This is a genomic window from Xanthomonas fragariae (assembly GCF_900183975.1).
Classification (GTDB): Bacteria; Pseudomonadota; Gammaproteobacteria; order Xanthomonadales; family Xanthomonadaceae; genus Xanthomonas; species Xanthomonas fragariae.
Genome location: NZ_LT853882.1, coordinates 1,600,507 through 1,657,325 on the forward strand (window position 1 = coordinate 1,600,507; position 56,819 = coordinate 1,657,325).

General features: G+C 62.6%; 52 protein-coding genes, 2 other RNA genes and 6 pseudogenes (2 of these 60 only partly in view). 38 read left to right on the top strand and 22 right to left on the bottom strand.

Going from position 1 to position 56,819, the window contains the following annotated elements; genetic code table 11:
• A protein-coding gene (locus PD885_RS21390) for a hypothetical protein (RefSeq protein ID WP_162138793.1) crosses the window boundary here: on the top strand, window positions 1-216 show its 3' portion. Its footprint begins 132 nt before the window's first position; the window shows 216 of its 348 coding nt (coding positions 133-348); the start codon falls outside the window, past its left edge; it ends in the stop codon at window positions 214-216.
• Between the two features lie 62 nt (window positions 217-278).
• Here the strand turns inward: PD885_RS21390 and PD885_RS07425 are convergent, their stop codons facing one another.
• Window positions 279-1,055, bottom strand: a complete 777-nt coding sequence (locus PD885_RS07425; protein WP_088056751.1) for a queuosine precursor transporter — start codon at window positions 1,053-1,055, stop codon at window positions 279-281.
• A 4-nt stretch (window positions 1,056-1,059) separates the two neighbouring features.
• On the bottom strand, window positions 1,060-1,734 hold the full coding sequence (locus tag PD885_RS07430) for a DUF502 domain-containing protein (RefSeq protein ID WP_002814429.1): 675 nt from the start codon (window positions 1,732-1,734) through the stop codon (window positions 1,060-1,062).
• Window positions 1,735-2,060: 326 nt separating this feature from the next.
• On the opposite strand from PD885_RS07430, the pseudogene PD885_RS07435 reads away from it, so the two are divergent.
• The 9 genes and pseudogenes from PD885_RS07435 to recO all read left to right on the top strand — a co-directional run bounded on the left by PD885_RS07435 (window position 2,061) and on the right by recO (window position 9,779).
• Window positions 2,061-3,428: pseudogene (locus tag PD885_RS07435) on the top strand (IS5 family transposase).
• Complete coding sequence (locus PD885_RS20585) at window positions 3,377-3,718, top strand: hypothetical protein (RefSeq protein WP_145954052.1); 342 nt, start codon at window positions 3,377-3,379, stop codon at window positions 3,716-3,718. The pseudogene PD885_RS07435 and the gene PD885_RS20585 overlap by 52 nt, the downstream one beginning before the upstream one ends.
• A gap of 93 nt (window positions 3,719-3,811) precedes the next feature.
• On the top strand, window positions 3,812-4,072 hold the full coding sequence (locus PD885_RS07440) for a hypothetical protein (RefSeq protein WP_108772838.1): 261 nt from the start codon (window positions 3,812-3,814) through the stop codon (window positions 4,070-4,072).
• A 98-nt stretch (window positions 4,073-4,170) separates the two neighbouring features.
• Window positions 4,171-5,961, top strand: a complete 1,791-nt coding sequence (gene lepA / locus PD885_RS07445) for a translation elongation factor 4 (RefSeq protein ID WP_002810399.1) — start codon at window positions 4,171-4,173, stop codon at window positions 5,959-5,961.
• Window positions 5,962-6,066: 105 nt separating this feature from the next.
• Window positions 6,067-6,867 carry a signal peptidase I gene (gene lepB, locus PD885_RS07450; protein ID WP_002810395.1) on the top strand — a complete coding sequence of 267 codons (801 nt, stop codon included), beginning with the start codon at window positions 6,067-6,069 and terminating at the stop codon, window positions 6,865-6,867.
• Window positions 6,867-7,274, top strand: a complete 408-nt coding sequence (locus tag PD885_RS07455; protein ID WP_087946482.1) for a DUF4845 domain-containing protein — start codon at window positions 6,867-6,869, stop codon at window positions 7,272-7,274. Before lepB ends, PD885_RS07455 begins: the two co-directional genes overlap by 1 nt.
• Window positions 7,264-7,944: a ribonuclease III gene (gene rnc, locus PD885_RS07460; protein ID WP_002810389.1), complete on the top strand. Its 681-nt coding sequence runs from the start codon at window positions 7,264-7,266 to the stop codon at window positions 7,942-7,944. Before PD885_RS07455 ends, rnc begins: the two co-directional genes overlap by 11 nt.
• A complete protein-coding gene (gene era, locus PD885_RS07465; protein WP_002810386.1) occupies window positions 7,941-8,840 on the top strand; it encodes a GTPase Era in 900 nt (299 codons plus the stop codon). The genes rnc and era overlap by 4 nt, the downstream gene beginning before the upstream one ends.
• A gap of 216 nt (window positions 8,841-9,056) precedes the next feature.
• Window positions 9,057-9,779 carry a DNA repair protein RecO gene (recO, locus tag PD885_RS07470; RefSeq protein WP_002810383.1) on the top strand — a complete coding sequence of 241 codons (723 nt, stop codon included), beginning with the start codon at window positions 9,057-9,059 and terminating at the stop codon, window positions 9,777-9,779.
• A gap of 118 nt (window positions 9,780-9,897) precedes the next feature.
• Here recO and PD885_RS07475 read toward each other — a convergent pair whose 3' ends face one another.
• A complete protein-coding gene (locus tag PD885_RS07475) occupies window positions 9,898-10,620 on the bottom strand; it encodes a response regulator (RefSeq protein WP_002810380.1) in 723 nt (240 codons plus the stop codon).
• Between the two features lie 160 nt (window positions 10,621-10,780).
• Here PD885_RS07475 and rlmD point away from each other — a divergent pair, with 160 nt between their 5' ends.
• The 9 genes and pseudogenes from rlmD to PD885_RS20590 all read left to right on the top strand — a co-directional run.
• Complete coding sequence (gene rlmD / locus PD885_RS07480) at window positions 10,781-12,091, top strand: 23S rRNA (uracil(1939)-C(5))-methyltransferase RlmD (protein WP_088056752.1); 1,311 nt, start codon at window positions 10,781-10,783, stop codon at window positions 12,089-12,091.
• 93 nt (window positions 12,092-12,184) lie between these two features.
• Window positions 12,185-12,673: a CYTH domain-containing protein gene (locus tag PD885_RS07485; protein WP_002810374.1), complete on the top strand. Its 489-nt coding sequence runs from the start codon at window positions 12,185-12,187 to the stop codon at window positions 12,671-12,673.
• Window positions 12,674-12,738: 65 nt separating this feature from the next.
• The gene (locus PD885_RS07490; protein ID WP_002810371.1) at window positions 12,739-13,767 is read left to right on the top strand and encodes an NAD(P)/FAD-dependent oxidoreductase; all 1,029 of its coding nucleotides are present in this window, start codon (window positions 12,739-12,741) and stop codon (window positions 13,765-13,767) included.
• A gap of 180 nt (window positions 13,768-13,947) precedes the next feature.
• Complete coding sequence (locus PD885_RS07495) at window positions 13,948-15,525, top strand: cryptochrome/photolyase family protein (protein ID WP_002810368.1); 1,578 nt, start codon at window positions 13,948-13,950, stop codon at window positions 15,523-15,525.
• Window positions 15,526-15,650: 125 nt separating this feature from the next.
• Window positions 15,651-16,655: a beta-N-acetylhexosaminidase gene (gene nagZ, locus PD885_RS07500; RefSeq protein ID WP_002810366.1), complete on the top strand. Its 1,005-nt coding sequence runs from the start codon at window positions 15,651-15,653 to the stop codon at window positions 16,653-16,655.
• Complete coding sequence (locus tag PD885_RS07505; protein ID WP_002810362.1) at window positions 16,655-17,209, top strand: hypoxanthine-guanine phosphoribosyltransferase; 555 nt, start codon at window positions 16,655-16,657, stop codon at window positions 17,207-17,209. The genes nagZ and PD885_RS07505 overlap by 1 nt, the downstream gene beginning before the upstream one ends.
• An 88-nt stretch (window positions 17,210-17,297) precedes the next feature.
• Entirely contained in the window at window positions 17,298-18,050 is a 753-nt protein-coding gene (locus tag PD885_RS07510; protein WP_088057110.1) for an S-methyl-5'-thioinosine phosphorylase, read from the top strand.
• 87 nt (window positions 18,051-18,137) lie between these two features.
• Window positions 18,138-18,347 (top strand): cold-shock protein, encoded by a 210-nt coding sequence (locus PD885_RS07515; RefSeq protein ID WP_002810360.1) that lies wholly within the window; start codon window positions 18,138-18,140, stop codon window positions 18,345-18,347.
• Window positions 18,348-18,484: 137 nt separating this feature from the next.
• A pseudogene (locus PD885_RS20590) lies at window positions 18,485-18,615 on the top strand (FAD-dependent oxidoreductase); the annotation flags it as partial.
• Window positions 18,616-18,712: 97 nt separating this feature from the next.
• On the opposite strand, the gene pdeM reads toward PD885_RS20590, so the two are convergent.
• Genes pdeM through PD885_RS07540 form a run of 5 tightly spaced genes read right to left on the bottom strand, consistent with a single transcriptional unit; the run spans window position 18,713 to window position 24,692 of the window.
• Entirely contained in the window at window positions 18,713-19,357 is a 645-nt protein-coding gene (gene pdeM / locus PD885_RS07520) for a ligase-associated DNA damage response endonuclease PdeM (RefSeq protein ID WP_002810359.1), read from the bottom strand.
• Window positions 19,347-21,839, bottom strand: a complete 2,493-nt coding sequence (locus PD885_RS07525; RefSeq protein ID WP_088056754.1) for a ligase-associated DNA damage response DEXH box helicase — start codon at window positions 21,837-21,839, stop codon at window positions 19,347-19,349. Before PD885_RS07525 ends, pdeM begins: the two co-directional genes overlap by 11 nt.
• Entirely contained in the window at window positions 21,836-23,440 is a 1,605-nt protein-coding gene (locus PD885_RS07530) for an ATP-dependent DNA ligase (RefSeq protein ID WP_002810355.1), read from the bottom strand. Before PD885_RS07530 ends, PD885_RS07525 begins: the two co-directional genes overlap by 4 nt.
• A complete protein-coding gene (locus tag PD885_RS07535) occupies window positions 23,437-23,661 on the bottom strand; it encodes a hypothetical protein (RefSeq protein ID WP_002810353.1) in 225 nt (74 codons plus the stop codon). Before PD885_RS07535 ends, PD885_RS07530 begins: the two co-directional genes overlap by 4 nt.
• Entirely contained in the window at window positions 23,658-24,692 is a 1,035-nt protein-coding gene (locus tag PD885_RS07540) for a ligase-associated DNA damage response exonuclease (RefSeq protein ID WP_088056756.1), read from the bottom strand. The genes PD885_RS07535 and PD885_RS07540 overlap by 4 nt, the downstream gene beginning before the upstream one ends.
• A 290-nt stretch (window positions 24,693-24,982) precedes the next feature.
• On the opposite strand from PD885_RS07540, the gene PD885_RS07545 reads away from it, so the two are divergent.
• Window positions 24,983-25,056, top strand: a non-coding RNA gene (locus PD885_RS07545) — sX9 sRNA.
• A gap of 116 nt (window positions 25,057-25,172) precedes the next feature.
• Here the strand turns inward: PD885_RS07545 and PD885_RS20595 are convergent.
• The 5 genes from PD885_RS20595 to PD885_RS07570 form a co-directional block, all read right to left on the bottom strand.
• A complete protein-coding gene (locus PD885_RS20595; protein WP_002810343.1) occupies window positions 25,173-25,538 on the bottom strand; it encodes a hypothetical protein in 366 nt (121 codons plus the stop codon).
• Entirely contained in the window at window positions 25,535-26,092 is a 558-nt protein-coding gene (locus PD885_RS07555; protein WP_002810341.1) for a bactofilin family protein, read from the bottom strand. The genes PD885_RS20595 and PD885_RS07555 overlap by 4 nt, the downstream gene beginning before the upstream one ends.
• A gap of 273 nt (window positions 26,093-26,365) precedes the next feature.
• Window positions 26,366-26,704 carry an XAC1346 family secretion chaperone gene (locus tag PD885_RS07560; protein ID WP_088056758.1) on the bottom strand — a complete coding sequence of 113 codons (339 nt, stop codon included), beginning with the start codon at window positions 26,702-26,704 and terminating at the stop codon, window positions 26,366-26,368.
• 221 nt (window positions 26,705-26,925) lie between these two features.
• Window positions 26,926-27,267 (bottom strand): hypothetical protein, encoded by a 342-nt coding sequence (locus PD885_RS07565; protein ID WP_002810337.1) that lies wholly within the window; start codon window positions 27,265-27,267, stop codon window positions 26,926-26,928.
• A 122-nt stretch (window positions 27,268-27,389) separates the two neighbouring features.
• Window positions 27,390-28,565 carry a thiolase family protein gene (locus tag PD885_RS07570; protein ID WP_002810335.1) on the bottom strand — a complete coding sequence of 392 codons (1,176 nt, stop codon included), beginning with the start codon at window positions 28,563-28,565 and terminating at the stop codon, window positions 27,390-27,392.
• Window positions 28,566-28,643: 78 nt separating this feature from the next.
• Here PD885_RS07570 and PD885_RS21990 point away from each other — a divergent pair.
• The 3 genes and pseudogenes from PD885_RS21990 to PD885_RS07585 all read left to right on the top strand — a co-directional run.
• A pseudogene (locus tag PD885_RS21990) lies at window positions 28,644-28,939 on the top strand (autotransporter domain-containing protein); the annotation flags it as partial.
• Between the two features lie 83 nt (window positions 28,940-29,022).
• Complete coding sequence (locus tag PD885_RS07580) at window positions 29,023-29,991, top strand: IS5 family transposase (RefSeq protein ID WP_065975349.1); 969 nt, start codon at window positions 29,023-29,025, stop codon at window positions 29,989-29,991.
• 160 nt (window positions 29,992-30,151) lie between these two features.
• Window positions 30,152-30,602, top strand: a pseudogene (locus PD885_RS07585) (autotransporter domain-containing protein); the annotation flags it as partial.
• A gap of 67 nt (window positions 30,603-30,669) precedes the next feature.
• Here the strand turns inward: PD885_RS07585 and PD885_RS07590 are convergent.
• From PD885_RS07590 to PD885_RS07605, 4 genes and pseudogenes are all read right to left on the bottom strand, one after another.
• Complete coding sequence (locus PD885_RS07590; protein WP_088056759.1) at window positions 30,670-31,770, bottom strand: Glu/Leu/Phe/Val dehydrogenase dimerization domain-containing protein; 1,101 nt, start codon at window positions 31,768-31,770, stop codon at window positions 30,670-30,672.
• 159 nt (window positions 31,771-31,929) lie between these two features.
• A pseudogene (locus PD885_RS07595) lies at window positions 31,930-32,691 on the bottom strand (hypothetical protein).
• 124 nt (window positions 32,692-32,815) lie between these two features.
• Window positions 32,816-33,343, bottom strand: a complete 528-nt coding sequence (locus PD885_RS07600) for a M48 family metallopeptidase (RefSeq protein ID WP_040762786.1) — start codon at window positions 33,341-33,343, stop codon at window positions 32,816-32,818.
• Window positions 33,344-33,388: 45 nt separating this feature from the next.
• A non-coding RNA gene (locus PD885_RS07605) (sX9 sRNA) lies at window positions 33,389-33,464 on the bottom strand.
• Window positions 33,465-33,887: 423 nt separating this feature from the next.
• Here PD885_RS07605 and PD885_RS07610 point away from each other — a divergent pair.
• Window positions 33,888-34,061: a DUF1328 domain-containing protein gene (locus PD885_RS07610; protein WP_002810324.1), complete on the top strand. Its 174-nt coding sequence runs from the start codon at window positions 33,888-33,890 to the stop codon at window positions 34,059-34,061.
• A 169-nt stretch (window positions 34,062-34,230) separates the two neighbouring features.
• On the opposite strand, the gene PD885_RS07615 is transcribed toward PD885_RS07610, so the two are convergent.
• Entirely contained in the window at window positions 34,231-34,485 is a 255-nt protein-coding gene (locus PD885_RS07615; protein ID WP_002810322.1) for a DUF2789 domain-containing protein, read from the bottom strand.
• A 172-nt stretch (window positions 34,486-34,657) separates the two neighbouring features.
• On the opposite strand from PD885_RS07615, the pseudogene PD885_RS22680 reads away from it, so the two are divergent.
• Window positions 34,658-34,805, top strand: a pseudogene (locus PD885_RS22680) (transposase); the annotation flags it as partial.
• 210 nt (window positions 34,806-35,015) lie between these two features.
• On the opposite strand, the gene PD885_RS07625 reads toward PD885_RS22680, so the two are convergent.
• Window positions 35,016-36,521, bottom strand: a complete 1,506-nt coding sequence (locus PD885_RS07625) for a helicase HerA-like domain-containing protein (RefSeq protein WP_002810309.1) — start codon at window positions 36,519-36,521, stop codon at window positions 35,016-35,018.
• A gap of 283 nt (window positions 36,522-36,804) precedes the next feature.
• Here PD885_RS07625 and PD885_RS07630 point away from each other — a divergent pair, with 283 nt between their 5' ends.
• From PD885_RS07630 to PD885_RS07655, 5 genes are all read left to right on the top strand, one after another.
• On the top strand, window positions 36,805-38,385 hold the full coding sequence (locus tag PD885_RS07630; protein ID WP_002810307.1) for a transglycosylase SLT domain-containing protein: 1,581 nt from the start codon (window positions 36,805-36,807) through the stop codon (window positions 38,383-38,385).
• A 279-nt stretch (window positions 38,386-38,664) separates the two neighbouring features.
• Window positions 38,665-40,626 carry a type IV pilus assembly protein FimV gene (locus tag PD885_RS07640; RefSeq protein ID WP_002810305.1) on the top strand — a complete coding sequence of 654 codons (1,962 nt, stop codon included), beginning with the start codon at window positions 38,665-38,667 and terminating at the stop codon, window positions 40,624-40,626.
• Window positions 40,623-41,030 carry a VOC family protein gene (locus PD885_RS07645; RefSeq protein WP_040762783.1) on the top strand — a complete coding sequence of 136 codons (408 nt, stop codon included), beginning with the start codon at window positions 40,623-40,625 and terminating at the stop codon, window positions 41,028-41,030. Before PD885_RS07640 ends, PD885_RS07645 begins: the two co-directional genes overlap by 4 nt.
• 156 nt (window positions 41,031-41,186) lie before the next feature.
• The gene (gene truA, locus PD885_RS07650; RefSeq protein ID WP_002810301.1) at window positions 41,187-41,960 is read left to right on the top strand and encodes a tRNA pseudouridine(38-40) synthase TruA; all 774 of its coding nucleotides are present in this window, start codon (window positions 41,187-41,189) and stop codon (window positions 41,958-41,960) included.
• Window positions 41,957-42,625 (top strand): phosphoribosylanthranilate isomerase, encoded by a 669-nt coding sequence (locus PD885_RS07655; RefSeq protein WP_002810299.1) that lies wholly within the window; start codon window positions 41,957-41,959, stop codon window positions 42,623-42,625. The genes truA and PD885_RS07655 overlap by 4 nt, the downstream gene beginning before the upstream one ends.
• 117 nt (window positions 42,626-42,742) lie before the next feature.
• On the opposite strand, the gene PD885_RS07660 is transcribed toward PD885_RS07655, so the two are convergent.
• A protein-coding gene (locus tag PD885_RS07660) for an IS5 family transposase (RefSeq protein WP_088056761.1) occupies window positions 42,743-43,548 on the bottom strand; the annotation gives its coding sequence in 2 pieces (ribosomal slippage) (window positions 42,743-43,218 and window positions 43,218-43,548; 807 coding nt in all).
• A 119-nt stretch (window positions 43,549-43,667) separates the two neighbouring features.
• Between PD885_RS07660 and PD885_RS07665 the strand changes: the two genes are divergently transcribed.
• A complete protein-coding gene (locus tag PD885_RS07665) occupies window positions 43,668-44,651 on the top strand; it encodes an IS5 family transposase (RefSeq protein ID WP_088056763.1) in 984 nt (327 codons plus the stop codon).
• Between the two features lie 307 nt (window positions 44,652-44,958).
• On the opposite strand, the gene PD885_RS07670 is transcribed toward PD885_RS07665, so the two are convergent.
• Complete coding sequence (locus PD885_RS07670; protein WP_145954053.1) at window positions 44,959-46,395, bottom strand: hypothetical protein; 1,437 nt, start codon at window positions 46,393-46,395, stop codon at window positions 44,959-44,961.
• Between the two features lie 883 nt (window positions 46,396-47,278).
• Window positions 47,279-48,193, bottom strand: coding sequence for a LysR family transcriptional regulator (locus tag PD885_RS07675; RefSeq protein ID WP_002810291.1), 915 nt, complete (start codon window positions 48,191-48,193; stop codon window positions 47,279-47,281).
• Between the two features lie 105 nt (window positions 48,194-48,298).
• Between PD885_RS07675 and trpB the strand changes: the two genes are divergently transcribed.
• The 7 genes from trpB to PD885_RS07710 all read left to right on the top strand — a co-directional run.
• Entirely contained in the window at window positions 48,299-49,516 is a 1,218-nt protein-coding gene (gene trpB, locus PD885_RS07680) for a tryptophan synthase subunit beta (RefSeq protein WP_002810282.1), read from the top strand.
• A 212-nt stretch (window positions 49,517-49,728) separates the two neighbouring features.
• Window positions 49,729-50,535, top strand: a complete 807-nt coding sequence (gene trpA, locus PD885_RS07685) for a tryptophan synthase subunit alpha (protein ID WP_002810267.1) — start codon at window positions 49,729-49,731, stop codon at window positions 50,533-50,535.
• Window positions 50,536-50,817: 282 nt separating this feature from the next.
• A complete protein-coding gene (gene accD / locus PD885_RS07690; RefSeq protein WP_002810266.1) occupies window positions 50,818-51,702 on the top strand; it encodes an acetyl-CoA carboxylase, carboxyltransferase subunit beta in 885 nt (294 codons plus the stop codon).
• 130 nt (window positions 51,703-51,832) lie between these two features.
• Window positions 51,833-53,182: a phosphoglucosamine mutase gene (gene glmM / locus PD885_RS07695; RefSeq protein ID WP_002810265.1), complete on the top strand. Its 1,350-nt coding sequence runs from the start codon at window positions 51,833-51,835 to the stop codon at window positions 53,180-53,182.
• A 125-nt stretch (window positions 53,183-53,307) separates the two neighbouring features.
• Window positions 53,308-54,246, top strand: a complete 939-nt coding sequence (locus tag PD885_RS07700) for an isopenicillin N synthase family dioxygenase (protein ID WP_002810262.1) — start codon at window positions 53,308-53,310, stop codon at window positions 54,244-54,246.
• A gap of 203 nt (window positions 54,247-54,449) precedes the next feature.
• Window positions 54,450-55,139, top strand: a complete 690-nt coding sequence (locus PD885_RS07705; protein ID WP_002810257.1) for a methylamine utilization protein — start codon at window positions 54,450-54,452, stop codon at window positions 55,137-55,139.
• A protein-coding gene (locus PD885_RS07710) for a putative bifunctional diguanylate cyclase/phosphodiesterase (RefSeq protein ID WP_002810255.1) crosses the window boundary here: on the top strand, window positions 55,136-56,819 show its 5' portion. Its footprint extends 680 nt past the window's final position; 1,684 of the gene's 2,364 nt are visible here — the first part of the coding sequence; it begins with the start codon at window positions 55,136-55,138; the stop codon falls past the right edge of the window. The genes PD885_RS07705 and PD885_RS07710 overlap by 4 nt, the downstream gene beginning before the upstream one ends.

Below are 56,819 nucleotides of genomic sequence, written 5' to 3' on the forward strand. Positions count from 1 at the left end.
GGAAATCGAGCACACCAAAGCCAAGCGCGCCGTTGCGACAAGATGGTCCATTGCGCGGCGTCCGTTGCAGGGCGCAACAGCATGGCCAGCGCAGCCGCTGCAGGATTGAACGAAATTTCGATGGATGAAGGTTCGCCGCTGAACGTGGCTGAGAGAACGTGGCGTGCAGCATCACAACATGCGAAACGCTCGATCGGAACCGAGGCAGATGAGTGAGATGCTCCGAGCACTGGTTACGCCGCGCTGGGCTAGGAGCGCAGTCGTCTTGCCGGCCACGCTCAGTCCGCGGCCGCTTCCTCGCGCAATTGCTCAGCGCGTTCGGCACCGAGATATGCGCTGATGGCCCGGCGTGCCAGATACAGCAGCGGAATCAATGCGATCGCAAAGCTCATCTTGTAGACGTAGTTGAGCGTGCTAACCGCCAGAAACTGGTCCGTGGACCAATGCTGCGGACCGAGCACGAAGGCGATGTAGATCACCACAAAGCTGTCCACCAACTGCGACACCGTGGTGGAGCCGGTGGCGCGCAGCCACACGTGTTTTTCACCAGTGACGCGGCGGATACGATGGAATACCGAGACATCTATCAGCTGGCCGAACAGAAACGCTACCAGCGAGCCCCCGATCGTCCACAGGCCCTGGCCGAACACCGCAGCGAACGCGGCCTGATAGTCCGGCACGCCCTGGCTCTGTGCTGCAGTGACCCACCAACCTGCCGGTGCCAGCGCGATCGCGGCGAACGCGAACACGAAGCCGTATCCGATCAGCGCCACCGCCACCCAAGAGATGAAACGTACGCCACGGCTGCCGAAGAATTCGTTGATGGTGTCGGTCATGATGAACACCACCGGCCACAGCAGCGTGCCGGCGGTGAAGCTGAGCGAGCCGGTCTGGCCGAACAGATTCCAGTTCAAAGGTGCGATACCAAGCGTGGCTTCCAGCGCAAAAATTTTGACGCCGATGAACTCGGCCAACGCCGCGTTGACGCAGAACAACGCCGCCAGCGCAATGAACAGGCGTACCGCACGATCGTCGAGGATACGCACCTGTGTCATTGCGTCAGCGATCTGCGGTACGGGTGAAGGGAACCGAGTCCGGCGCCACCGCGCCGCCGGAAATGATGAAGCCCATCGCCTGATCCACGCTCCAGTCGGTCGGGGTGAGCAGCTCCACCGGCACGATCTCCAGATAGCCGGAGGTCGGGTTAGGTGTGGTCGGCACATACACCGCCGCCAGCTCGCGGCCGGTGCCTTGTTCCTTGATCACACGGGTAACCAGGCCCACCGACTTCATGTCGCGATGCGGGAAGTCGATCAGCACCACACGCTGGGTGCTACCGGGCTGGGTCTGCAGCATGTCGAGCAACTTGCGCGCGCTGTCGTAGACCACGCTGGCCAGCGGAATGCGCCGCATGATCGCCTCGAACCAGCGCAGCAAACGCTGCCCGATCACACGCCGGCTCAGGATGCCGACGAACACAATCGCGCCGACAGTGGCGATCAGCGAGATGGTGTTCTGCACCCACAGCGCCTTGATCCAGTCCAGATAGCCGGGAAACGAGGCGGCGATGCGCTCGGACAACGGCGCCACCCACGGGCTGCTGATGCCCGACAGCAGCGAGAAAACGAACTTCACCACCACCCAGGTCAACCAGACCGGCAGCAGAGTGAGCAACCCGGTCAAAAAGACGCGTTGCAGGGATGGGCGGGCATGCGGCGTGGGGGATTCGGACATGCGCGCATTGTAGGCACGCGGCGGCGTCCGGTGCATGCCATCGGTAAGCCTTGTTTGCCTGGGAGATGGCAAGGGCGCGTCGATGCTGCGATCCGGTGCACTGGATGCAGTGAGACCAATCCGCGAAGTGCGTGAATGTGCCTCGCCAAGTGAGGTTGGCAGAACGGTTTGGAAAGCTTGCGCTGAGTGGGCTGCGCGCAAGCGTAACGAGTCGCCCCTGAAAAACCCCAACCACCCAACGACCGCAAGGCCTTGATGTCTGCACCGGCGTGCCAGAACTACCAGTGTTCGCTACGCTGAAGGCTGGTTTCTTGCAATTTCCGCCCATGCGTACACGCCGTCCCGCTGCCGAAGACAGACCCGCCGACGAGTTGTTTCGTTCGTGGCTGGAGAACCAGATCGATCTGCGTCATCCGCTGGCGCGGCTGAGCCAACGGATGCCGTGGACGGCGTTGGAGCAAGCACTTTCATCGCGCTTGCCGGCCACCCAGGCCGGTGGCGGTCGGCCGGCATTGCCGGTGCGGCTGATTGCCGGTTTGCTCTACCTCAAACACGCCTACGACCTGTCCGATGAAGCGGTGTGCGAGCGCTGGCTGGAGAGTCCGTACTGGCAGTTCTTCACCGGTGAGGTCGTGTTCCAGACGCGCTTGCCGTGCGATGCCAGCTCGCTGACGCGCTGGCGGTAGCGCCTGGGTGAGGCCGGGATGGAAGAGCTGTTGGCGCACACCATCAACGCCGCGCATGCGATGCAGGCGGTGGACGCACGCGAGTTGCCGCGGGTGATCGTGGACACCACGGTGCAGGAAAAGGCGATCGCCTATCCGACCGACAGCCGTTTGCTGGAGGTGGCACGCAAGAAGCTGATGTTACTGGCCAAGCGGCACGGCATCGGATTGCGGCAGAGCTACGCGCGGCAAGGCCCGGCCCTGAGCCGCAAGGCAGGTCGGTATGCGCATGCGCGCCAGTTCAAGCGGATGCGGCGCGTGCTGCGACGTCAACGCACAGTGCTGGGACGGCTCGTGCGCGACATCCAACGCAAACTCGATCAGGTAAACACCGGCGTGCGCGAGCGCATCGCTGTCTGGCTGGAACGTGCGCAACGGCTGTACACGCAGCGTCCGAAGGACAAACAAAAACTCTACGCATTGCATGCCCCGGAAGTGGAATGCATCGGCAAGGGCAAGGCGCGTCAAGCGTACGAATTCGGCGTCAAGGTCGGCATTGCAGTCACCGCCTGCAAGGGATTGGTCGTGGGTGCGCGCAGCTTCCCGGGCAACCCGTACGACGGCGATACCTTGGCCGAGCAGCTGGAGCAGACACGCGGGTTGCTGCAGGATGTGAGCGTAGAACCGACGGTGGCGATCGTGGACCTGGGCGATCGCGGGCGCGAGGTCGATGGCGTGCAGGTCCTGCATCGCGGCAAGGCCAAGACGCTGACGCGACGGCAATGGCGCTGGATCAAGCGACGGCAGGCGGTGGAGCCGGTGATCGGACATCTGAAAGACGACTGCCGGTTGCGTCGCTGCAGGCTGAAAGGTGCCCAAGGCGATGCGCTGCACGTGCTCGGCTGCGCGGCCGGCTACAACCTGCGTTGGCTGCTGCGCTGGATCGCGTTTTTGCGTGTCTGGATGCGGGCGATGGGATGGTCATCCTTGAGTACCGCGCCGCTGTCACCGACGGCACTTGGCGCTTGACGGGGATTTTTCAGGGACGACTAAATAAAAAATATTTTGATTATATTGGTGGTGTTATTCTCGGCGTCTACGGGAAGATTGGGCATGCCAAGGGGAGTTTCGCTCTTTTAAAGGTCTTGGCGAGCATCGCAGAGTTAGGTGTTCCTTTCAAATTTTTATTCATGCCTACCGGTAGCTCTCACTTATTAGATCGTTTTTTTAAGGGTGTGATTGCAAATCCAGCGTTGGCTGCGCGGAGCTGGTATGTGCCTCCCTGTGCGCCCTGGAAGGTTCCGCGTTTTTTAGATTGATGTGATGTTGTTTTCTTTCTTGAGAACAATTCTGATGTATTATATCACCGCTCCAGAATTCCTCGCGAAATTTTGGCGCGCTCTAAATGTTGTGTGATGCCTCGAAAAATTTCAGTTGGAACGCGTATTTATGATTTTCTAATCGATTCGGAGAATATAATTTTCGTTGACGGTGTGAATAATTTCGATCAACTTAAGAGTGTGGTTCTGCGTATTTTAAAGGGCGGGGAGTTGAGGAAAAATATTTTTCTGTTAGCGCGCGGTGCTTCCGATGCCATAGAGCGTGGTCTCAGCTCCCAGCGTTCTTTGGTTGATGTGGTTAAGAAGTTGGTGAATGAGCAAGCGAGGGTATGACTGGCGAGTGCATTTGTTAATTTTATTTGCAATAATTTTTGTGAGGTGCGATGATTAAAGGCTGTGAGTATTATTATGGTGGTTAGACCCCACCCCCTATGAAGCATATCCGCAACTTCTCCATCATTGCCCACGTCGACCATGGCAAATCCACCCTGGCCGACCGGATCATCCAGCTGTGCGGCGGCCTGCAGGCGCGCGAGATGGAGGCCCAGGTGCTCGACTCCAACCCGATCGAACGCGAACGCGGCATCACCATCAAGGCGCAGTCGGTGTCCTTGCCGTATACGGCAAAGGACGGGCAGGTCTACCACCTCAACTTCATTGACACCCCCGGGCATGTCGACTTCTCTTATGAAGTCAGCCGCTCGCTGGCGGCCTGCGAAGGCGCGCTATTGGTGGTGGATGCCGCGCAAGGCGTGGAGGCGCAATCGGTCGCCAACTGCTACACCGCCGTCGAGCAGGGTCTGGAAGTGGTGCCGGTGATCAACAAGATCGACCTGCCGACCGCCGACATCGAGCGCGCCAAGGCGGAGATCGAAGCGGTGATCGGCATCGACGCCGAAGACGCGGTGGCGGTCAGCGCCAAGACCGGCTTCAACGTCGATCTGGTGTTGGAGGCGATCGTACAGCGTATTCCGCCGCCCACCCCGCGCGACACCGACAAGCTGCAAGCGCTGATCATCGATTCCTGGTTCGACAACTACCTGGGGGTTGTCTCGTTGGTGCGCGTGATGCAAGGCGAGATCAAGCCAGGGAGCAAGATCCTGGTGATGTCCACCGGCCGCACCCATCTGGTCGACAAGGTCGGCGTGTTCACGCCCAAGCGCAAGGAGCTTGCTGCACTGGGTGCCGGCGAAGTCGGCTGGATCAATGCCTCGATCAAGGACGTGCATGGCGCACCGGTCGGCGACACCTTGACCCTGGCCGCCGATCCTGCCCCGCATGCGCTGCCCGGTTTCCAGGAAATGCAGCCGCGCGTGTTCGCCGGTCTGTTCCCGGTCGATGCCGAGGACTATCCAGACCTGCGCGAAGCGTTGGACAAACTGCGCTTGAACGATGCGGCGCTGCGCTTCGAGCCGGAAAGTTCCGAGGCGATGGGCTTCGGCTTCCGCTGCGGCTTTCTGGGCATGCTGCACATGGAAATCGTGCAGGAGCGTCTGGAGCGCGAGTACAACCTCAATCTGATCTCGACCGCACCGACCGTGGTCTACGAGGTGCTCAAGACCGACGGCAGCATCATCCCGATGGACAACCCGTCCAAACTGCCGCCGCTGAACAATGTTGAGGAGATTCGCGAACCGATCATTCGCGCCAATATCCTTACCCCGCCCGATTACGTCGGCAACATCATCACTTTGTGCGAAGAAAAACGCGGCAGCCAGATCGGCATCAACTACCTGGGTAGTCAGGTGCAGATCAGCTACGAGTTGCCGATGGCCGAAGTGGTGCTGGATTTCTTCGACAAGCTCAAGTCGGTCTCGCGTGGTTACGCCTCGCTGGACTATCATTTTCTGCGTTTCGATGCCGGCCCGTTCGTGCGTGTGGACACACTGATCAATGGCGATAAGGTCGATGCACTGAGCATCATCGTGCACCGCAGTTATGCCGATCGACGTGGCCGCGAGCTGTGCGAAAAGATGAAGGAGCTGATTCCGCGGCAGATGTTCGACGTGGCGATCCAGGCCGCCGTCGGCTCGCAGATCATCTCGCGCTCCACGGTCAAGGCAATGCGCAAGAACGTGTTGGCCAAGTGCTATGGTGGCGACGTTTCGCGCAAGAAAAAGCTGCTGGAAAAACAGAAAGAAGGCAAGAAGCGCATGAAGCAGGTCGGCCGCGTGGAGATTCCGCAGGAAGCCTTCCTGGCTGTTCTGCAGATGGATAAGTAGCAGGGATTTGGGAGTCGTGATTCGGGATTGGCAACGACACGCCGGCCCTGACGTTTTTGCGAATCCTCAATCTCCAATCCCGAATCCCGTTCGTAAGGAAAATTAATGAAATGGTTTGAAATCGCCCTGGTTGTCTTGACGCTGGGCACCGGCTTGATCTGGCTGCTGGACACGTTGTTTCTGGCCAGGCGTCGCGCTGCACGCGCCGGTCTGCTGGACAGCGAACCGGCGATCATCGACTACTCGCGTGCGTTCTTTCCGGTGCTGGCAGTGGTGCTGATCCTGCGCAGTTTCGTGGCCGAGCCTTACAAGATTCCGTCCAGTTCGATGATGCCGAATCTGCTGATCGGCGACTTCATCCTGGTCAACAAGTTCGCTTACGGTTTCCGTTTGCCGATCACCAACACCAAGTTCTTTCCGACCGGCGAGCCGAAGCGTGGCGACGTGGTGGTGTTCAAGCCGCCGCATGCGCCCGACCAGAACTGGATCAAGCGCGTGGTGGGTCTGCCGGGCGACAAGATCGGTTTCCATGGCGATACGCTATACATCAACGACAAGCCGATGCGTTATACGGTCAAGGGCGAGTACATCGGCAAGGCCAGGGGCGCCGAGATGACCGGTACCACGTTGCTGGTCGAGGACCTGCCGGGTCGCACGCACACCGTGCTGGAATGGGTCGATCGCAACATGCCGGCCGGGCAGGGCAACTGGACCGTGCCGGCGGACAGCTATTTCGTGATGGGGGATAATCGCGACAACAGCGAAGACAGCCGGTTCTGGACCCAGACGCACTTTCTGCCCGAGGCCAATCTGCGCGGCAAGGCGTTCCTGATTTGGCTCAATTGCGAAGGGTGGTTCTGTAAGGGGAGTTTTGATCAGTCTCGGATCGGAACCAGGATTCAGTGATGCACGCGGGGCGTGCCTGGGGACACACAATGAAGCGCAAGCAAAGCGGTATGACGTTGACATCGTTCGTGGTGGTGCTGGCGGTGGTGGGGTTTGGCCTGTATCTCGGGATGAAGCTGTTTCCGATGTATCAGGAGTACTACGCGGTAAGTACGTCGATGAAGGGCCTCGCCAACGAAGCTGGTAGTGCCGACATGGATCCGTCCAAGTTGCAGGACATGTTTTTCAAGCGGCTCGATATCAATTCGTCCGAAAGCGTCAAGCGTGAGAACATCAAGTTCGAGCGGCTCGAAAGCGGTTGGCGCATGAAGGTCAACTACGAAGTGCGCCGCGAATTGATCGGCAATCTGGATATCGTTGGCAAATTCGACACGTCCCAGGACATGACGGGGCGTAGTGGCAAATAGGAGCTTTCAGCGTGGCGATCCGATCGGGCATGCGTTTGCCGATCCGGCTCTGCTTGCCCAGGCGCTGCGTCATCGTAGCGCCGGGACGCCGCATAACGAGCGACTGGAATTTCTCGGCGACGGCATCGTCAACCTGTTGATCGCCGAGGCGTTGTATCGGCGCTGGCCCAAGGCCGACGAAGGCGCATTGACCCGCGCCCGTGCCGAGCTCGTCCGCGAAGGGGCGCTGGCGGTGATCGGCCGTACCCTCAATCTGGGCGAGCGGCTGACTCTGGGCCCGGGCGAGCTGAAATCCGGTGGACATCGGCGCGACTCGATTCTGGCCGATGCAGTCGAGGCGATCGTCGCGGCCATCTATCTGGACTGTGGTTTCGAGCGCTGCCGCGAGGTGGTGCTGCCGTGGTTCGAGACCTCGCTGGCCGCGCTGCCGGTCGGCAAGGCAGAAAAAGATCCCAAAACCCGGCTGCAGGAATGGCTGCAGGCGCGGCAACTTCCGCTGCCCAATTACGCTCTGATCAGCGAGAGCGGCGACGAACATGCCAAGCAGTTCCATGTCGCCTGCATTCTTGAGCAGCCCGTTGCCCGCGCCGAGGGCCAGGGCACCTCGCGTCGCCTTGCCGAGCAACAGGCCGCGACTCTTGTCATAGCACAACTGGATTCAAACACGTGAGCGAAACGTCTTCCCCCCACCGCAGCGGCAGCGTTGCGGTGATTGGCCGGCCCAACGTCGGCAAATCCACCCTGACCAATGCCCTGGTGGGCGCGAAGGTCAGCATTGTGTCCAACCGGCCGCAGACCACGCGCCATCGGTTGTTGGGCATTGCTACCTTTCCTGAGGGGCAGCTGGTGCTGGTCGATACGCCCGGATTGCATCGCGAGCAGAAGCGAGCGATGAACCGGGTGATGAATCGTGCCGCGCGCGGCTCGCTAGAGGGCGTGGACGCGGCAGTGCAGGTGATCGAAGCCGGCCGTTGGGACGATGAAGACACGCTGGCCTTCAAGGTTCTCAGCGATGCCAGGGTGCCGGTGGTGCTGGTGGTCAACAAAGTCGACCGACTCAAGGACAAAACCGTGCTGTTGCCGTTCCTGGCCCAGGTCAGCGAAGGCCGCACATTCGCCGCGGTGCATCCGGTCTCTGCGCTCAAGCGCAAGGGCCTGAAAGCGCTGGTCGACGACCTGCTCAAGCTGGTGCCTGAGGCCGAAGCGATGTTCGGTGAGGACGAAATCACCGATCGCAGTCAGCGTTTTCTGGCCGGCGAACTGGTGCGTGAGCAGTTGATGCGCCAGCTCGGCGAAGAACTGCCGTATGCCACCACCGTTGAAATCGAACGGTTTGCCGAAGACGGCGCGCTGCTGCGGATCGGTGCGGTGATCTGGGTCGAGCGCGAAGGCCAGAAGGCCATCGTGATCGGCAAGGGCGGCACCCGCTTGAAGGACATCGGTGGCAAGGCACGTTTGCAGATGGAGCGGCTGTTCGGTGCCAAGGTGTTCCTGGAAACCTGGGTACGCGTGCGTGAAGGCTGGTCGGACGACGAGGCGGTGTTGAAGGCGTTCGGTTACGAATGAAGCCGGGAGCCGGTGACCTGGGAACAGTGCGGCATGGGTCGTTGAATATGGGCAGGCAGTGGTAGTGCACGCGGTGGCTCGATTGGTTGGATCTTGTGTCGTTACCGCTGCGGTTGTCTTTAGAGGCTTTTGCCGCATGCTGCTTCGTTTGATCGCTCGCCGTGTCTTTGCCTTTACCGGGTCCTCAATCCCCGGTCCCCGCTCCGGCTATACCCCATGCTGATCGAACACGAACGCGGTTTCGTCCTGCATGTGCGTGCCTGGCGCGAGACCAGCTTGCTGGTGGAGGTGCTGACTGAGCAACATGGGCGGGTCGGGCTGCTGGCACGCGGTGTGCATGGGTTGCGCAAGCAGGCATTGCGCGCTGCGTTGCAGCCACTGCAACTGATCCAGTTCAGCGCGGTGCAGCGGGGCGAACTTGCTCAGCTGCACCAAGCCGAAGCGCTGGACACCGCGCCGCGGTTAGCAGGCGAAACCATGCTGGCCGGCTTCTATATCAGCGAGTTGCTGCTGCGCCTGATTCCGCGCAACGATTCGGTACCCGAGCTGTTTGATTGCTATGCGCAAGCGCGCGCCCATCTGGCCTCCGATCTGCCGTTGGCCTGGGGACTGCGCCAATTCGAGCGCGATGTGCTGGAAGGGCTCGGGTTCGCCTTCGATCTGCAACACGACAGCGACGGGCAACCGATCGAACCGGCGGCGCGCTATCGGCTCGATCCGCAAGAAGGTGCAATGCGCGTATTGAGTGAGCGACTGGCGCAGGATCGGCGCGAAACAGTGACCGGCGCGGCGCTACTGGCCTTGGGCAAGGACGTCATGCCGGCGGTCGACGACATGCCCGGCCTGCGTCGCAGCATGCGCAGTGTGCTGCTGCATCATCTGGGCGGACGCGGCCTAAAATCCTGGGAAATGCTTGAGGACCTGGCGCGCCACCGCTGATGGGACTGAGTCTCTATCGTGCACACGATGGTGCTCAAGAAGGCTTGAATCCAGACCAGATCGGCAGCGCGTAGTTGAGCGTTGGGTCGACCCCAAACAACATTGACGTAGCAACATCTCAGTGCAACAGCGCAGCCACTGCCGCATGAAACTGAGTCCGCGCCGTTTTCGACTGCGGATCGCCGCGCAGCAAGCGCACCGCACCGGCAAGCCGCGCCGCGCCCACGAACCCGCAACTGGCCAGCAGCCGATGCAGATGGTTGCCTAGTGCCTGCTCGTCGCTCATCTGCAAGGCCGAATCCACCGCTTCGCGCGTGCCCGGCAATTCCGCCAGGAATAACTCGCGCAGCGCGTTGAGATGGTGTTGCTGGCCGTTGAGTGCGCTGAGCGCGGCCGCTTCGTCCCAGTCACTAGCGGCGATGTCGAGCACACCGACCGGCGCCACGCTGTAGCGGCCGCGTGCCAGACCACGACGGACTGCCTGCAGCAGGCGTTCGGAGGTCAGTGGTTTGACCAGCATTTCCAGGAAACCATCCGATTGCAGGCTGCGCTGCATCGCCATGTTGCCGTCGGCGGTGTGCGCCAGCGCAGGCACGTCCGGGTGCAACAGGCGCAGTGCCCGCAGCAAACCGCTGCCGGTGCCATCGGGAAGATTGACGTCGATCAGCCACAGATCGTGGCGACGTTCGCGCGCGCGGTCGAGTGCCGAGGAAAGTGAGTCGGCGCAGTCCACCTGGGCCGGCAGGCCTTCCAGCACAGCCTGCAGAAAGCCACGGCTGATCGGGTCGTCTTCCACGAGCAAGAGTCGTGGATGGGGTTCCTGGCGTGTGGCTATGTTCATGCTGCTTCCTTGTCAGCGATGCCGCGTGCTGATCAGCCGCGCGCATGCGGAGTTTGCCTGTGTTTGTGGGGCGCAACAATTGTTGCGCCGCTTGGGGGGCGGCCTTGGTCGATCGCATCTGCGACACTATGCGCCCTTTTTGCTCGCAGCTTGTCGCCACGTGGCCAGAACCAGAAACCGTTTCGACCGCACTCCATTTCAAACCGCGATCACCGACCTCAGCCACGACGGCGAGGGCGGCAAGGTCACCTTCATCAGCGGTGCCTTGCCCGGTGAGCTGGTGCGTGCCGAACCTACCGCGCACAGCCGGCATTTCGATGAGGCCAGGACGGTGGAGGTGCTGGAGGCGTCGCCGCAGCGGGTGACCCCGCGCTGCCCGCATTTCGGCGTCTGCGCCGGCTGCGTGTTGCAGCATCTGGAGGAGTTGCAGCAGATCCTGTCCAAGCAGCGCGTGCTGATGGACAACCTTGAGCGTATCGGTCACGTCACCCCGCAAACGGTGTTGCCCGCCTTGGTCGGCGACAACTGGGGTTATCGACGCAAAGGCCGCTTCTCGGTGCGCCGGGTAGAGAAGAAAGACAAGACCCTGGTCGGTTTCCGCGAGCTCGACCCGCGCTTTGTGGCCGATCTGTCGGTCTGCTACACGGTGATCCCGCAGATCGGCGAGAAGATTCCGCTGCTGGCCGCGCTGGTCGAAGGCATGGACGGCAAGCGCGATATTCCGCAGATCGAATTCATCGCCGGCGACGCTGCGGTGGTGCTGACTGTTCGCCACATGCAGCCGCTCAGCGAGCGCGACCGGCAGGCGCTGACCGAGTTTGCGCAGGCGCAAGGCTTTGCGATCTTCCTGCAACCCGGGGGCGTGGACAGCGTGCATCCGCTGTGGCCGCATGATGTGCCGCTATCGTTCCGCTTGCCGCAATGGGATGTGGAGCTGGCGTTCCGGCCGCTGGACTTCATCCAGGTCAACGCCTCGCTCAACCAGAAGATGATCGCGCACGCGCTGACATTGCTCGATGCCAAACCCGACGACCGCGTGCTGGATCTTTTTTGTGGTTTGGGAAATTTCACCCTCCCGCTGGCGCGCGGCGTGCGCGAAGTGGTGGGCGTGGAGGGCGATGCGGGGCTGGTGGCACGCGCGAAAGAAAATGCCCAGCGCAATGGCCTGGACAACGCACAGTTCTACGCGGCCGACCTGACCCAGGATCAACGCAACGCTGCGTGGATGCGGCAGGGCTTTGACAAGCTGTTGCTTGATCCGCCGCGTTCGGGGGCTTTGGAAGTCCTGCAGCAATTGCCGCTGAAAAAGTTCGAGCGCATCGTCTATGTGAGCTGTCACCCGGGCTCGCTAGCGCGCGACGCCGGCTATCTGGTTAACGCGCAAGGCTTCACACTCAAGGCCGCTGGCGCAATGGACATGTTTCCGCACACCGCGCATGTGGAGAGCATTGCGGTGTTTGAGAGGCGGTGAATGGGGACTTGGCATCGGAGATCGGCGAGAGTGCACTCCGATGCCTGCCCGTTCGCTGCTGTGACCAAACCCTAATCCCGAATCCACAATCCCATGCCCATCGAAATCGAACGCAAATTCCTGGTCACCGGCGACGATTGGCGTCGCGCTGCGCATGCAGTGATCCCGATGGCGCAGGGTTATATCAACGATCAGGCGGCGCTGCACAGCGGTGCGCAGAATGCGTCGGTGCGGGTGCGCATTCAGGGCGAGAGCGCGTTTCTCAATCTCAAATCGCGCCAGGTGGGGCATACGCGGCAAGAGTTCGAGTATCCGATTCCGGTCGTGGAGGCGCGCGCGTTGCTGGCGCTGTGCGTGGGCGGTTTGATCGACAAGCGCCGGCATCTGGTCGCGTACCAAGGCCATGTGTGGGAAGTGGATGAATTCCGGGGCGACAACGCCGGGCTGGTCGTGGCCGAGATCGAACTTGGGAACGCTGACGAGACATTCGCCAAGCCCGACTGGGTTGGCACAGAAGTCACCGACGATGTGCGCTATTACAACCTGTCACTGGCCTCGTCTCCGTTCTCGCAGTGGCAGTGAAGTCGGGAGTGGGTATTCGCAATTCGGGATTCGTAAAAGCAGGGTGAAGCGTCGATGTCAGACTTATGCAAGCGAGTGACAAGGTGACGCCGCCCATCCGCGCGCGCGCGGTTGCGGTGGTCGGCGCTGGATTGGCGGGTCTTGCCTGCGCGCAGCGGCTGCAGACTGCCGGCATTCCGGTGACGCTGTTCGATCAGGCCGATACGCCCGGCGGTCGCATGCGTCGCTGTGTAGGTGATGGTTGGCAATGCGATCACGGCGCGCAGTATTTCACTGCGCGCAATCCGGCGTTTGTGGCGCTGGTGAACGAATGGATCGCGGCCGGTGTTGCTGCGAGGTGGCCCGCGCGCGTCGCGAGCTGGGACGGCGCAGAGTTCCGACCCTCACAGAGTGCGTTGACACGCTTCGTCGGCGTACCCGATATGGCCGCACCGGCGCGCGCGCTTGCGGCTGATCTGGATGTTCGATCGCGCACCGATGTGCGCGTATTGCAGCGCGGTGGGCAAGGATGGGTCTTGGAAGTAGCTGGCGAGGATGCAATGCGTGCGTGCGATACAGTGCTGTTGGCTGTGCCGGCACCGTATGCCGCTGCATTGTCGGCAGACATCGCGCCTGCACTTTCGACGATTGCCCGCGACGCGCGCATGCAGCCGGCCTGGGCGGTGGTGCTGCATTTTGATGCGGCTATCGATCCAGGCTATGACGCCTTGTTCATCAACGTCGGCCCGTTGCGCTGGGTGGCGCGCAACTCCAGCAAGCCTGGACGACAGGGCGCCGAGACCTGGTTATTGCATGCCACTGCCGACTGGAGCCAGGCACATCGCGATGCCGCGCCCGAAGCGGTGATTGCCAGCCTATTGCCAGGTCTTGCAGCGCTGGGTTTGCCATTGCCGCAGTCGTGCGAGGCGTATCGGTGGACTGCTGCCAGCACCGATCCGCCGTTGCAGATCGGCTGTGTGTGGGATGCAACGCTTGGTATCGGCATGTGCGGCGACTGGTTGGCTGGCGGCAAAGTTGAAGGCGCCTGGCAGAGCGGTATGGCGCTGGCGCAGCGCGTCTGTGCCAGCCATGCCATGCACAGCGGTCGCGACTGAATCTGTGTCGGGCCTCGTTACGTGTGGAGTGTCGGGTCGTTGCAGGGCGATGTGCATGTCTTTGATGTTTGCGCCCGAATGTCACCTTCATCGTTGTGACAGGTCAATTGAACTCCACACTCGCGCACGCATCCCTTCACCGCTCGCGGCGAGCGCTCTGCATGATCAAGTCCTGCCTAGATGAGTGAGTTCAACGCCACCGCGGCCGAGCGCACTGTACAAATGGCTGCACATACGCTGCGTCTGATCCTGGGCGATCAGCTCAATCCGCAGCACAGCTGGTTCGCTGCGCACGACGCAGGCGTGGTTTATGTGTTGATGGAAGTGCGCGAGGAAACCGACTACGTGCTGCATCATGCGCAGAAGATCCTGGCGATTTTTGCGGCGATGCGCGCGTTCGCGGCGCACTTGCGAGACGCCGGTCATCGCGTGCGTTACGTGACGATCGACAACCCCAGCAATCGGCACTCGGTTCCCGCCAACCTCGATGCGCTGATGGCGCACTACCAAGCCAGCCATCTGGATTATCAGGCGCCGGACGAGTGGCGATTGGATGAAGCATTGCAGCAGTGGTGCGCACCCCGGCCGTTCGCCACGCGCATGGTCGACAGCGCGCATTTTCTGACCGAGCGCGATGAGGTAGCGGCGTGTTTCCGCCCCGGCAGCCAATGGCGCATGGAGGTGTTCTATCGGCGCATGCGACGACGGCATCGCATCTTGCTCGACGCTTCTGGCGAGCCGGAGGGTGGGCGCTGGAATTTCGATCGCGACAATCGTGCAGCGTGGCCCGGTGATCCGCCCGCGCCGCAGGAGTGGCGTGCTGCACACGATCACCGCGCGCTGTGGCGCAGCATCGAGGCTGCGGGCGTGCGCAGTTTCGGGTCGCCGAACGCCGATGCCTTGCCATGGCCGCTGCATCGCGACGAAGCATTGCAGCATCTGGATGCGTTCATCACGCATGCGTTGCCGGACTTTGGTCGCTACGAGGATGCGATGAGCACACGCAGCCCGCGGTTGTTCCATTCGCTGCTGTCGTTCGCGCTCAACGTCAAGATGTTACATCCGCGCGAGGTGATCGCCCGTGCCGAAGCCGCGTGGCGTGACGGACATGCGCCGTTGGCATCGGTGGAAGGGTTTATCCGGCAGATTCTGGGTTGGCGCGAATACGTGCGTGGCGTGTACTGGTCGCAGATGCCCGGCTATGCGGAGTTGAATCACCTCGATCAGCATGCACCATTGCCGCGCTGGTTTTGGGGTGGGCAGATCGGCATGCGTTGCCTGGCCGATGTGATCGGCAATTCGCTGGCCAACGCGCACGCCCACCACATCCAGCGGCTGATGGTGATCGGCAATTTCGCGCTGCTGGCGGGGCTGGATCCGCAGGCGCTGCATCATTGGTATCTGGGCGTGTATATCGACGCGTTCGAATGGGTGGAGCTGCCCAACACGGTCGGCATGAGCCAATTCGCCGATGGTGGCCTGCTTGGTAGCAAGCCGTATATCAGCGGCGCGGCCTATATCGACCGTATGAGCGACTACTGTGGCGGCTGCAAGTACCAGCGCAAGGCACGGGTCGGCGCACAGGCCTGCCCGTACAACGCGCTGTACTGGGATTTCCTCGCGCGCCAGCGCACTCTGCTGCAAGCCAACGAGCGGTTAGCGATGCCCTACCGGCAGCTCGACGACATGGCGCCGGACGTGCTGGCCCAGGTGCAGGCGCAGGCTGCGCATTGGCGGGCGAATCTGGAGGCACTCTGAGGTAATTTGTATGGCGCGATCGCTTGGGCCCGTACCTGCTTGAATGCGTGATCTGACGCTGCATCGCGCATCTGCGACAATGCCGCGCTGCGCCAACGTGGCGCCTGGCCCGGGAGTCCCCCAACATGCTTCTGATCGGCGTTGCCGGTACCGAACTCAGCGCACAGGAACGCGACTGGCTGCAGCACGACGCGGTCGCTGGCGTGGTGCTGTTCAAGCGCAATTTCGTCTCGCGCACGCAGGTGGCCGAGCTGTCGGCGTCCATCCGCGCGGCCGCCCCGCGGCCGGTGCTGATTTGCACCGACCAGGAGGGCGGGCGCGTGCAACGCTTTCGCGAGGGTTTTAGCGCCTTGGCGCCATTGCAGAGCTTCGGAGCGCAGTACGCACAGGACCCCGAGGGTGCACTCGCCGCCGCGCGCGCGCATGCACAGCTGATGGCTAGCGAAGTGCGTGCCAGCGGTGTGGATCTGAGCTTTGCACCGGTGGTGGATCTGGGGCGCGGCAACCGCGCCATCGGCGATCGCGCCTTCAGCGACGACCCGCAGATCGTGGCCACCTTCACTCGCGCCTATGTGCAGGCGCTGCACGGCGCCGGTATGGCTGCCACGCTCAAGCATTTCCCCGGCCACGGCACCGTCCTGGAAGACACTCACGTCGACCATGCCAGCGACCCGCGGCCGCTGGAGGTCTTGCAGGCCGAAGATCTGCTGCCGTTCGTGGCCGGCATCGAGGCCGGGGCCGACGCGGTGATGATGGCGCACGTGGTCTACCCGCAGGTTGCACAGGAACCGGCCGGCTATTCGCAGCGCTGGATCGAGCAGATCCTGCGCGGGCAGATGGGCTTCCGCGGGGTGGTGTTTTCCGACGACATCGGCATGGCCGCCTCCTTCAGTGCTGGCGGCGTGGCAGGCCGGGTGCACGCGCATCTGGATGCCGGCTGCGACGTGGTGCTGGTCTGCCACCCGGAACTAGTCGACGAATCGTTGCAGGCCGTGGCAGGCCGCAGCCTCAATACAGCAGCATTGATCGGCCTGATCGGCCGGGGCGTGCTGGGCTGGGATGGCCTGCTCGCCGGCACCGACGCCTCATTCACCACCTCCTTTTCCGCACCTCCCGGAACAACTGCCTGATGTCCACGCTCACCATTTCCCAGGCCCTGGCCCAAGCCGATCTGCTGGTCGATCGGCCGGCCATCAATGCCGCCGTCGCCACCCTCGCCGATGCGATCGCGCGCGACTATGCCGGCGAAATGCCGGTATATCTCACCATCATGCACGGCGCGCTGCCGTTCTCCGGCCAGTTGGCGCTGGAGCTGGGCGCACGCGGCCAGGACTTGCAGTTCGATTACCTGCACGCCACCCGTTACCGCGGCGAAACCACCGGTGGCGAGCTGGTGTGGAAGCATCGCCCGGCCACTGCGCTGTTCGGTCGCAGGGTGGTCCTGGTCGACGACATTCTCGATGAGGGGTACACGCTGCAGGGCGTGCGCCAGTGGTGCCTGGAGCAGGGCGCCACCGACGTGCGTGTGGCGGTGTTGACCGTCAAGCGCCACGACCGCTGCGTGCCAGGCGTCACCGCCGATTATGTCGGCGTGGAAGTGGCCGACCGCTATGTGTTCGGTTTCGGCATGGACGTCAACGAGCAGCTGCGCGGCATTCCCGCCATCTACGCGATGAAGCAGTAGCTCGCTTATTTACCAGCCCGCAGCAGTGCGGGCTGCCGAACGTGCCTTGTTGCGCGTACCGTCGTTGAGTTTGCTGCAGAGGTTGGTTGTGTCCCTCAATTCCATCGCATTGGCCGTCATCGGCGGCACTGGTGTCTACAAACTCGCGCAGTTGGACGATGTGCGCACGCACGAAATCGAAACGCCGCACGGCGCGCCGTCCGGTCCGATTCGTGTGGGTATGTTGCTGGGCCATCGCGTGGCGTTTCTGGCGCGTCATGGCGAGGGCCATTCGTTGCCGCCGCACAAGGTCAATTACCGCGCAAACATCGCTGCGCTGCAGCAAATCGGTGCCTCGCGCGTGCTTGCGCTCAACACCGTCGGCGGCATCACCGAGCAGTTCGGTCCGCGCGTATTGGCGTGCCCGGATCAGTTGATCGATTACACCTGGGGACGCGTGTCCACCTTCTGCGAAGAGTCTGGCAGCGAAGTGCAGCATGTGGATTTTGGTCATCCGTACTCGCCGATGTTTCGCAGCAAGGTCATTGCCGCTGCCAAAGTGACCGGCGTCACGATGGTGGCCGGTGGTTGCTACGGAGCGACGCAAGGGCCGCGATTGGAAACGATTGCAGAGATCGTACGCATGCGTCGCGACGGCTGCGATCTGGTCGGCATGACCGGCATGCCGGAGGCCGGGCTTGCCCGCGAAAAAGGGCTGGAATATGCGTGTTTGGCGATTGTGGCCAACTGGGCGGCCGGCTGCGGCGACGCGCAGGAAATCACCATGGCGGAGGTATTGGCCAATGTCGATGCCGCATCGTCCGGCTTGCCGGAGCTGATTGGCGAACTTGCACGCGGGTGATTGTCATTGGGGGACAAGCTTTGCATACTCGGTGCGTACGCATCGCCGTACACCACTCACTAATTATTGCAAAGGTCTCGCATCACCATGCCGAACGGTACCGTCAAGTGGTTCAACGACGCCAAGGGATTTGGTTTCATCTCACCGGAGGACGTCGACGCCAATGATGTCTTCGCGCACTTCTCCGCGATCAATTCCAAGGGCTTCCGCAGCCTGCAGGAAGGCCAACGCGTCAGTTATGACGTGACCAAGGGCCCCAAGGGTGACCAGGCTTCGAACATCACGCCGGTTGAGTGATCTGACTCGATTGTGCGGTTGAAGAACCCCGCCACAGCGGGTTTTTTTTGCACCGCTCCATGCGAAATCGGCGATAGCGAAGGCATTAGCGAAACAGAGCCGAGAAACCTCCGAACAATGCAATGCGTAGCGAGTGAACCTGGATCGGTGCGATCGATCATGACGATGCGCGCGTGCAAGACCAGCGCGGCAATGGCATGGTCCGTACGATCTGATCATCGTTGCCGACGGCTCTGCCTCCACGTCGCGCACGCAGGCGCATGGCACGGCAGCTAGGGGCGGCGCGTGAACCTTGGCTCTGCTGGATGCGCTGGCGATGTGCGATGCCTTGCCTTGCGCGTTGGTGCCAATACCAGGGCTGCCCACTACCGCACCGGCAACGCCATCGCATCGCCTTCTACGCAGGCAACCAGACGCTCGCCTTCGACAAGAGTGGGCACAACGCCCGCTGTGAAATGCGAAAACGCCGGCAGGATGGTGACGCGCTCGCGCAGCCAGAACGCAGGCCAGCGACGCGATAACCCAGGCAGTGCGGCCAGCGGATGCAAATGCCCGCACAACACATGACGGGCGGGATGCGGGAACGGGTCGTGGCGTAGCACGAACGGGCCATCTTCGACCTGTTCGCCAGCTGCTTCGATATGCAGATCGGCGCTGGCCAAGGCGCGGTCGTGATTGCCGCGGATGGCGATCACGCGCAATGCGCAGTGATGTTCGCGCCACGCGCTCCAACGCCGATGCCAGGCTGCGCGCGGCGCAGGTCCATGCAGTAGATCGCCCAGAATCCATAGCGCATCCACCTCGCGTTGTGCCAGCAGTGCATCCAGCCGCTGCAGGTCGTGCGCAGTACCGCCAGCCGGCATCCCGATCCCCGCACGGCGAAAGACATCGGCCTTGCCAAGATGCAGATCGGCAATCAGCAATGCGCGCTGCGCCGGCCGATACAACGCTCGCTCGCCGAGCAATTCGACTGTTTCGCCGCCCAGCTGCAGCAGCACGCTATCGCCCATGTTTGCGCTCCAGTTGTTCTGCGGCACGTAACACACGTGCCTTCCAGTCTTCGGTACTCAGTTGGCCACGCACGCGCTCGGCCCATAACGGAAACGACAACGGAGTGAGGCTGTGTGGTGTGCACAAGCGCAGCTCGCGGCGCGCGCAATCTTCCAATGCATGCGCTAGTCGCGCCAATTCGAGCTGCCCTTCGAACACTTCGCGCTCTGCTTGGGCCAGCAACAGATGATCAGGATCGAAGCGTTGCAATACGTCGTAGAGCAATCCGCTGGAGGCTTGCAGCTGACGCAGGCTACGCGGCGCACGGCCGGGCAGCGATGGCGACAACAATCCGGCAACGCGTGCGATCTCGCGGAACTGACGGCGAGCGAGCTCGCCCAGATTGAGGCTGTTGCGCAGATCGTCGAACAAGCCGGCGGGCGATAACAATGTGTGTAACACGCGTGCATCGAATTCGACATTCTGTGCAGGAGACAGTACGAAGCCGTAGTCGTTGGCCGAAAAACTGAAAGTATTGCGCTGAAGTCGGCCCCAGCGCGCAGCAAGCAACGCAGCCAACCCTTCGTTGACCTGCCTGCCGGCAAATGGATAAACAAATATGTGCCGGCCCTCGCGCGCCTTGATGCTTTCGACAAGCAGATGGTCCGGACCAGGCAACGACGACAGCGACGCCTGCAATCGCAGCAACGGTGCCAGTGCCTGCATTTCAGGCGCATCGCCCGGATCGGCAAACACTGCCTCAACCTCTCGCCCTAATGCCGACGACAACGGCATGCGCCCGCCCATCCATTTCGGCACCGCGCCGCTGCCGTCCTTAGCAATGCGCACATAGGCCGTCATGTCTTCGAGCCGCACCAGTTCCAGCAATCGGCCGGCAAATTGAAAGCGATCACCGCGGCGTAGACGGCCGACGAACTGTTCTTCCACCGCACCCAGTCGCCCGCCACGCAGGAACTGCACGCGTACGCTGCCATCGCTGGTGATCGTGCCGATGGACAACCGATGCCGCAACGCCACGCGCCGGTCGGTGACGCGATACACGCCATCGTCGTCGCGGATCACTTTGTGAAAATCCGGGTAATGCGCCAGCGCGCTGCCGCCTTGCACAATGAAGTCGAGCACTGCGTGCCATGTGGCGTTATCCAGCGCTGCGAATGCATCGGTGCTGCGTACTTCCTGAAACAATGCATCGGCGTTAAAACCACCACCGAGTGCGAGAGTGACGCAGTGCTGCGCCAGCACGTCCAGCGATAGACGCGGCGGTGGCCGAGCTTCGATATGACCATGCGCGATGGCGCGGCGCGCGGCGGCGTATTCGACCAGTTCCAGCGCATGCGAGGGCACGCACACCACATGCCCGGATTCGCCCGGGCGATGGCGCGCGCGGCCGGCACGCTGCAGCAAGCGCGCAATGCCCTTGGGGCTGCCGACTTGCAGCACTTGATCCACGGCAGGGAAGTCCACGCCCAGGTCCAGGCTGGAGGTGGCCACAACGCAACGCAGGCGACCGTCGCGCAAGCCTTGTTCGGCGGACGCGCGTAGCGATGGGTCCAGCGAGCCATGATGCAACGCGAGCGTGGCCAGATCGTCCGGCCACACCGCGCTTAGGGCCTGATGCCACAACTCGGCCTGCGCGCGCGTGTTGGTAAATACCAAGCTGGTGCGCTGCTGCATGATTTTCTGCAGCACGCGCGCCAACTGCGCCAGGCCGAGATGGCCTGCCCACGGAAAACGTTCACCGCTCTCCGGCAGCAAAGTTTCCAGCGTCATCGCGCGTGGTTTGACGCCCGACACCAACGCTGCATCCGGGCGATGCGGCAACAGCACATCGCGCGCTTGGGCCAAGTTGCCCAGCGTTGCCGACAAGCCCCAGATGCGCAGGTCCGGTGCCCATCCGCGCAAGCGCGCCAGACACAGTTGCAGCAACACGCCGCGCTTGTTGCCGAGCAGCTCATGCCATTCGTCGACGATCACGCAGCGCAGCGCCGACAATTGCGGCGCGGTATCCGGATACGACAACAGCAAGGCCAACGATTCGGGCGTGGTGACCAGTACATCGAGCTTGCCGCTGCGCGCCAGGCGCTTGTCGCGCGCACTCGCATCGCCGGTGCGCAAACCCACTTGCCAATCCAGTCCCAGCGCCTCCACCGGCTCGCGCAGGGCGCGCGCGGTATCGGTGGCGAGCGCGCGCAAGGGCGTGATCCACAGCACCTGCAGCGTGCGTTGTTGCTGGCGGCGCGCGGTCGTGGCGGGTTTGACCGGTAGCTTGCGTCTGCGTGCGGCCAAGGCGTCCAGCAGCGGCCCACCGAAAGCCGCCAGCGTCTTGCCGCTGCCGGTCGGTGTGTGCAGCAAGCCGGATTCGCCATCGAGATAGCGCTTCCACACGTCGCGTTGAAACGGCAGCGGCGCCCAGCCACGCTGTGCGAACCAGGCACGCCATTGCTGTAATGGCGTGCCGCGTGTCTGCTGCGCGGCGCTCACCGTGCCAGTGCCTGCAGGCTGCTCAGGTGATCGGCTTCGGCCATTGGCTTGTCGTGACGCCAGCGCAGGATGCGCGGGAAGCGCACCGCAATGCCGGACTTGTGCCGCGCGCTGCGGTTGACCGCTTCAAATCCCAGCTCGAAGACATGCTGCGCGGTGACGGCGCGCACCGGGCCGAATCGCTCGGTGGTGTTGGCGCGGATCCAGCGATCCAGTTGCAGGATTTCCTTGTCGTCCAGACCCGAATACGCCTTGGCGACCGGTACCAGTTGTCCCTCATGCCATAGCCCGAAGGTGTAGTCGGTGTACAGCGTGCTGCGTCGGCCATGGCCGGCTTGCGCGTACAACAGCACCGCATCGATGGTGAGCGGATCGATCTTCCATTTCCACCAATCGCCGCGTCGGCGACCGGATTGATACACCGAGTTGGCGCGCTTGAGCATCAGCCCTTCCACACCGCGTTCGCGTGCGTCCAACCGAACCTGCGCCGCGGCCTGCCAATCGCTGACCTGCACCAGCGGCGAGGCAACGATGCGCGGATCGCCGAGTGTGGTGAGCACGCCTTCCAGCAATGCGCGACGCTGCTGTAATGGACGCTCGCGCAAATCTTCGCCATCGCGTTCGAGCAGGTCGTAGGCAACCACGCGTGCCGGCGCTGCCGCCAAGGTCTTGGGCCCGGGCTTGAGCCGTTGGATGCGTGTCTGCAACGCGCTGAACGGCATCGGCAAGGGTTGCGCCGGTTGCCAGGCCAGCAGCTCGCCGTCGATCACGGTGCCGTCGGGCAACTGCAGCGCGGCGTGTTCGATCTCGGGGAAGCGACCATCCAGACGCTCTTCGCCACGCGACCACAACGCCGCTTCACCAGCGCGTCGAATCAGCTGCAGGCGGATGCCGTCCCATTTCCATTCCAGCAACCAGTCATCGACCGCGCCCAACGTTTCGACCTCGACTTCCAATGGCGATGCGAGAAAGAACGGGTAGGGCTGCTGACGATCGCCGGGCAGTTCTTCGGTGCTCAACAGATCGGCAAGATAGGCCGGATGCGGCTGCCAGTTACCCAGCATGCGCTGTGCGATGCGTGCGATATCCACGCCGGACAACTCCGCCAATGCCTGCTGCACGAGTCGTTGCGACACACCGACCCGCAGTGAGCCGGTCAGCAGCTTGTTGAACACCAGGCGCTCGTCGAAGGCCAGGCTACGCCACGCCTGCACGATGCAGGCTTTACGCAGGTCGACGTCTTGATTTGCGATCGGCAGCAACCGCTGTTCGATCCATTCGGCCAATGGCAGATCGGCCGCTTCGGTTGCCGGGTCGTCCAGCAACAAGGCCAGCGTTTCAGCCAGATCGCCGACATGGTCGTAGCTGTCGGCGACCAACCAATCGGCAATGCCGGCGGTCTCGGTGATCCACGCGCGCAATTCGCCGCTGCTGGCGATCCGCATGCGCGTACTGGCCACCTTGCCGCCGGCCAGTAGATACAGCGCCCACGCCGCATCAAGCGGCGGCGCACTGCTGAAATAACGCACCAGCGCCGCACGCTTGTCGAGTGTGCCGGTGCTGCGGTCCAGGGTGCGATACAACGCGGCAAACCGCTTCATGCCAACCCCTGCAGAGCTGCGTGGGTGTCTGCAGCGCGCAGTTCCAATGCGCGTGGCGTAAACGCGCTGAGCGTACGCGTGCGGCGTTGCGGGCCGACGGTGGCTGCGGGTGCGCTGCGATGCAGGTGAAACGCCAGTGCGTGCAGGCCGAACGCAAGCGCGCCACTCAAGCGGATGCGTGGGCACGCGCGAACATGAAGGCGTGCGGGCAAGGTGTTCATTCCTCGGCTCCGAAATCGGTGCGGAAGGCTTCCGCTGCGACGCCGCGTTCCAGTAAATACTGGATCAAGGCATCGGTATTGCCATGGGTGGCGATCACCCGCCGCGCGCCAGTTTCTTCGATGGTGCGCAGCAGATCCGGCCAATCAGCATGATCGGACACCACAAATCCGCGGTCGTAATTGCGCCGACGGCGATTGCCGCGAATGCGCATCCAGCCCGAGGCAAAGCCTTGTTGGGCATGCCGAAAGCGACGGGTCCAGGCACTGCCGGCCGCCGATGGCGGTGCCAGCACCAATTGCCCTGCATAGTCTGCACCGCGCGCATGTTCGCTGACCGGTTGAGTTTCCAGCAACGCGATGCCGGCCTTGCGATACACCTCAACGCCTACCGCGATCGCGCCATGCAGCAGTGCAGGTTGTGTGTCCCAGGCCCGCAGTTCCGCTAACACGCGTTGCGCCTTGCCTAATGCATAGCAATACAGAATGGCCGCTTCGCCGCGCTCGGCGCATTCGCGTCGCCAGGCGACGATATCGGCGGCCACATCGGAGGTATCCGGCCAGCGATACACCGGCAATCCGAAAGTCGCCTCGGTGATGAAGGTGTCGCATGGAACCACTTCGAATGGCTTGCAGGTGGGATCGGGCTGGCGCTTGTAGTCGCCGGAAGCAACCCAGACCTCGCCATCCACTTCGATACGCACCTGTGCCGAGCCGAGCACATGGCCGGCCGGATGCAATGACACGCGGGCACGCCCTAGGTGAAACGCTTCGCCATCGGCATGCGTGTGATAGACCTGCTCGCCCAGGCGCCACTGCAGGATCGGCAGACTTTCGCGCGTGCAGTGGTATTGACCCATGCCGCTACGCGCGTGGTCGCCGTGCCCATGGGTGATCACCGCGCGCGGCACCGGCCGCCAGGGATCGATATGAAAGTCGCCCTGCGGGCAATAAAGACCCTCGGGCCCAAGCACGACCAGATCGCCGCGTGTTTTAGTGTCGTCGTCGTCGTCGTCGTCGTTGCCGTTGCGCATGTCGCAACTCTGGCCAAGCCGGTGTGCAGAGCTTGAGAATGGGAATGCATGCATCGACGCGGCTGCGCGGACGAGCGCTTTGCACAGCGAGGTTGTTTGTCGGGCGAATGCTTGAGTAGGCAGCATTGTGAGCAAATCGATTGAGGGCCGCGCGTGGTGCGACCTACGTCTTCAATCCAGCGGAGACGTTAGGGCTTTGCCTGGTCCCTCATCGAGACCGGGCATTAAGATCGGCTAACAAAACGATTGCGCTCACCGCCAGGCGGGCGCAGCCGGTGCTCGGACTCGGCATATACCCTTCGCACTCGGGTTCCTCCGCGTCTTCCGCACCCACTTGACGATTGCTCGCTACGTTTTGTTAGCCACTCTTATGAATCGGCGAGCGAACATCAACTACTGGTTGGGGACCAGCATGATCCGCGCGGATCCCGAATTCCGATCCGGCCCACGCATGACAACGACCGCCATCAGCTCGACACTCTAATGCCGCGTGCGCCGCCCTGGCATACGCACCGCGGTCGCCTCCACCGCCAGTGTGAAACCACGCTCTTCGCCGCCCATCATCGCGCCGACATCCACGACCTGGCGGCGAATCTCTTCGCCTTTTCCGTTACGCACCACCACCACGACGCTGTATTCCCACGGATCGCCATCGGCAGGATGGCGGATGGTGCCGTCGACCTTGAGCGGCACGATCGGCGCCGGCTGTGCGTGTTGCACAGCCGCCGAATCAAAGCGCAGATGGTGCTTGCATGCAGGGCAGACGCTGGAGCTTTCCAGAATCGTCGCCTTGCAATGCGGACAACTGCGCGTGGCACCGGGCGTGCCCGGGCGGGGTGCACTCATGTGGCGTCGCTGTCTCCGTTGACAATCGCCTTGCTGGCGCTGACCGGCTTGCTAGTCTCATCGCTCCAGCCGAAGTCGGCCTGGCCTCGCATGCGTGCGCCGGAGGCCACGGTCAGGCTGCCGGCCTTGACGTCGCCAACCAGTACGCCGGAGGTCTGCAGTTCCACCTGCGCCGCCGATTCGATATTGCCCTCCAGTTCGCCGGCAATGATCACTTTGTTGGCGCGCACGCCGCCATTGAGCTTGGCGCCGCGCTCGATGGTGAGATCGCCCTTGACGTTGACATCGCCCTTGAAGCGACCGGCCAGGCGCACATGACCGGCGCCTTCGATCTTGCCTTCTATGCTGATGTCGGCGGCGATCAGCGATTCTTTCGCTTCGCTTTGACGCTGCGGCGCCGCAGCCGTCGGCGCAACACTGGGTGGAGTAGGGGCCTGCACCGGTGCAGCAGGGTTGGCCTCGGCGGTGAACAGCCGCCCATCGGCGGCGGGAACTTCGGGTGCTGCGGGTACGCCGTCTTTCTTGTTGGAACCTTGATCGCGCCACATCGACATCGGACTGCCTCGCTCGGGGGGGGGGGGTCAACACCGACTATCGCCGCGTCAATCGATCTTTTGTGTGACAGCCTAAGCAATCCGACATCGACGCCGTGCTTGCTCAGTCCAATGCGATCGTCGAGCCGTTCGGCCTGGGAGCGATGGCGCAGGAAGGCCGCATGCGCGAATGCTAGCCTGCGGGCCGCAACGACATGAGGTCACTGTTGGCACATCGCAACGCTGGCAATTGGCCGGCGCGTTGCGATGTGCGGCGTGGCAGGTATGGGTCGGTTAGTGCTGCGGATGCTCGGCGTCGTGCTTGTCGTCGTGCTTGTCGTCGTTCTGCTCGGCCTTGTTGGCCATTTCCCGCGTCTTGTCGGCGGTGGCATTTGCGGCATTGGCGGTGGCGCGGCTGGCGTCTGCAGCCAGTTCACGTGCGGCCACGCGTGCATCGGCAGCAGCGGCCTTGGCCTGCAGGGCGGCGCGGTCGGCAGCCTGTTCGGTGGCGGCAGCAGCATGCTTTGCAGCGGATGCGGCATCGCGGCGTGCCTGTTCGGCGTCATGGCCCTGACAGGCGGCGAGCGTAAGGGCGGCGATGACGCTCAACGAGAGCATACGGATCGTCTTCATGGTGGTCCTGTTCCGGTGTTGGAAAGCTGAGCTTATGCAGGGACCGATGCAGCCTGCGTCAATACGCGGCCGGCCATTCAGCCAGTGGGTGGGGAGGCTGCATCTTGGATATTGCAAGGCTGCAGACTGGCGAACACTGAGTTAGACGGCCAAATTGCAGTCAAAGAAAAAGCCGCTGGAAGCAGCGGCTTTCTCCGAATCCACTTAGAGCTAAGAAGTGATTACTTCTTGGCTTCTTTGGCGGTTTCCTTAGCGGCTTCGGCGGTGTGTTCAGCCGTCTTGGCATCGCTGGCAGCCTGCTCAGCAGCAGCGTCGGTCGAGGCGCCGGAGGCAGCCTGGGCAGCGCTCGCAGCGGTGTCGGCCGAAGCAGCTGCGGTATTGGCAGCAGACTGAGCGGCCTCAGCCGACTGCGAGCCCGAGGCAGCAGCCTGGTCAGCAGCCTTTTGAGCGTCGGCGGCAGCTTCGTTAGCCGAAGCAGCAGAGTCCTGCGCTTGTTCGGGCTTCGAGCAAGCGGTCAGGGCCAGGCCCAGCGCCATTGCGATCAGCAGCTTGTTAATGGTCATTGTTTCAATCCTCGTCGTTAGATTAGGCAACGCGCTAGTGCGCCCCCCCGACATGATGACGGTCCAAAGATCAGTGTCAAGCACACGCGCATTCAGCTTTGAAAAATCGACGTTAAAATCAATTAAATCAACTCGATAGCAATAGCAGTCGCTTCGCCACCACCGATGCATAGTGTCGCGATTCCGCGTTTGCCACCGCGCATGCGCAACGCATTCACCAATGCCACCACCAAGCGCGCACCCGATGCGCCGATCGGATGACCCAATGCGCAGGCACCGCCATGCACGTTGACCTTGTCGTGCGCGATGCCTAGTTCCTTGATCGGTATCATCGCCACCACGGCGAACGCTTCGTTGATTTCGAACAGATTCACCTCGTCCAGTTGCCAGCCGATCTTGCCGACCAGCGATTGGATCGCGGCAACCGGCGCGGTGGTGAACCACTCGGGGGCCTGCGAGTGGGTGACATGCCCGACGATGCGCGCCAACGGCGTCACGCCGCGGCGTTGCGCGTCGTCCGCGCTCATCAGCACGGTGATCGCCGCGCCATCGGAGATGCTCGACGAACTGGCTGCGGTGACGCTGCCGTCCTTCTTGAAGGCCGGTTTCAAGGCCGGGATCTTGGCCACGTCGGATTTGCCGGGCTGCTCATCGCGATCGACGATGACCTTGCCCTTGCGCGTGGCTACCGTGACCGCAACGATTTCGTCGGCAAAGGCGCCAGTGCGTTGCGCTGCCTGCGCGCGTTCCACCGATGCGATCGCAAACGCATCCTGATCGGCGCGGCTGAAACCGAATTTTTCGGCGGTGGCTTCGCCGAACAAGCCCATTGCCTGGCCGTCGTAGGGATTGGTCAGGCCGTCCCAGGCCATGTGGTCGACGGCCTGGAAATTGCCGTAACGGTTGCCGGTGCGCGAGTTGGGCAGCAGATGCGGCGCATTGCTCATCGATTCCATGCCACCGGCAACCACGATGCTGGCTGAGCCGGCCTTGATCAGGTCGTGTCCAAACATGATCGCCTTCATACCCGAGCCGCACACCTTGTTGATGGTGGTGGCGCCGGTCGAGGTGGGGATGCCTGCCGCGATCGCGGCCTGGCGCGCAGGTGCCTGACCGAGATTGGCCGGCAGCACACAGCCGACGATGACTTCGGAAACGTCGGCCGGTGCAATCCCCGATTGCGCCAGCGCGCCCTCGATTGCGGCGGCGGCGAGCGTCGGCGCCGGCACACCGTTGAATTGGCCGAGGAACGCGCCGATGGCAGTACGTTTGGCAGCAACGATGACGATGTCGGACATGAGTAGATACCGTTTAAAGTGAAACGATTATCTGCCTCATGGTCAATTCGCGCCAGCAAGCTGAAGTGCCGGGACAGACTCGGTCGGCGGGACTACGTGCTCGACAACGACACCTGTACCTTGCTGCAAGCCACCGACGGGCTACAGAGCAGATTCGATTCGCTCAGCAGCGGGCCGGATGTCACCTTCCTCAATGCCACTCTGAACTGACGACAGCGACAGTGCGTATTTGTTGTTGCGGCGTATGTAATGTCACTGCCGTTGCGGCAACGCTCGGTGCACTCGGCGCTGCATCAATGGATTCGGCAATACGCGTCGAGCAAGCGTTTCAAAAGGTGGATGCGCAGCAACTGCAGGGCAATGGCGCAATCAGCAGCGTTGCAGCAGTCGCCTAAGGAACCTCTGAACAACGCACTTCAAATGCGCGACACTACACACCTACGTTGAGGAGTCATCCATGCAACTGACGTTCGGTGACGCTGAAGGTTTGGGCAAGCGCAAGCAGACTCGCCGCGAGATCTTCCTGGCCGAGATGGAGCAGGTGGTTCCGTGGAGGCATTTGCTCGGACTGATCGCGCCGCACTATCGGGTGTCGGGGCGGCCTGGTCGACAGCCGTACGCACTGGCGACGATGTTGCGGATTCATTTGCTGCAGCAGTGGTATGCGTTGAGCGATCCGGCGATGGAAGAAGCGTTGCACCAGATCCCGACCTTGCGCCGTTTTGCCCGGCTCGGCGGTTTGGACAATGTTCCCGACGAGACCACGATTCTCAACTTTCGCCGCTTGCTGGAAACCCATGGCCTTGCAGCGCGGATGCTGGAGGCCGTCAACGCGGATCTGGTGCGCAAGGGTCAGAGCCTGCGGTCCGGCACGATCGTCGATGCAACCCTGATCGCTGCGCCCAGTTCGACCAAGAACACCGACCGCGCGCGCGACCCTGAAATGCATCAGACCAAGAAAGGCAATCAGTGGTATTTCGGGATGAAGGCACCCATCGGCGTGGATGAGTTTTCCGGGCTGGTGCACCACGTCCGTTGTACGGCTGCCAATGTGGCCGATGTCACGGTGACCCATGCATTGCTGCACGGCAAAGAAGACAGTGTGTTCGGCGACAGCGGCTACACCGGTGCGGACAAACGCGAAGAACTGCAGACCTGCAAGACTGCTTTTTTCATTGCCGCCAAGCGTTCGACGATTCAAGCCATTGGCAACAAACGCGAGCGCCGCCAGGAAGAACGTTGGGAATACTTCAAAGCAAGTGTGCGTGCGAAGGTGGAGCATCCATTCCGCGTGATCAAACGCCAGTTTGGCTACACCAAGGTCCGCTATCGCGGCTTGGCCAAGAACACCGCGCATGTGCTGACCCTGTTCGCACTATCCAATCTGTGGATGGTGCGCCGGCAGTTGCTGCCGGCCAGGGGATAATGCTGTCTGGCGCCAGCCAACGCCGCAAGAAACCGTAGAAATCGTATCGTACGCATCAACTCTGTGCGCTATTGGCACGCAGCAGGCTCGAATTTTAGAGGTCTGGTGCGTTGTTCAGACCTTCCCTAATGCCAAGGCTGCCGCCGATTCGCTACGCAGTTACAGAGGCAGTTATCTCAGCGGCAATATGGAAGCCGGGTATCGCTGGGGCGACGCGCACGTAACGCTGACGCCGTACATGGGCCGGGATTAGGCGCGTCTGCGTAGCGAAGGTTTCGGGTTGCGTGCCGATACAAGTACGTCCTCACGCAAGCAAGCGCTGGCCGGTGTGCGTTCTGCGTGCCACTGGCGCGGCGTCCAGTTAGGCGGTTACGCCGAATGGCAACAGGCGCTGAGCAGCGAAGGCTTGACGCTCGATGCCAGTTTCATCGGTGTGGGTGCATGGGCACTGCATGCGCGGCATGCTGCCGGCGCGCTCGCGCGGTTTGTTCGGCATTACCGCAGCTGCGCCGTTGGGTTAGCAGGGCCAGCTGCGCTTTGGTTACGACCAGCGGGTGGGCGAGCGCGGTGATGATCGCGCGCTGAGCCTGCGTTACAGCGCAGATTTCTAATCGGCGCATTGCCTGTTTGATCGGTGCTTCAGCTAGCTGTCCAGACAGCGTGCCCAGGGCAGGTGGGTCACTCGCCGCGCAGCTTGTGCAGAAAGCGCGGTGCGGTGCGGCCCAGCGGCAGTTTGAGCTTGCTGATGGCCTCGATACGCGTTTGGGCAATCTGATCGGCCGCCTGCTGCGGCGACACGCCCAGCTGCTCGGAGAGATCGAACACCTTTTCCAGATTGTGATAGATGCTGCGGATCAAGCGCATCGCGCGCTCGCGGTTATAGCCGTCGATCTCCAGCGACACGTTCATGACGCCGCCGGCATTGACCACGTAATCGGGTGCGTGCAGGATGCCGCGCTTGTGCAGCTCCTGCCCGATGGCGGCGCTGGCGAGCTGATTGTTGGCGGTGCCGCAAATAATCTTGGCCTTGAGTTGCGGCAACGTGTCGTCGTTGATCGCGCCTTCCAGCGCGCATGGTGCGAATACATCGGCCTGCACTTGGTGAATTTCGTCCGGACGCACCGCTTCGGCGCCGTATTCGGTCACCGCGCGGTCTACCAGCGCCGGATCCAGATCGGCCACATACAGTTTTGCGCCGCGTTCCTTGAGCAGTTTTACCAGCTCCATTCCGATATGGCCCAGCCCCTGAATCGCGATGCTGGCCTTGCCGATTTCTTCGTGGCCGAGCTTGCGATTGAGCGAGGCCATCAGCGCCTGCAGTGCGCCATAGGCGGTGAACGGCGCCGGATCGCCGGAGCCGCGATGCACCTGGTGCACGCCGGTGACATACTCGCTCTCCAGGTAGATCTGTTCCATGTCGTTGACGTCTGTGCCCACGTCCTCGGAGGTGATGTAGCGCCCGCCCAGGGTGTCGACAAATCGGCCGAATGCGCGGAATAGCGCCTCGGTTTTGTCGGTCTTCGGGTCACCGATGATCACTGCCTTGCCGCCGCCGACGTTCAAGCCGGCCAGCGCGTTCTTGTAGGTCATGGTGCGGCTGAGCCGCAGCGCATCGTTGAGCGCGGCCTCGCTACTGGGGTAGGGGCGCATGCGCACGCCGCCCAATGCTGGCCCGAGACGGGTGCTGTGCAGGGCGATGATCGCCTTGAGGCCGGCGTCGCGGTTGTGACAGAAAATCACCTGCTCGTGGCCGGTGGTATCGAGGGTTTCGAAAAGCATCGAAGGCTCCGCGGGGCTGCGTGATGTGCCTTCCCTGAGGCCGGGTCTGGACCCGCGCAATGGGAAACAAAAAACGCGACGTCTGCAGAACCTGTCCGATCACCTCGCGCTGCAACATTTTAAACCACGTCGGCAGGGGGTTGTGTATGAATTTGTTCATCAATGCCGATGGCGCTGCTGTCGAAACCATATCGTTCCCGGCCATTTGCTGCCGGCCGTGACCGACGTGCCGGCGTGCAACGAATGCGGGTAGGGACGACCATCGGCATGCAGGTGGTCGAAGTCCCCCCTGGCCGGCGCGCGGCTGGACGCGGACACCGGCGTCCGGGAAATCGGTCTGGCCACCGGCGCCGACGTCGTTGAGATAGACGCAGGCGGTGCGATGCGCACCTCAGGCAGCGCAATGATGCCGAGCGACTGCAGCTGTCGCAGTAGTGCCTGGGCAGCGGCCTCGGGCTGCGGCGGCACGCCTTCGCCGCGGAACAGGCGCTCGGCCAACAGCGTGGCCGAGCGCGCGTCACCGGCTTTGGAAGCGCGTTCCAGCAAGGCCACGCATTTCCGTTGCCGATCCGGGTACTCCAAGTGCCCGTGCTGCATCGCCAACGCAGGTAGCGCGGGCGGGTAGTTGGCTGCAGCTGCCGCGTGCAGCCGGGCGAACGCCTGAATTTTCAGGATGAGCGAATGATCGGTGACGGGCGGGGTCGCCAGCAGATAACGCCCTGCCGCGGAGCCTTGACGTTCGGCCTTCTGCCAATGCGCAAGTGCGTGATTGACGTCCACCTCGTAGCCGACACCGTAAACCCACATGCGGCCGGCTTCGACCTGCGCGCTAGTGTCGCCTGCGGCCGCGCTACGCGCGTACCAGGCAAAGGCTTCCTCGCTCTGGCCGGCGCGTTCCAGCGCCTGCGCCAGTGCATTCATTGCAGCGGGTTGTTGGCGTTGGGCAGCGGGGCCAGTTGTGCTAGAGAAAGCGAGTGCATGGCCGCATCTTGAGCCTTGCCTTGCCTTGCCTTGCCTTGCCTTGTTTTGTCTTGGCGCTGGGCGATCAGCTGTTTGCGGACAACGCCAAGTGCGTCAGATACAGGCGCAGATCGAACTCCAGCTGGTGGTAGTCGGGTGTCATGTGATTGCAGAGTTGGTAGAAGGCTTTGTTGTGATCGGCCTCCTTCAAATGCGCCAACTCGTGAGCGATGATCATCCGCAGGAACGGTTCTGGCGCATCGCGAAACACGGATGCAATACGGATTTCGCGGCTGGCCTTCAGTCGGCCGCCGTGCACGCGGGAGACCGCGGTATGTGTGCCCAGTGCATGCTTCACCACCTGTAGGTGGTTGTCGTACATCGCCTTGTGCAAGGTGGGTGATGAGCGCATGTAGCGCTCCTTCGTCGCCTTGACGTAGTCGTACAAGTGGCGGTCGGTGCGGATCGCGTGTCGGTCCGGATAGCGCCGCGCCAGCATCGCTGCGAGCTTGTCCTGGGCAATCAGTTCGCGCACCTGATCCAGGACGGCGGGCGGATAGCCGGTGAGATAGCGAAGAGTGTCCATGTCGATCGATTGCTGCCAAGTACGCATGATCGCCGATGCGAAGCTTGCTGGCGAATCCCTCCGATTTAGAGCGGCTAACAAAACGTAGCGAGCAGTCGCCAGGTGGGTTCGGACGGCGCGGAGGAACCGAAGTGTACGCGTGGTACATGCCGATTCCGAGCACCGGCCTCGCCCGCCTGGCGGCGCAATAGCTTTGTTAGCCACTTCCAGTTGCGACACGCGCGCAGACGTCGTTTGGTCGCTGCTTTGTGATGCGCGTCAAGCGGATGCGGATGCGCGATGGCAAGCGGCCATGTCGATGGGGTGCGCACGGCTTCGGGCACAAGCAGAACGCAAAGACCGCATCTCCCCTGGCGAACGCCTAGCGACGTTCGATTATCTGTCAGTGACATTGTTAGACAGTCGTGCAGTTAACGCGGCCGTCTGAACGCAGCGCAAGTGTGGTCGCGTGAGTCAGGCGTATTCACGAATGCGGCACATCCGGATAGGTAACGTGCAGCGCATGTTTTGCGGCGATGTGCCGCAATCACACGATTTAACAACGGCACTGTGCCTCTTGGGAGACAATAATATGATCAAATGGGCCATTATTTTTGCCATCATCGGACTGATCGCCGGTGCGCTCGGGTTCGGCGGCATGGCAGGCGCTGCGATGGGAATTGCCAAGTTGCTGTTCTGGGCTGGCATCATCATCGCCATCGTGCTGTTCGTGCTGGGCATGACGATCGCCAAGAAGGTGACCTGACGCGGAGCGTGCCGCCGCCTGACAGGCCAGTCGCCGTCGACTGCGTCACCCCGGCATACAGAAGGAGCGACCATAGGCCGCTCCTTTTTTGTCTCTATGGTCGAAACGAAAAGGCGGGACAGTCACAGGCGATCTCGACCGTAACGGTCTCGCGCTGCGAGTGTCGCAATCAGACGCCAGTATTCTCGGCTGTCGTATGCAAGGCGATATTGAGCTGATCGATGGTCACGATCCAGTCGGCATCGTCTAGGCGTTCTTCACGCAATAGCTGCGCTTGGGCGGGCGTCCAGAATGGTGCTTCTTCCAGGCGCATTTCGCCTGGTAACGGAGAATGCTCGGCGATGAAGTTGCAAATGCTAATTTCGTCTGACGGCAGGCCAAGCTGGGCGAACAGTTCGGATAACGGGTGGACGGGTTGTTCCATTGCAGATTCCTCGAGCGTACGGATGATTGAATGCTAGGGAGCCTCAGAACGACTCCTTCTAGATGCGCGACGCTACACATCTACGTTTCCCGACGCGACCACGATTCTCAACGTTGGCCGCTTGCTGGAGACCCATAGTGTTGCCGGGCGGATGTTGGAGACGGTGGATGTTCATTGGTGTGGATGAGTTCTCCAGCCTGGTTCACCACGTGCGCTGCACCGCAGCGAACGTGGGCGATGTCACAGTGACGCACGCGTTGCTGCACGGCAAGCAAGACAGCGTGTTCGGCGACAGCGGCGATAGCGGTGCGCATAAACGACTTTAATTTGCAGTTTTCCCACGTAATGGCCGGCGGTAAAGTGTTGACGGCGTAATGGTCATTGAATCGGACCATAGTTGGAACCTGGCGTGCAGTCATAGTCGGGGTTGCGTTGCGGTTCCTGCACGGTGCCATAGCTAAAATTAAGGAGTGCGAGCCCACCAAGATGCATCCATATCTTGCCCATACCGTTCGTCCTTGTCGTTGTGCTCAGCGCTTCCCACCAAAAATACTGCCGAAAATTCCGCGCACGATCTGCTGCCCAATCTTGTTGCCGATCGTACGAGACGTCTGCTTGGCCATCGCTTCGAGCATGCCTTGACGACGGCTGGTGCCAAATACAGCGTCCTTGACAACCTTGCCGAAGCCGCTGTCTTGCGCATCGTCATCTTCGCGCGTGCGTGCCGGCGGTGCGGCGCTGCGTTCGGCGACCTGTTCGACACGCCGCGCGAGCAGTTCTGCGGCCGATTCGCGGTTGATCGTGGTGTCGTAGCTGGTACCAACCAGACTGGCTGCACGTACCTGTGCGCGTTCGCTCGCGCTGATGGCGCCCATGCGGCAGCGCGGTGGTGCGATGAGAGTCTGCTGCACCGGAGCGGGTACGCCCTTGCCTTGCAGCGGCGACACCAGTGCCTCGCCGGTGCCCAGGCTGGAGATCGCGGTTGCTACATCGAGTTTGGGGTTGGCGACAAAAGTTTGCGCCGTCGTCTTGACCGCTTTCTGATCGCGCGGTGTGCACGCACGCAGCGCGTGCTGCACGCGGTTGCCCAGCTGACCGAGGATGTTGTCGGGGATGTCGTCGGGAAACTGCGAGCAGAAATACACTCCCACACCCTTGGAGCGGATCAATCGCACGACTTGTTCGATGCGCTGCACCAGCGCGGCTGGCGCATCGTCGAACAGCAGATGCGCTTCGTCGAACACGAACACCAGCTTTGGTTGTTCCAGGTCGCCCACTTCGGGCAAACGCTCGAACAGTTCCGACAATAGCCACAGCAGGAAGGTGGAATACAGCTTTGGCTTGAGCACCAGTTGGTTAGCCGCCAGGATGCCGATCACGCCGCGGCCATCCGGCGCCACGCGCATCAGTTCGGCCAGTTCCAGCGCCGGTTCACCGAAGAACTGCTCGCCGCCGTCCTGCGTTAGACGTAGCAAGGCGCGTTGGATCGCCGCCACCGATTGGCTGGAAACCAGGCCATAACTGGTGGACAACTCTTTGCGTTCTTCGACGACCAATGCGAGCAATGCGCGCAGGTCGTCCAGGTCCAGCAATAGCAGGCCGCGGTCGTCGGCCAGCTTGAACACGATGTCCAGCACGCCGGATTGGGTGTCGTTGAGTTCCAGAATGCGCGCGAGCAGGGTGGGGCCCATCTCGCTGACGGTGGTGCGCACCGGGTGCCCGAGCTGTCCATACAGGTCCCAGAGCACCACCGGGCTGGCCGCAGGCGCGTAGTCGGCGATGCCCGCATCCGTGGCGCGCTGCAGCACGCTGGCTGCGCCGTCACCGGCAACCGCCAGGCCAGCCACGTCGCCTTTCACGTCGGCCAGGAACACGGGCACCCCCAGGCGCGAGAAGCCTTCGGCCAGAGTCATCAAGGTAACGGTCTTGCCGGTTCCGGTGGCGCCGGCCACCAGGCCATGGCGATTGCCGAAGCGTGCTTCAAGCAGGACCGCAATATCGTCGGTGATGCCTTTGCCGAGGAGGAACGAGGCCATTGCGCAGATCCGTTGGGGAAAGTCCGGATTCTAGCGGGCAATGCTGGCGGGAAAGCCAGGCGGAGAATGCCCCCCATTTTCGATCGAAACAGCCGGCAACCAAACGCGGACATGCAGTCAGATACCCAACCTATCTGCGACCCGCAACAGTCGATCGTACAGGTCTTCCCAGCATCGATCGCATCGATCAGGCCAGCGGCCCACCGACCCTGCCAGCCCCGCCGCCTTGCCCCGGTGTCGCCCCGGCGGCTACTCTGCCAGCCTTTCCGCTGTACTGCCTACGATGCCGCTCGCTCATTTCGATTCGCGCCCATGGCCGGTTCTGGTCATGGTGGCGCTGATGTCTGTCGTCCCCGCTGCCCACGCCATCTCCAAACGCGACACGGAGAAGGCGGCCGTGCTCGATACACGCATGGCTGCCGCCGAAAAGCGCTATCGCGATGCGCTGGTGCTGGTGAACAACTCCGACCCCAAGGGCACCGCAGAAGGTGATGCCGCGCTGGAGGACATGGAGGACGTCATCGACGCCTGCATCAAGCAGCGTGGCTGCCTAGTCGCCAATCAGTTGGCCACCTACAAGCGCCTGCTGAAGGCGCGCGCCGATGCCGAAGCGCCAGCCGCTGAAGATCCGGAAGACGACGATATCCTGCTGCAGGCCGACCCGGACCACCTCGGACCAGCCGCTAACGGTGTTCCCGAGGCCGCGCGTGCAGCCACGTTGCTCAACGATCAGCGGCACGATTTCGACAAGATGGTGCAGTACAACCCGGCGGTTCAGGCCGGCATCCGTCGCTGGCTGACCGACATGCGCCCGGCACTGCTGACCAGCTATGATAATTACAGCAACCTGCGCGGCGTGATGTGGCCGGAATGGCAGAAGCGCGGCCTGCCCGAAGCGTTGCTGTTCGGCATCATGGCCAAGGAATCCAATGGCAAGGTGCACGCCAGTTCGCGTGCCGGCGCCGCCGGTCTGATGCAGTTTATGCCGGCCACCGGGCTTCGTTTCGGTCTGGGCCCGGACGGTAGCGGGTTCGATACGCGCTTGGATGCGCGCAGCGCCGCCGAAGCCAGCGCCACCTATCTCAACGAGCGCATGGCCGGGCTTAACAGCAACATCGAATTGGCGCTGGCCGCCTACAACGGCGGCGAAGGTCGCGCGACGCGTGTGTTCTCTCAGAGCGGCGGGCGCGGATTCTGGGATCAGGACGTCTACAACCAGTTTCCGGCCGAAACCAAGGATTACGTACCGATGGTGATCGCCGCGGCGTGGATCTTCCTGCACCCTCGCCAGTACGGCGTGGACTTCGCCAAGCTCGACGCGCAGCCGGCGACGCTGAAGCTGGCCAAGTCGACCACCATTTACGAACTCACCATCTGCCTGGGCAGCATGGGCACGCGCGATGGCTATATGCGCGCGTTGCGCAACCTCAACCCTCGCTACGAATTAGATGGCTGGATTCCGGCTGGCACCGTCATTAACGCCACCAACCGCATTGCCAGCCTGTACACGCGGTACTGCATCAATGGCCCGCGTGCGGACCTGGCGCGCACGCTGATCACCGCCGACCTCAACAGTGCGATCGTGCGCAGCGGCGCTACCGAATACGTGCCCAGCGTTGCAGTGGGTGACGTCAGCCCGATGGCTGGCGTGCCGACCACCGTGGCCACCGGCCAGCCGGCGGTCGCCAAGGCTAAGGCCAAGCAGGCTCGCAGCTACACCATCGCCAGAGGCGACACGCTCGGTCGCGTTGCGCAGAAGTACCAGTGCGAAATCAAGGAACTGGCCAAGGCCAACGGCCTGAAAGCGCCGTCGTATGCGCTCGCACCGGGACAGAGCATCAAGCTGGCCGGTTGCGACCGGTAGGTTTGCGATATGGATGTGCGGGCATCCGGCTTGCGGGTGTCCGACCAACCTTCGTAGGTGTGGGCTTGCCTACGATGCCGCATTCTCAAGATGCCTCATCGCGAGCAAGCCCGCTGCTGCCTCCCGCCGCGATCCGCACACGCTGACATCGGCGGCAATGCCGTCGTGCATGTCGCACCGCCGCACTGCGACCGTGCCAGCGCTCTGCACAACCGGGCTGACTTTTTTGCTCATCCAGCGGCTATATTGATGCCCATGAAACGTAGGGGCGGGGGCGCGATGCGTCCGATACAAGGGTTAGGTGCGCTGCTGCTGCTGACATGCAGCGGTGCCGTCATGGCGTTGGGGTTGGGCGATATCCGGGTGCTGTCCAAGCCGGGGCAACCGCTGGTGGCCGAGATTCCGGTCATCTCCAACGAGCCCGGCGAACTCGACGACGCACGCGTGGCGCTGGCGTCGGCCACCACGTTTGCGCGGGTCGGTTTGGAGCGGCCGCAGGGATTGGTCAGCAACCTGCAGTTCCAGTTTGCGCAGGACGCGCGCGCGCGCGCGGTGATTCGCGTGACCAGTAGCCAGGCGGTAGACCAGCCGGCGATCAACTTCTTGATCGAAGTGGAGTGGGGCCAGGGCCGCTTGGTGCGCGAATATTCCGCGCTGGTCGACGCGCTAAACGCTGCGGCCGCACGTGCCGAGCCGGCCATCGGAGCGCCGCGGTCCGTGGCCAGTAACGCCATCGCACGCGAGCCCCCAGCCGTACCTGTTAGGAATCGCTCAGGGCAAAACACCGCAGGAGCTGCACCCGCTGCGCTTCCTGCCGCAAGCGCTTCTGCTGCCGCTGCGAGCCAGCCTGGCGATGCCTTGCCGACAGTACGCTCGGGCCAGACCTTGTCGGAGATCGCGGCGGTAGTGGCGCGTTCCAGTGGGCATTCGCTGGATCAGACCATGCTGGCGTTGCTGCGGACCAATCCGGACGCCTTCATCAACGCCAACATCAATCGACTGAAGCAAGGCGCGGTGCTGCGTACGCCGCAGGAAGACGCGTTGGCACAGGTCGGCGCTGCGGAAGCGGCGGTAATGGTGCGCGAGCAGGCAACCCAATGGCGGCAGGCGCGTTCGGCGATCCCGCAGCCCGCCGAAGCCGGCGCCGCTGCTGCGGCTACGCCGATTCCTGCCGCACTTGCTTCACCCACCGCAGCCGGTGCCGGTGCGCGGCTCGAAATCGCCCCTGCAGTGGCGAGTCAGACCAACAAGGCCGGAGCCACGTCCGGCACCAGTGCCGAAGGCAAGGGCGAGATGGTGGCCAACCAACAGTTGCAACAGGCCAAGGAGGACATCGCCACCCGCGATGCGGAATTGCAGGATCTACGCACGCGCGTGGCCGATCTGGAAAAGCTCAAGCAGCAACAGCAAGCCTTGATCGCGATGAAGGACACCGACTTGGTGGCCGCACAAAAGCGCTTGTCGGAAACACCGGCTGCCGCACCACAGGGCGCCGGCTTCCCGTTGTGGTTGATCGGGGGGCTGGTGTTGATCGTCGCCGCCGTGGTCGCGTGGCTGGCTGCACGTCGCCGCAAACCGTCGCCGCTGCCGCCGTTGCCGCGGCGTCAGTCCGACTTCGTGCCTGTCGGCGCCGCTGCAGAAGCAGCCGAGCCGCATGACGATGCGCAGGCCATCGTGCCAAGCGAACGCGATGTGGTGCATGAGACCGACTTCGAGCAGATCGATCTGCGCGAAGTCGAGCGTAGCTACGATGCGCAGCCGCCGCTGTCCGACGTGCTGCGCCGCGAGCCGCTGCTCTCCGAGCCGGTGGCCGCGCCGCCAGCGGTCACCAGCGACGATTGGCGTTCGCTGCGCGCAACGCCGCCAGCGCAGGTGGTAGAGCCGGAGTTCGTTGAGCCTCGGTACTCAGCGCCGCAGCATGTCGAGTCCGGGCAAGCGGAGCCGCAGCACGTAGACGCCGGGCACGCCGTCAAAGATCTGCCGCCGACCGTTCCATCCGCGTCGGCAGCCACGCAGAACAGCCTGGATTTCGATCAAGCCAACGTCGCCCCCGTCGCTGCGCCCAGCGCGTCAACCAGAAGGGAATTCACCTCCGCCGGGCGCGATCGCCTGGAGCTGGCGGCCGCCTATATGGATCTCGGCGACAAGGACAGTGCACGCGGCCTGCTGCTGGAAGTTGCTGCAACCGGCGATGACGCCAGCCGCGCCGAAGCCGCCGAGCTGCTGGAACGCCTGACGTGAGCCCTGCCATGAACAGTATCGCCGCAGGCCGGGCTGCCGCACGCGAACGCCGCATCGATTACGTCGAATTCGCATCCATCGACCCGGAGGCCAGCCGTGCCTTCTTCGAGACCGTGTTCGGCTGGCAATTCCGAGCCTTTGGCCCGGATTATCTGACTTTCAACGACGGCCGCCTGGACGGTGGTTTCTATCGTGCCACTGCGCCAGCAGCTGCCGAAGGCGGCCCGCTGGTCGTGCTGTATGCCGACAACCTGCCACCGATGCTCGAAAGCGTACGTGCTGCAGGCGGCGAGATCGTCAAGCCGGTATTCGGCTTCCCCGGCGGCAGCCGGTTTCATTTTCGCGAGCCGGGTGGCACGACGCTGGCAATATGGTCCGAGCGTGCTGCGGCTGAGCGTGAGTGACAGAAACCTGCACGGCCGCCAGATTGGCGCGGCGGGTGCTCGGTGCGGCATCTATCGCTCGTAGACTGTGAGTCTTTCCCTGCCGTCCGCGCGCTTGCTTTTTGTTAGCCGCTGTTGGTCCGCGGACTCAATCGATTCAACAACAGGCAGGTAGCGATGCGTTACGCGCTGGGCGTGGAGTATGACGGCAGCGAATTTCAGGGCTGGCAGCAGTTGGGCGCGCATGGCGGGCCGAGCGTGCAGGCCAGCCTGCAGGCGGCGTTGTCCTCGGTGGCTGACGCACCGGTGCAAGTGGTTTGCGCAGGCCGCACCGATGCCGGCGTGCATGGCGAATGCCAGGTGGTGCATTTCGACAGCGATGCGTGCCGCCAACCGCGCGGCTGGATGCTCGGCACCACCGCGCGCCTGCCGCCTTCGATCGCGGTGCGCTGGTGCGTGCTGGCGCCCGCCGACTTTCATGCGCGGTTTTCCGCGCGCGCGCGCCGTTATCGCTATCGCCTGCTCAATCGTCAGATACGCCCTGTGCTGTATCGGCAGACCTTGAGCTGGGAGCGCCGCCCACTCGATGCCGATGCCATGCATACCGCAGCGCAGGCTTTGCTGGGCGAGAACGACTTCAGCGCATTTCGTAGTGTGCAGTGCCAAGCGTTGCATGCGCGCCGCAACCTGCAGGCTATCACCGTGCAGCGCATCGGCGAGGTGGTAGAGGTGCAAGTGCAGGCCAATGCATTCCTTCATCACATGGTGCGGAATATTGTTGGCTCGCTGATTTTGGTCGGTACCGGCGAGCAGCCGGCCGACTGGATCGCGACGTTGCTCGCCGGACGTGACCGCACTATGGCCGGACCGACAGCGCCGCCACAAGGTCTGGTATTTATCGGGCCTCTGTATCCTGCAGAGTGGCATCTGCCCGCTGAGGTGACCCAATGAATCGATCGCTGTACCGCACCCGTATCAAGTTCTGTGGCATGACCCGCGCCGGTGATATCCGACTGGCCGGCGAGCTGGGTGTGGACGCGGTGGGTTTCATCTTTGCGCATGGCAGCCCGCGGCGCGTGGCACCGGCCGAGGCGCGCGCAATGCGCCAGGCCACCGCGCCGATGGTCGATGTGGTGGCGTTGTTCCGCAACAACTTGAAGGAAGAAGTGCGCGAAGTTGTGCGCACCGTGCGCCCAACCTTGCTGCAGTTTCATGGCGAAGAAGACGACGCGTTCTGCCGTAGTTTCAACTTGCCGTATCTCAAGGCGGTGCCGATGGGCAGCGCTGGCGTGAACGGCGAAGATGCCAACGCGCGTACCTTGCAGCTCGCTTATCCCAATACCGCCGGCTTCCTGTTCGACAGCCATGCGCCCGGCGCAGGCGGCGGCACCGGCAAGACCTTCGACTGGTCGCGCTTGCCGACCGGTCTGCATCGCCCATTTCTGCTGGCTGGCGGTATCACCGACGAAAACGTGTTCAACGCGATCGTGGCGACGTTGCCGTGGGGCGTGGATGTGTCCAGCGGCGTGGAGCTGGCGCCAGGCATCAAGGACGGCCACAAGATGCGCAAGTTCGTCGACGAAGTGCGCCGCGCTGACTGCCACGAAATGAGCTGATCCAGCCGACAGCCGATTGCCATGCACTTCGCGGCATCGTCCGCGCGGCGCGTTGACGTGCGTCAAAGCCTGGGCCTGTTCGACATCGGGCCACGTTGCGTCCGACACTAAGAGCGGCTAACAAAACCCAGGAAGAAGCCGTAAGCAGACGATGGAGCAAGCAAGCGAGAGCAACGCCAAGTGGAGATCGATGCGGCGTTCAAAGCGGATGCGCAGTTTGCCCATGCCTGCGAACCAGGCATGGGTGCGCTCGACGACCCAGCGATGACGGCCCAACCGGTCGTTGCGCGCGATCCCCTTGCGTGCGATCCGCGCAATGATGCCGCGCTGCTTGAGGAAGGCGCGACAGCGGTCGATGTCGTAAGCCTTGTCGGCGTGCAATTTGTCTGGCCAACGTCGCGGGCGCCCTGGTTTGCCACCAATTGGCGGCAAGGCGTCGATCAACTCCTCGAACACGACTGAGTCGTGCCGATTGGCGCCGGTGACGCACACCGCCAAGGGGATGCCGTTGCGATCGACGATCAGATGCCGTTTGCTGCCGCGTTTGCCGCGATCGGTCGGGTTCGGCCCGGTATATGGGCCCCCCGGGGGGAGGCTACGCTAGCGGCGTCCAGACCAGCTCGGCTCAGGTCCAGCGTCTGAGCGCGACGTCGCTCGGCCAGCAACACCTGATGCAGACGATGCCACACACCGGCGGCCTGCCAATCACGCAACCGGCGCCAGCAGGTCATGCCGCTGCTGTAGCCCAGCTCCATAGGCAGGTCTTCCCACGGCACGCCCGTGCGCAGGACATAGACGATGCCGTTGAGGGCTTGCTGATCACTGATACGCGGCCGTCCACCTTTGGGCGAACGCTTCACTTGCGGAATCAGCGGCTCGATGCGCTTCCACAGCGCAATGGGGATCTCTTTGCGACGTGTCATGTCCGCAATTTTGCCACCGGCGAGACAAGATTCAAGGGGGTTTGTTAGACGCTCTAAGGAACCTCTGAACAACGCACTTCAAATGCGCGACACTACACACCTACGTTGAGGAGTCATCCATGCAACTGAAGTTCGGTGACGCTGAAGGTTTGGGCAAGCGCAAGCAGACTCGCCGCGAGATCTTCCTGGCCGAGATGGAGCAGGTGGTTCCGTGGAGGCATTTGCTCGGACTGATCGCGCCGCACTATCCGGTGTCGGGGCGGCCTGGTCGACAGCCGTACGCACTGGCGACGATGTTGCGGATTCATTTGCTGCAGCAGTGGTATGCGTTGAGCGATCCGGCGATGGAAGAAGCGTTGCACGAGATCCGGACCTTGCGCCGTTTTGCCCGGCTCGGTGGTTTGGACAATGTTCCCGACGAGACCACGATTCTCAACTTTCGCCGCTTGCTGGAAACCCATGGCCTTGCAGCGCGGATGCTGGAGGCCGTCAACGCGGATCTGGTGCGCAAGGGTCAGAGCCTGCGGTCCGGCACGATCGTCGATGCAACCCTGATCGCTGCGCCCAGTTCGACCAAGAACACCGACCGCGCGCGCGACCCTGAAATGCATCAGACCAAGAAAGGCAATCAGTGGTATTTTGGGATGAAGGCACACATCGGCGTGGATGAGTTTTCCGGGCTGGTGCACCACGTCCGTTGTACGGCTGCCAATGTGGCCGATGTCACGGTGACCCACGCATTGCTGCACGGCAAAGAAGACAGTGTGTTCGGCGACAGCGGCTACACCGGTGCGGACAAACGCGAAGAACTGCAGACCTGCAAGGCTGGTTTTTTCAAGGCTGGTTTTTTCATTGCCGCCAAGCGTTCGACGATTCAAGCCATTGGCAACAAACGCGAGCGCCGCCAGGAAGAACGTTGGGAATACTTCAAAGCAAGTGTGCGTGCGAAGGTGGAGCATCCATTCCGCGTGATCAAACGCCAGTTTGGCTACACCAAGGTCCGCTATCGCGGCTTGGCCAAGAACACCGCGCATGTGCTGACCCTGTTCGCACTATCCAATCTATGGATGGTGCGCCGGCAGTTGCTGCCGGCCAGGGGATAATGCTGTCTGGCGCCAGCCAACGCCGCAAGAAACCGTAGAAATCGTATCGTACGCATCAACTCTGTGCGCTATTGGCACGCAGCAGGCTCGAATTTTAGAGGTCTGGTGCGTTGTTCAGACCTTTCCTAAAGCTCCCGAGGCAGGTGCCCACGCGAAGCTGCAGCGGGGCGCCATGCCGGTTTGGTTACCGGGGCGCTGCAGAACGCGTATTGCAATGCATTCGTGCGCTAGTTCTCGCAGTGCTGCGATTCGCCCACGCGTTCCCGTTGGCCCCCGCCAGCATGGTCTATCCGAGCGGGGGCTCAATTCACTCACTGATCGTCGTCGAGGAGCTGCCAATCTCCTGTATTTCGGCAGCAGGTGTCTGATCCGGCTGACTCCGCGCCCACTGTCCACTGCTGGGCGCAACGGCTTCCGGTGTTGTGACAATTGCCTCCAGAGCGGCCCCTTGGCGTTGCGCGGCCACCGCACTGCGCACCCTGGCGTGTGCCTGATAGGTTTGGTTCGTGTTGCGATAAGAGAGCCCGTACGACGCGGCCGTGGATGTGGCGTATAAGAAATTTGAGGCTGAAGCGTTTTGCGCTGCCAAGTTGCTGGACATGGCAACGTTCTGCATCGCCAGATTGATCATACCGGCCAACTGATTCCACGAAAAACGCGCGATAGAGTGGTCCAGCACGCGATCGTGGTCGGTCATCGGCAGCTTGTCGCCGACGTTGAAGATTTGTTCCCCGCCGACCTGCTTGGTCTCGTAGTGCTTGGCCAATGCCGCGTCTACTACTTCCACGGCACTATTGAACACTGCCCGCACCGCGGCAATCGCGGCGAATTCTCCAAATTCACTCGTGTGCCCCGGTATCCGCAGTTCTATACTCGACTTGATGCTTTCAGCCGCCAAATTGGCGGAGGAGATGGACAGCAAGGTGGTGAGCGAGTAAGCGGTGGCCATTGAACTCATGTTTTGGTCATTGACGCCGCTGGTCGACGGTCCTCGGGTCGCTACCAGTTTGACGCTGGCCTGCATGAGTTCGCGCATTCCCGCATAGACGATGTTGCGCAGCTGAGTCGCTAGTACTTGAGAGGGGATCGTGCAATCGCCATTTGCTGCAGCCAACGAAGTCATCGTCAGAAATCCACCTTCAGCGATGACTTGATTGGCGCTCACGCGGCGCGAATCAGCGCGCTGAATCGCCATTTTTTCGGTTTTTTCCGCTTCGGGCAGAGCGTCCCATTGCGCATCGCTCAGGCCGAAATGGCCTTTAACCGCAGCGATCTGGTCGCGTCGCATGCGTGGTTGACGCACCTTGGCATGCGCCAGGATCGCCATCATCGACACCACGCTCTGCATGCCGACGATGGCGAACGGATTTTCCCTGGCGAATTTGGAGTTCGCCAGGAGTCTGTAGATGTTCAACATCGTGACTTCGCGCGCGAAGGTGGGAATGCCGCAGGTCGCCAGCTGCTGCAGGGAGTGGCCGGCGTAGGCTCCCAAGGCGGTACGGCTGGGTAGCCGGTCCAGCAGCAAATCCTGGGCGATGGTCCTTATCGAATCGGCTGCTATCATAAGGCTCTGCGAGGTGTGATTCATGCCTGCGAAGAGTTTGTCATGGACGCTCTGCGCCGCATTTCTGGATTGGCTGGCTATCTCTTCGCCGCACTTTTGAAGACCGTTACGGCAAGCGGCTCCCGTCCTGTACGCCAAAGCTCCTGTGTGCGCTGCGAGTTGTCTGCTTTTTTGCTGCATGCTGCTGGTGCTGCCTTGCGCTTGCGTCGGCGAGGGCGGCGGGAAAGAGCGTTGGCCGATTTCTAGATCAATTGTCGTGGGCGTCCCCGGGGACGGCCGCGTGATGTGACCGGGAGAGCTGGGTTCGCCGCGAGATGCTGGCCTGCGCGGAGGGCGGGTGCTCGGCAATCCGCCGGATCCCGGTGTTGCGGCCGGCAAGTGTTCTGCGGTGTTGGCCGCTATGTTGGTCTGGTCTTCGTTGCCATACATATTTTCCGGAGGCGAGCTGAAAAAAGATCGCAACGTTGTCGAGTGTTGTGCTTTCGTAGGCATTTCAGCTCCGATCGGTACGTCGGCCACGCCGACGATGGTGGCGCATGGTGCATGTGCTCGGCCCCGGCACCATGCGATGTGAGTACGAAGTCCGCTGCATCTGCCTGATTGCGGACTTATCCGGCTGACATGCCGGAGTAATGCTGCATCGGTTGAATGCTCCTACGATCAATCCGCGGATAATTCCGTGCAGGGGGCGCAACAAAGCCCAAGGCAGTGCCTCCGTCATCGGCGCGGCCAAGCCTGCTTGGCGGGCGCTCGCTGCGTCGCGCAAATGCATCGAAGGACGGCCAGGAAATTGCGGTTCCTGCTTGCGGCCTAGACATGGTCTCGACTGCTTATTTCGATTCGAAATCAACATATACGGCTTGGAGTTTGGGAGATTTTTTTAGCGGCTTATGCGTTGCAGCGAATTGATGCATACATAACCGAAGCGACTTGAGAGTAGGTGGGCCGAATTTTGCTTAATAGGAGTCGCGTGGGCGTCATCCTCTTCTCGCACTGCGTGCATCGTCGCGGCTGGGCCGTTGGCCTGGTGCGAACTTGCGTACCAGGGATGCGCAACGCGCACTCAGCCTCCCTCGGTGTCGGGTTGCGCAGGAGATTCCAGAGCGTGTTGCAACCAATGCGCTAGCCGATCAACGCGCGGGTCCTTACCGCGGCGCGGGCTAGCCAGCATCCACTGGCCGCCAGTCGCCAAGAAGCCCCACGGTGCCAGCAGTCGGCCGGCTACGATGTCTTCCGAGACCAGTGGCTGCGGTGCAATCGCGATGCCCAGCCCGGCGTTTGCCGCTTCGAGCAGGTAGTACAAATGCTCGAATTCCGCGGCGAATGCGCTGTCAGGCAACTCCACGCCTGCCTGCTGCGCCCATTGTGACCATGCCTGCGGCCGTGACCGCACCTGCAGTAAAGGCGCGTTGCGCAATGCCTGCGGCGGTGCCTGTTGCAATGTCGCCGCCAGCGGGTGGCGCGGGCTGAGGACTGGTCCGATGCGCTCATCCCCCAGCGTATGCACGTGCCAATCGCCGGGCCAGGGCGATGTCGCCAACAGCATTGCTGCGTCCAAGCCCGAAAGCGCTTCATCCGGGTCTTCCTCCTGAGCGACCAGGTGCAAGCGGATGTCCGGCAGATCTATGTTCAGCCTGGCCAAGCGCGGGATGACCCAGCGCGCCAGCACGCTGCCGGAGCAGCCCAGCACCAGCGGCGCATCGCCGCTGCGCTGGCGTAGTTCGGCCCAGGCACTGCCAAGCAACGAGAATGCTTCGCTGCTGGCCTCGCGAAGTCGGGTGCCTGCAGCGGTCAGCACCAGACCGCGCCCCTGCTTTGCGAACAATGCAGCACCCAGCGATTGCTCGAGCGTGCGGATATGCCGGCTGATAGCGCCATGGGTCACGTGTAGTTCCTGCGCGGCCCGGCTGACGCTTTGCAGGCGCGCAGCCGCTTCGAAGGCGCGCAGCGCTGCTAATGGCGGAAGTGATAGGCTCACGTGTGACTCCAGATCACAGATCGCGGCAATCTTATAGATGTATCGCTCGTTGTGGCTGCGCTAAAGTGGCGTTCCTTGTACGATCGCATTGCTGCAGAGGATTCCATGTCGGCCCAGCCCATCAGTGACTTTCATGCCTATCCGGATGCTACCGGCCATTTCGGCAAATTCGGCGGCCGGTTCGTTGCCGAGACCTTGATCGGCCCGTTGCAGGAACTGGCTGCCGCTTACGATCAGGCGCGCCAGGATCCGTCCTTCATTGCCGAATACGACAAAGATCTCAAGCACTACGTCGGCCGGCCCAGCCCGATTTATCACGCCGAGCGCCTGAGTCGCGAAGTGGGCGGGGCGCAGATCCTGCTCAAGCGCGAAGACCTGAACCACACCGGCGCCCACAAAATCAACAACACCATTGGTCAGGCCTTGCTGGCCAGCCGTATGGGCAAGACCCGCATCATCGCCGAGACCGGTGCCGGCCAGCACGGCGTGGCCAGTGCCACGGTCGCCGCGCGGCTGGGTCTGGAATGCGTGGTCTACATGGGCGCCACCGACATCGAGCGGCAGAACAGCAACGTCTTCCGCATGAAGTTGCTCGGTGCGACGGTGGTACCGGTGAGCTCGGGCTCGGCCACGCTCAAGGACGCGCTGAACGAGGCGATGCGCGACTGGGTCACCAACGTGCAGGATACCTTTTACATCATCGGTACCGTGGCCGGCCCGGACCCGTATCCGCGCATGGTGCGCGACTTTAATGCCATCGTCGGTCGCGAGGCGCGCGCACAGATGCTGGAAGACTTTGGCCGCCTTCCGGATGCGATCAGCGCCTGCGTCGGCGGCGGCAGCAATGCGATCGGCCTGTTTCATGCCTTCCTCAACGACCCGGGCGTCAAGATCTACGGTGCCGAAGCGGCCGGGGACGGCATCGCCACCGGCCGTCACGCCGCCTCGATCGTGGCCGGGCGCCCCGGCGTGCTGCACGGCAATCGCACTTACGTTATCTGCGACGACGATGGCCAGATCACTGAAACCCATTCGATCTCCGCAGGCCTGGATTACCCGGGTGTCGGTCCGGAGCATTCGTTCCTGTCCGACAGCGGCCGCGCGGTCTATCAGGGCATCACAGACGATGAAGCGATGGCTGCGTTTCATCTGCTGGCGCATACCGAAGGCATCCTGGCCGCGCTCGAGTCCAGCCATGCGGTGGCGCAGTCGATCAAGCTCGCCCGCGAGCTGCCTAAGGACGCGTTGATCCTGTGCAACTTGTCCGGCCGTGGCGACAAGGACATGCACACCATCGCCGAGCGCGAAGGCGTGCGAGTCTGATGCCGCTGCGGCGCGTCACTGTGACCGCCCTGGCGGATCAACCAGGGCACCACAGATCCGCGGTTGCCCGGAAAACAACGGCTGCGGCTGTCGTGCCTGGACAGTTCGACCTAGAGGTTGACACGCAGGCGTTCACTGAACTGCCCGCAGCCATGTATCAGGACACCCATTGATGCGGTCGCACCGCATCTAATCTTCTGCAAGGTCTTTCAATGCGTCGTATCGACGAAACCTTCCAACGTCTGCGTGCCGCTGGCCGCAAGGCGCTCATTCCCTTCATCACTGCCGGCGACCCGTCGCTGGAAGCCACCGTGCCGGTGATGCATGCACTGGTGCGTGCCGGCGCCGATGTCATCGAACTCGGCGTGCCGTTCTCCGACCCGATGGCCGACGGCCCCACCATCCAGCGCAGCTCCGAGCGCGCGCTGGGTCGCGGTGCCGGCCTGGCCTATGTGCTGGAAGCGGTGCACGAATTCCGCCGCGAGGATGCCATCACGCCAATAGTGCTGATGGGCTATCTCAACCCGATCGAGATCCACGGCACGCGGCGCGTTGCCGAGGCCGCCGTCGCCGCTGGCGTGGACGGCTTGCTGCTGGTCGACCTGCCGCCAGAAGAGGCCGCCGAAACCCGCGGCATCTTCACCGACGTCGGCCTGGCCCTGATCGCACTGGCCTCGCCGACCACCAGCGAAGAACGCCTGGACATGCTGTGCAGCAGCGCGCAGGGCTATTTGTATTACGTCAGCTTCGCCGGCGTTACGGGCGCCTCGAATCTGCTCGACACCCACACTGCCAGCGGCCGCCTGCGGCAGTTGCGCCGGCGTACTGGCGCGCCGGTGGTGGCCGGCTTCGGTATCAAGGACGCTGCCAGCGCCGCCGCAATGGCAGTGGATGCGGAAGGCGTGGTGGTCGGCAGCGCCCTGGTCGCGGCCCTGGCCGAAGCCACCGACGTAAGCACCGTCCGCGAACGCGCTGAAGCCTTCCTGACTCCGTTGCGCCAAGCCTTGGACCAATCCTGAAACTAAAGCCCCTCTCGCCCGGGCCAGGGCGAGAGGGAGAGGTAAGGGCGAAGCCTCGCGCCTTAACCAGAAAGCTTCATCGACAAAAATGTCGCCTAGTGCACGGCGAAACCAGCCCGCGCCCAGCGCTTTGAAAGAACATCACCCAAACGTTCGGCCGGCGAGATGCCAGCGGCCCTACTTCACATTCATTACTCCCGCTATCTCGGCATTCCCACAGCGCGTTAGACTATCGCCCTTCTGCGGCCCACAAGGTCGCCCTGCATGGATTGTCATACACGCATGAGTTGGCTCAGCAAATTGATGCCCTCTGGCATCCGTACCGAGAACACCCCGGCCAAGAAGCGCAGCGTCCCCGAAGGGCTGTGGGAAAAGTGCAGCAATTGCGGTAGCGCGCTGTACGGCCCCGAGCTCGAGGAAAACCTCGAGGTGTGTCCGAAATGCGACCACCACATGGCAATCCGCGCCCGCGCGCGCCTTGCCGCACTGTTCGATGTGGACAGCCCGCTCACCGAGGTCGCCGCCCAACTCGGCCCGGTCGACGTGCTCAAGTTCAAGGACCAGAAGCGCTACGGCGAGCGCATCAAGGCCAGCCAGAAGAGCAGCGGCGAGTACGACGCGTTGATCGCCATGCGCGGTACGCTCAAGGGCAATCCGCTGGTCGCTGCGGCATTCGACTTCGCCTTCATGGGCGGCTCGATGGGCTCGGTGGTCGGTGAGCGTTTCGCGCGTGCGGCCGAATTAGCGTTGGAAGTCGGATGCCCGTTCGTCTGCTTCTCCGCAAGCGGCGGCGCGCGCATGCAGGAAGGCCTGTTTTCACTGATGCAAATGGCCAAAACCTCCGCCGCGCTCGGCCGCCTGCGCGAAGCTGGCCTGCCGTACGTATCGGTGCTGACCCATCCAACCACCGGTGGCGTATCGGCCTCGTTCGCGATGCTGGGCGATATCAACATCGCCGAGCCGCATGCGCTGATCGGCTTTGCCGGCCCGCGTGTGATCGAACAGACTGTGCGCGAAACGCTTCCGGAAGGCTTTCAGCGCTCGGAGTTCCTGCTCGATCACGGCGCCATCGATCAGATCTGCGACCGCCGCGACATGCGCGACCGCATCGCCGATCTGACCGCGATGATGATGCGTCAGCCGCATCCGCAGGAGGATGCAGCGTGACGGTAGTAGTGGCGGTTGGAACCGGAACCCGCGACCGGGGACTCGGCGAAGACGCGTTTTGCCGGGCGATGCTTTCCGTGTCTGGCGGTTGCTCCTTGGTCCCGGGTTCCGGGTCCCGGGTCCCGGCCCCATGAGCGGCCGCAAGTATTTTGGAACCGACGGCATCCGCGGTCGGGTGGGGCAGGGCGTGATCTCGGCCGATTTTGTGCTGCGTCTGGGTAATGCGCTCGGCCGTGTGCTCACCCAGGGGCGCAGCAAGCGGCCGCTGGTGTTGATCGGCAAGGACACCCGCATTTCCGGCTACATGTTCGAAGCAGCCTTGGAAGCCGGCCTGGTTGCCGCAGGTGCCGACGTGCAACTGATCGGCCCGATGCCGACCCCAGCCATCGCGTTTCTGACCAATACGTTGCGCGCCCATGCCGGCGTGGTGATCAGCGCCTCGCACAATCCGCATTACGACAACGGCATCAAGTTCTTCTCGGCCGAAGGCGAGAAGCTCGATGACGCTACCGAAGCGGCCATTGAAGCCGCGCTGGATGAGCCGTTCCACACCGTGGAGTCCGAGCGTCTGGGCAAGGCGATCCGCACCCGTGATGCCATCGGCCGCTATATCGAATTCTGCAAGGCCAGCGTGGCACGTGGGTTCACCTTACATGGCTTGAAGATGGTGCTCGATTGCGCGCATGGCGCGACCTATCACATCGCACCGATGCTGTTCCGCGAGCTGGGTGCAGAGGTGGTGGTCATCGGCGCTGCGCCGGACGGTCTCAATATCAATGCCGGTGTCGGCTCCACGCATATCGATAATCTTGCCGCCCAGGTCCGCGAGAGTGGCGCGCACCTGGGTATCGCCTTCGACGGCGACGGCGACCGCGTGCTGATGGCCGACGACCAAGGTAATCCGGTCGATGGCGACGACCTGCTGTATGTGTTGGCTCGCTCATGGCAGGCCAGCGGCCGGCTCACCGGCATCGTGGTTGGCACATTGATGACCAACTACGGGCTGGAACAGGCGCTGGCCGCATTGAATATTCCGTTTCAGCGCGCAAAGGTTGGCGACCGCTATGTGCACCATGCCTTGGTCGAAGGCGGCGGCACGCTGGGCGGAGAAACCTCCGGCCATCTGCTGTGCCTGGATCGTGCCACCACCGGCGACGGCATCGTCAGCGCGTTGCAAGTGCTCGAAGCGCTGGGCCGCGATGGACAAAGCCTGCGCGAAGCGTTGAGCGGTCTGAGCAAGGTGCCACAGAAAACCGTCAACGTGCGCCTCGACGGCGGCGCGGCCAAGGCCATTGTAGAAGCAGCCGGCGTGCAGCAAGCGCTGCAGCAGGCGCAAGCCGCTGTGCAGGGCCGAGGCCGCGCGTTTCTGCGTCCGTCCGGCACCGAGGCGGTGGTGCGCGTGACCGTGGAAGCCGACGACGCCGGCCTGATGCAGGACACCCTCGACCGACTCTCCGGAGCTGTGCGTGACGCGGCGTGAGTCGGTGATCATCGGCATCTGCGTGGTCTTTGCGAAGGCCGCGACGTTCTACTTGTTGTATCGCCTGCTGATCTGAGCAGTAGGTGTTTCTCTCGGCTTTTTCGAGTTCGACTGCAGATGTCCGTATGAGCGCCAGCATCCCGACCCTGGACATCACCCGTTTCGACAGCGATCGCGACGCCTTCGTCGCCGCGCTCGGAGCGGCCTATCGGCAGTGGGGCTTTGCCGGCATCCGTAACCACGGCATCGCACAGGCTGACGTCGATGCGGCCTACGAGGTGTTCAAAGCGTTCTTCGCGCTGCCGGAAGCCGTCAAGCGCCGCTACCAAATGGAAGGTAGTGGTGGTGCACGCGGCTATACCGCGTTCGGTGTGGAGACCGCCAAGGATTCCAAGCACTTCGACCTGAAAGAGTTCTGGCACATCGGCCGCGAAATTCCGGATGATTCGCCCCACCGCGCGGTGATGCCGCCGAATTTGTGGCCTGAGCAAGTGCCCGGTTTCCGCGAGCGCGGCTACCGTCTGTATCAGCAGCTCGATCAACTCGGCTCGCGCGTGTTGTCGGCGCTGGCGCTACACATCGGCCTGCCGCAAGACTATTTTGTCGACAAGACCAACAACGGCAATTCGATCCTGCGTCCGATCCATTATCCGCCGATTACCAGCGACGACATTCCCAACGTGCGTGCCGGTGCGCATGGCGACATCAACTTCATCACCTTGTTGGTCGGTGCCAGCGCCGCCGGCTTGGAAGTGCGTTCCAACGATTGCGATTGGGTGCCGTTCACTGCCGACGCCGACACCATCGTGGTCAATATCGGCGACATGCTGCAGCGCCTGACCAACCATGTGTATCCGTCCACCATCCACCGCGTGGTCAATCCGCCGGGCGAACAAGCGCGCACGCCGCGTTATTCGGTACCGTTCTTTCTGCACCCCAATCCGGACTTCCTGATCGACGTGCTGCCCTCGTGCATCACTGCTGACAACCCCAGTCGATACCCTGAGCCGATCACTGCGCATGGCTTTCTGGAAGAGCGGTTGCGCGAGATCAAGCTGAAATAATTCAGCGCTCGTCAGCAATTGCCGCGCGCTTCGAATAGCCGCGTTCGCAACATGAGCAAGGACGGGCGCCACAGTTTCGTTCGCAAAGTTCCGCTCGCGTCTGATTAAAGCTTGCGTTCACTTGTGCCGATAATCCAGTCTGATCGCTAGCGCGACGTCGGACTTGCCTGACGCCCGCTGCCGATTGCAAAAGGTGGGGGCGCATGCGGACGCGATGGTTCAAATGGGTGAGTGTGGTCCCTGTGCTATTGGCGTATGCCGTTGCGGGGTCTGTCGCGGCGACGTCTGTCAGTGTCACCGTGGCCGATGCCGATGGTGTACTGATCGATGCGGTGGTGAGCTTGGAGCCGGCGCGTCCTGTCGCCGCCAGCGTATCCAAGACTGCGGAGATGGATCAGATCAATTCGCAGTTCGTGCCTGCCGTGCTGGTGGTGCGCGCCGGAACATTGGTGCGCTTTCCGAATAAAGATCAGATTCGCCATCAAGTCTATTCATTCTCTCCGGCCAAACGTTTTGAATTGCCCCTATTTCACGGCACCACGGCTGCGTCGGTTCGCTTTGATCAGGCCGGCCTGGTGACGGTCGGCTGCAATATCCACGACTGGATGCTGGGCTATATCGTGGTACTGGAGACGCCCTACTTCGGCAAGACCGGCAGCGCTGGCGGAGTGCAACTTGAGGCGCCCGCGGGCAACTACACGCTGCGCGTCTGGCATCCACGCATCAAGGGTGCTGCGGCGACCGAACCGTTGGTGCTTGCGCGCGCTGCAGTGCAACGCCGCGTGACCTTGCAGACCACCGGCGCTGCGCCGGCAGCTGCGCCGTCGGATGAGCGCGCGCGCGCGCTGCAGGATAAATTCCGCCGCGCCGATCCGAAGAAGACGCATCCATGAAGGCGATGCGCCTGCATACGCGCATCGCTGCCTTGCTGGTCCTTGTCGTGCTGGCCACGCAGGCGTTGACTTTCATCGCAGTGCAACTGGCGACCGAGCGCAGCGTCAAGGCACAGCTCAGCGAAGAACTGCAGATTGGCGAGCGCGTCTGGCAACGCATCAATGTGCGGCGCGATGAGCAACTGATGCAGTCGGCTTCCGTGCTGGCTGATGATTTTGGCTTTCGTGCGGCGGTGGCCAGTGGCGATGTGCAGACCATGCAATCGGCATTGCGCAACCATGCCGCGCGCATGTCGGCGCAGACCGCAGTACTGTTGTCGCCGGATGGCGAATTTTTGACCGGGTTGGCCGATCTGCCGCAAGCCGAACAATTGCGTGCGGTGCAGGCCCTGTTGCAGCAGGCGCAGCTTGATGGGCGCGCGGTGGGTGTGGTTGCGTTGGATCAGCACATCGTGCGGTTGGCGGTGGTGCAGGTGCTCGCGCCGAGCCGCGTGGGTTGGATCGCGATCGGCAACGAGTCCGGCGATGGTCTGGCGCAAGATTTCCGCAGCACCACCGGGTTGGATGCAACCTTCTTTACCGACGGCCCGCCCGTGCGCGTGCTGGCATCAACGTTGGAACAGGCGGCGCTTGCAGAGTTCGCTCAGCAATTGCCCAGTGCGGAGAAGATGCACGCTGCTTCGATCCCGTTGACATTGGGCCAGTCGCGCTATGTGGTCAAGCTGCAGTCGATTCAAGGCGGCCACGTGCGGGTCGCCTTGCAGGCATCGTTGGATCGCGCGGTCGCACCGTATCGCACCCTCAAACTGCGCATCCTGCTGCTTGCTGGGCTGGCCACCGCCGCGGCTTTGGGCGTGGCGATTTTCCTCGCACGCAGCGTCAGCAAGCCGGTCGCGCAATTGGTGCAGGCGGCGCGACGCATCCAGCGTGGCGATTACCACACCGCCGTGCAGGTGCCGCCCGGTCGCGAACTCGCCGAGCTGGCCGACAGCTTCGGGCGTATGCAGCAACAGATCGCCAGCCGCGAGCAGCACATCCTGCATCAGGCCCGGCACGACGCCTTGACCGGTCTACCCAACCGCATCTGGTTGCTGGAGCGATTGAAACAGGTGGTGGAGCAGACCATGGCTTCCGGCGGCACCGCCGCGGTGATGATCCTGGACCTTGAGCGCTTCAAGGAACTCAACGACAGCCTGGGCCACGACTTCGCCGACCAAGTGCTTGTCGAAGCCGGGCGCCGGCTGGTCGATGTGGTGCAGGAGCCGAACCTGGTCGGTCGCCTGGGCAGCGACGAATTCATGGTCGTGGTGACGCAGGTCGATGCGGCTAGCGTGCAGCAGGACGCGCAGCGCTTGCTGCTGCAACTGCGTCGCCCATTGGTATTGCCGCAGGCACGTATCCAACTCGAAGCCAGCATCGGCATTGCTTTGATTCCCGAGCATGGTGCCGATCCGGACACCTTGTTGCGTCGCGCCGATATCGCACGGCGTCAGGTCAGCGATGCAACCACCATTGGCGTGAGCGTGTATCGCATGGGCCTGGACGAGCAGCATTTGCGGCGCTTGCGACTCACTGGCGATCTGCGTCAGGCGATCGGCGGCAACGAGCTGACCTTGCGCTTCCAGCCCAAGATCTGTCTGCGCACCGATCACGTCGAACAGGTGGAAGTGCTGGTGCGCT

Coding starts and splice junctions, on each gene's coding strand:
- PD885_RS07425 (WP_088056751.1), bottom strand. CDS start 1,055: ATGACACAGGTGCGTATCCTCGACGATCGTGCGGTACGCCTGTTCATT.
- PD885_RS07430 (WP_002814429.1), bottom strand. CDS start 1,734: ATGTCCGAATCCCCCACGCCGCATGCCCGCCCATCCCTGCAACGCGTC.
- PD885_RS20585 (WP_145954052.1), top strand. CDS start 3,377: ATGGTCATCCTTGAGTACCGCGCCGCTGTCACCGACGGCACTTGGCGC.
- lepA (WP_002810399.1), top strand. CDS start 4,171: ATGAAGCATATCCGCAACTTCTCCATCATTGCCCACGTCGACCATGGC.
- lepB (WP_002810395.1), top strand. CDS start 6,067: ATGAAATGGTTTGAAATCGCCCTGGTTGTCTTGACGCTGGGCACCGGC.
- PD885_RS07455 (WP_087946482.1), top strand. CDS start 6,867: ATGCACGCGGGGCGTGCCTGGGGACACACAATGAAGCGCAAGCAAAGC.
- recO (WP_002810383.1), top strand. CDS start 9,057: ATGCTGATCGAACACGAACGCGGTTTCGTCCTGCATGTGCGTGCCTGG.
- PD885_RS07475 (WP_002810380.1), bottom strand. CDS start 10,620: ATGAACATAGCCACACGCCAGGAACCCCATCCACGACTCTTGCTCGTG.
- PD885_RS07485 (WP_002810374.1), top strand. CDS start 12,185: ATGCCCATCGAAATCGAACGCAAATTCCTGGTCACCGGCGACGATTGG.
- PD885_RS07490 (WP_002810371.1), top strand. CDS start 12,739: ATGCAAGCGAGTGACAAGGTGACGCCGCCCATCCGCGCGCGCGCGGTT.
- PD885_RS07495 (WP_002810368.1), top strand. CDS start 13,948: ATGAGTGAGTTCAACGCCACCGCGGCCGAGCGCACTGTACAAATGGCT.
- nagZ (WP_002810366.1), top strand. CDS start 15,651: ATGCTTCTGATCGGCGTTGCCGGTACCGAACTCAGCGCACAGGAACGC.
- PD885_RS07505 (WP_002810362.1), top strand. CDS start 16,655: ATGTCCACGCTCACCATTTCCCAGGCCCTGGCCCAAGCCGATCTGCTG.
- PD885_RS07515 (WP_002810360.1), top strand. CDS start 18,138: ATGCCGAACGGTACCGTCAAGTGGTTCAACGACGCCAAGGGATTTGGT.
- pdeM (WP_002810359.1), bottom strand. CDS start 19,357: ATGGGCGATAGCGTGCTGCTGCAGCTGGGCGGCGAAACAGTCGAATTG.
- PD885_RS07530 (WP_002810355.1), bottom strand. CDS start 23,440: ATGAAGCGGTTTGCCGCGTTGTATCGCACCCTGGACCGCAGCACCGGC.
- PD885_RS07535 (WP_002810353.1), bottom strand. CDS start 23,661: ATGAACACCTTGCCCGCACGCCTTCATGTTCGCGCGTGCCCACGCATC.
- PD885_RS07540 (WP_088056756.1), bottom strand. CDS start 24,692: ATGCGCAACGGCAACGACGACGACGACGACGACGACACTAAAACACGC.
- PD885_RS20595 (WP_002810343.1), bottom strand. CDS start 25,538: ATGAGTGCACCCCGCCCGGGCACGCCCGGTGCCACGCGCAGTTGTCCG.
- PD885_RS07555 (WP_002810341.1), bottom strand. CDS start 26,092: ATGTCGATGTGGCGCGATCAAGGTTCCAACAAGAAAGACGGCGTACCC.
- PD885_RS07560 (WP_088056758.1), bottom strand. CDS start 26,704: ATGAAGACGATCCGTATGCTCTCGTTGAGCGTCATCGCCGCCCTTACG.
- PD885_RS07565 (WP_002810337.1), bottom strand. CDS start 27,267: ATGACCATTAACAAGCTGCTGATCGCAATGGCGCTGGGCCTGGCCCTG.
- PD885_RS07570 (WP_002810335.1), bottom strand. CDS start 28,565: ATGTCCGACATCGTCATCGTTGCTGCCAAACGTACTGCCATCGGCGCG.
- PD885_RS07580 (WP_065975349.1), top strand. CDS start 29,023: ATGCAACTGACGTTCGGTGACGCTGAAGGTTTGGGCAAGCGCAAGCAG.
- PD885_RS07590 (WP_088056759.1), bottom strand. CDS start 31,770: ATGCTTTTCGAAACCCTCGATACCACCGGCCACGAGCAGGTGATTTTC.
- PD885_RS07600 (WP_040762786.1), bottom strand. CDS start 33,343: ATGCGTACTTGGCAGCAATCGATCGACATGGACACTCTTCGCTATCTC.
- PD885_RS07610 (WP_002810324.1), top strand. CDS start 33,888: ATGATCAAATGGGCCATTATTTTTGCCATCATCGGACTGATCGCCGGT.
- PD885_RS07615 (WP_002810322.1), bottom strand. CDS start 34,485: ATGGAACAACCCGTCCACCCGTTATCCGAACTGTTCGCCCAGCTTGGC.
- PD885_RS07625 (WP_002810309.1), bottom strand. CDS start 36,521: ATGGCCTCGTTCCTCCTCGGCAAAGGCATCACCGACGATATTGCGGTC.
- PD885_RS07630 (WP_002810307.1), top strand. CDS start 36,805: ATGCCGCTCGCTCATTTCGATTCGCGCCCATGGCCGGTTCTGGTCATG.
- PD885_RS07640 (WP_002810305.1), top strand. CDS start 38,665: ATGCGTCCGATACAAGGGTTAGGTGCGCTGCTGCTGCTGACATGCAGC.
- truA (WP_002810301.1), top strand. CDS start 41,187: ATGCGTTACGCGCTGGGCGTGGAGTATGACGGCAGCGAATTTCAGGGC.
- PD885_RS07655 (WP_002810299.1), top strand. CDS start 41,957: ATGAATCGATCGCTGTACCGCACCCGTATCAAGTTCTGTGGCATGACC.
- PD885_RS07665 (WP_088056763.1), top strand. CDS start 43,668: ATGCAACTGAAGTTCGGTGACGCTGAAGGTTTGGGCAAGCGCAAGCAG.
- PD885_RS07670 (WP_145954053.1), bottom strand. CDS start 46,395: ATGCAGCAAAAAAGCAGACAACTCGCAGCGCACACAGGAGCTTTGGCG.
- trpB (WP_002810282.1), top strand. CDS start 48,299: ATGTCGGCCCAGCCCATCAGTGACTTTCATGCCTATCCGGATGCTACC.
- trpA (WP_002810267.1), top strand. CDS start 49,729: ATGCGTCGTATCGACGAAACCTTCCAACGTCTGCGTGCCGCTGGCCGC.
- accD (WP_002810266.1), top strand. CDS start 50,818: ATGAGTTGGCTCAGCAAATTGATGCCCTCTGGCATCCGTACCGAGAAC.
- glmM (WP_002810265.1), top strand. CDS start 51,833: ATGAGCGGCCGCAAGTATTTTGGAACCGACGGCATCCGCGGTCGGGTG.
- PD885_RS07700 (WP_002810262.1), top strand. CDS start 53,308: ATGAGCGCCAGCATCCCGACCCTGGACATCACCCGTTTCGACAGCGAT.
- PD885_RS07705 (WP_002810257.1), top strand. CDS start 54,450: ATGCGGACGCGATGGTTCAAATGGGTGAGTGTGGTCCCTGTGCTATTG.